This is a genomic window from Streptomyces sp. NPDC059718 (assembly GCF_042733315.1).
In the GTDB taxonomy this organism is placed as follows: Bacteria; Actinomycetota; Actinomycetes; order Streptomycetales; family Streptomycetaceae; genus Actinacidiphila.
The window spans coordinates 157873-212865 of sequence record NZ_JBHWGA010000009.1 but is presented as its reverse complement, the minus strand read 5'-3'; the positions used below and the strand labels follow the sequence as shown (position 1 = coordinate 212865).

Below are 54993 nucleotides of genomic sequence, written 5' to 3'. Positions count from 1 at the left end.
AGACGCACCAGGAGCGCAGCTCGTCGGCGATCTCGTGCACGTCGGCGGTGCCGCCCTTGACCAGCCGGGCCAGGTCGCGGACCCGTTCGGGGGACGTGGCGACCTTCAGGCCGCTGGCCACCAGGTAGGCGTAGGCGACCGCGGAGGCGAAGAGCGCGTTGGACCGCTCCAGGGCCGGTACGTGGACCAGCAGTTGCAGCAGGCACGCGGCCCGCTCGTGGGGGTCGGCGTAGACGGGGACGCCGAATATCTCCGCCTGGTGGCGGCCGACCGCGGCGACGAGGGCGCCCCAGTCGGTCACCTGGGGGTCACCGGGGGTGTTGTGCTCCGCGACCATGAGCAGCCAGGCGAGGTCGATCTGCAGGGTCAACGGCGTCCTTCGCGCTCCGTGCCGAACTCCTCGGCGAAGACGGACTCGTAGCGCTGCATGAAGTCGGCGGCGGCCTCGACGAAGCTGCGGCCCGCTTCCCCCGCGTCCTTCCGGACGAGTTCCTCGATGTACCGGTTGACGCTGACGCCCCGCTGCGCGGCCCGCTCGCGGGCGGCCGCGGCGGTGGTCTCGTCCACCCGCACGTTCAACTGCGTCTTGGCCATACCCTCAAGCTAGCGCCGATGCACTAGCAGTGACAAGCGGCCCCCGGGCGCATCCACCCCGGAGCCCGACGGGGCTCCGGGGCGCACGGGGAGCGCGTTCAGAGGCGGCCCGCCACCGTGCGCGCCAGTTCCTCGAGCGGCTTGTCGAACCGGGAGGGCTCCTCGTTGCGGACCAGCCGGATCGCGACCCACTGCCCGGACACCCGCAGGAAGACCGATCCGTCCTCCAGCCAGGCCTCGTCGCCGATGCCGTCGAGCGGCTTCAGTTCGTGGCCGAGCCCGCGCTCGGCGTCGTAGTAGTTCTTCCCCGGCTCCCCCGCGAAGACCTCGACCTGGGCCGTCGGGCCGGACTCCGGCGCGGGGTAGGTGCAGGTCCCCTCCAGGTCCTGACCGGGTTTGAGGGCCGTACCGGCGAGCCGCTCGGCCTCGTCCTGCGTCACCAGGGCGCACGGGTCGCCGGCCGTCCCGCCCGGCGACGACGCGGACGGCTGCCCCCCGGACGCCGCGGACGACCCCGCCGCCCCCGGGGTGCCCGGCGCGGTCGCGGACGGCTTGTCGCCGGCGTCGTCGGCCGCCGGGCCCTGGCACCCCTGGAGCGCCAGGGCCAGCAGCGCCACCACGGGCGCCACCGCCCGGGCCCGCGTGCGCCTGCGGTCACCGGACCCGGTCCGGATACGTGCGTGCACCATCGATTCGGTCCCCCCTCGGTACTGGTCCTCGTCCCCGTCCCCGTCCCGGCCACACCGTGCCCGGCCCGGGTGCACCTACAGACGTACCGGGACGGCCGGCCGGTTTCGGACGGACGAACTCGCGGTCGCACGACGGCCGCCCGCGCGCCCCGGCGCTCACCCTCCGGGACGATGCGGCACCGCACCCGACGACCTACGCTCGGGTCGCATACGGACAAGTACGCACTTCCTCATCTTGGGGGGCAAGCGTGTCGACATGGACGGCAGCGGACACAGAGGGCATCGAGGCGGGAGCGGAGCCCGCCGCGCGGGCGACCGCGCTGACGAAGGCGTACGGGACGGGCGAGACACAGGTGGTGGCGCTGGACGCGGTGGACGTGGAGATCGCCCGCGGCCGCTTCACGGCCGTCATGGGGCCCTCCGGGTCCGGCAAGTCCACGCTCATGCACTGCCTGGCGGGGCTGGACTCGGTCACCTCGGGGCAGGTCTGGATCGGCGAGACCGAGATCACCCGTCTGGCGGAACGCGAACTGACCCGGCTCCGCCGCGACCAGGTCGGCTTCGTCTTCCAGGCGTTCAACCTGCTGCCGACGCTCACGGCCGCCGAGAACATCACGCTGCCCATGGACATCGCCGGCCGCAAACCCGACCGCGAGTGGGTGGACCGGGTGATCGACACCCTGGGTCTGCGCGACCGGCTGGGGCACCGTCCCGCACAGTTGTCGGGCGGCCAGCAGCAGCGTGTGGCATGCGCGCGCGCCCTGGCCTCCCGGCCGCAGCTGATCTTCGCCGACGAGCCGACCGGCAACCTGGACTCGCAGGCGGGCGCCGAGGTGCTCGGCTTCCTCCGCGAGGCCGTGGACGCCCTCGGCCAGACCGTGGTGATGGTGACCCACGACCCCACCGCGGCGGCCTGGTCGGACCTGGTGCTCTTCCTGGGCGACGGACGGATCGTCGACGAGATGCACGGGCCCACCGCGGACGGCGTCCTGGAACGGCTCAAGCGGTTCGACGCGCTGCGGAAGCACGGCTAGGCACCGGCCAATGCTCCGGGCGACGCTGCGCAGCTTCCTGGCCCACAAGGGCCGGCTGCTGCTCAGCGCGCTCGCCGTCCTGCTGTCGGTGGCCTTCGTCACCGGCAGCATGATCTTCTCCGACACCGTCAACCGCACCTTCGACCGCCTGTTCGCCTCGACGGCCGCCGATGTGACGGTGGGCCCCCCGGAGGCCTTCAGCGAGGACCAGCAGTTCGCCTCCGGCCAGGTACGCACCCTGCCGGCGTCCCTGCTGGACCGGGTGAAGGCGGTACGGGGCGTCGCCGACGCGCGGATCGACGTCACCGTCCGCAACACCACCGTGGTCGACGCCGAGGACCAGCCGGTCGGCCCGACCACGGGCGCGCCCACCCTGGCCACCAACTGGTCGGGGAACCCGCGCAGTCCCGTCCGGCTGACCAGCGGGCACGCGCCGCACGGCCCCGACGAGGCGCTGATCGACGCCGACACCGCGGCGAAGCGTCACCTGGAGATCGGCGACCGGCTGCGGGTACTGGCGCAGCCGGGCGCGTTCCCGGTCCGGCTCGTGGGCATCGCCACCTTCACCACGACCAATCCCGGCGCCGCCCTGCTGTTCGTCGACACCCCCACCTCGCAGTCGCGCCTGCTGGGCCGGACCGGTGTCGCCACCTCGGTGCAGGCCGACGCCGCGCCCGGGGTCTCCGACGACGTGCTGAAGAAGCGGATCGCCGCCGCGCTCGGTCCGCGCTACACGTACACGACCCAGGCCGAGCAGGCGAAGTCGGCGGTGGAGAGCCTGGCCACCTTCCTGGATGTGATCAAGTACGTGATGCTGGGCTTCGCCGGGGTCGCGGTCCTGGTCGGGGTCTTCCTGATCGTCAACACCTACTCGATGCTGATCGCCCAGCGCACCCGGGAGCTCGGCCTGCTGCGCGCGCTCGGGGCGGACCGCGGGCAGGTGCGGCGGTCGGTGCTGGTGGAGGCGCTGCTGCTCGGGCTGGTGGGCTCCACCCTGGGCCTGCTGTGCGGGGTCGGCACGGCGGCGGGGCTGATCCGGCTGCTCGGGGTGTTCGGGATGAACGTCGACGCCGCCGAGATGGTCATCCGCTGGCGCGTGCCGGTCGCCGCGTACGCCGTCGGCCTGCTGGTGACGCTGGTCGCGGCCTACCTGCCGGCGCGCCGGGCGGCACGGGTCTCCCCCATGGCGGCGCTGTCCGACGCCGAGGTCGCCGGGAGCGCGCGGAGCCTGCGGTCGCGGGCGGTGGGCGGCGCGGTCGCGACACTGGTGGCCGCGGGGGCGCTGAGCGGGGCGGCAGTGGCCGGCAGCACCGGTGACGCCGCGACGTTCCTGGGGGTCGGCATCGGTCTTTCGCTGATCGCGGCGGTGGTCGTGGGGCCGCTGCTGGTACGGCCGGTGATCCGGGTGCTGGGCGGGGCGTTCCCCCACGTGTTCGGGCCGGTGGGGCGGCTGAGCCAGCGCAACGCGCTGCGCAACCCGCGCCGCACCGGCGCGACCGCCGGCGCGCTGATGATCGGGCTGGCCCTGGTCACGGGCATGTCCATCGCCGGCACCTCGATGGCGAGCTCCTTCGACCACGAGATCGACCGTGCCCTGGGCGCGGACTACGTCGTGCAGGGCGACCAGTTCGCGCCCTTCTCCCCGGAGATCACCGACCGCGTGCGGAAGGTGCGCGGGGCCGGGGAGGTGGTGCGGGTGCGGTACGTCTCCGTCCTGATGACCCTGCCCGACCACCGCACGACCGAGCTGACGGGGACCGCGATCGGCCCCGGCGCGGACCGGGCGCTCAACCTGGACTACGCCGCGGGCGACACGGCGCACGCCCTGGCCCGCGACAGCCTCTCGCTCTCCGCGACGTACGCCGCCCACCACGGCCTGCGCGTGGGCAGCCGCATCCCCGTGCGCTTCGTCGACGGCCGCTCCACGACGTTCACCCTGCGCGCGCTGACCACCAGCCAGAGCACCCTGCTCGGCGACGACGCCACCCTCACCATGGGCCTGGCCACCGCCGAGCGGTTCCTCCCCCGCGGCCAGGACGCCGCCCTCTACGTGAACGCCGCCCCCGGCACCGACAAGCCCACGCTGCGGGCGAACCTGGAGCGGGCCCTCAAGCCCTACCCGCAGGTGGAGGTCCGTGACCAGGCCGACTACAAGAAGCTGGTGCGCACCCAGATCTCCGTGCTGCTGAACCTGGTGTACGCCCTGCTCGGGCTGGCGATCATCATCGCCGTGCTGGGGGTCGTCAACACCCTCGCCCTGTCGGTGATCGAGCGCACCCGGGAGATCGGGCTGCTCAGGGCGATCGGGCTGTCGCGGCTGCAACTGCGCCGGATGATCCGGCTGGAGTCCGTGGTGATCGCGGTCTTCGGCGCGGTGCTGGGGCTCGCCCTGGGGCTGGTCTGGGGTCTGGTCACGCACGAGGTGCTGGCGCTGGAGGGCATGCGGGCGTTCACCGTCCCGTGGACCACGGTGGTTGCGGTCATGGCCGGTTCCGTGGTGGTCGGCCTGGTCGCGGCGTTGCTGCCGGCCCTGCGCGCCTCCAGGATGAACGTCCTCGCCGCGATCGCCCACGAGTGAGCGGCCCGGGGGCGGGGAAGGTCGTCGACAGGCGGACGGGTGCGGACGAGGGGGCGGTCATGGCGCGACGGTTCCGGTTCGGTGTGAATCTGCTCGAGCCCGCGCAGGGCGACGCGTGGGAGCGCAAGTGCCGCCGGGTGGAGGCGCTCGGCTACGACGTCCTCCAGGTGCCGGACCACCTGGACTGGCCCGCGCCGTTCCCCTCGCTGGTCGCGGCGGCGAACGCCACGCGGCGTCCACGGCTGGGGACCTTCGTGCTCAACGCCGCGTTCTGGAACCCGGTCCTGCTCGCCCGCGAGGTCGCCACCACCGCCCGGCTCACCGGCGGCCGCCTGGAGCTGGGCCTCGGCGCGGGTTACGTGCGCGCCGAGTTCGAACGCGCGGGCCTGGCCTACGGCACCGCCCGCGACCGGGCCGACCACCTGGAACGCACCGTCGAGGCGCTGACCGGGCTGCTCGCGGGGCCGCACGGAACGGATGGAACGGGAACGGGCGGAACGGACGGCGCCGGTGCGCCGCCGACCGCGCTGCTCCTGGGCGGGAACGGCCCGCGCATGCTGCGCCTGGCGGCACGGCACGCGGCCGTCGTCGCCTTCACCGGCGCCGAGGCCGACCCGGCCAAGGACGACGGCTCGCTGCGGCTGCTGTCCGCCGCGACCGTGGAGGAGCGGGTCGCCACCGCGCGCGGCTTCGCCACGTCGTACGGCACCGACCCGGAGTTCAACGTCCTCGTCCAGCGGGTCGTGATCACCGAGGACCGCGGGGCGGCGGCCGGGGAGTTCGCCCCGCACGCGCCGCACCTGGACGAGAAGGAGCTGCTCGACCTGCCGACGCTGCTCGTCGGCACGGTCGCGGAGATCGCGGGGCAGCTGCGGCGGGCCCGCGAGCGCTTCGGCTTCAGCTACGTCACGGTGCTGGAACCCTCCATGGAGGCGTTCGCCCCGGTGATCGAGGAACTGCGCCGCGACGAGCCGGGCGAAGGGCACGGGTAAGAGCGGGGAAGTAATACGCTCGCCGCCCGGGCCGGCAGCTGGTTGGCTGACCCTCATGGACGATCTCGGGATACGCAGCGCGGTACCGGCCGACGCCGAACAGGTGCTGGACTTCTGGAGGACGGCCGCCGAGGGCACCAGCGTCAGCGACGACCCGGAGGGTGTGGCGCGCCTGATCGCACGCGACCCCGAGGCCCTGCTGCTCGCCGAGGACGGCGGCGTGCTCGTCGGCACGGTCATCGCGGGCTTCGACGGCTGGCGCTGCCATCTGTACCGGCTGGCCGTCCACCCCGAGCGGCGGCGGCAGGGCATCGCCCGGGCCCTGCTGGCGGCCGCCGAGGAGCGCTTCACCGCGCTGGGCGGCCGGCGCGGCGACGCCATGGTGCTCGAGCGCAACGAGCGCGCCCACCACGCCTGGCGCTCGGCGGGCTACGCGCCCGAGCACCACTGGCGCCGCTGGACCAAGCCCTTCCAGCGCACCCGGTAGCGCGCCGAGCGGGTCGGGGCGGACCCCCTGGCCGCTTTCCCGGGCTGTCCGTTGCGCCCGCGCTTCCTACGATGGGCGTATGGACGACCCTGCGAGTCCGTCACGTCTCCGGTCCCGTCGCCCACGCCTGCAGCGCGCGGTCCACCCCGGCCTGACCGATCATGGGACCGAGGTGTCCCGATGACCGAAGTGCTGCTCCTGGCCGTCGCCCTGCTGCTGACCCTGGCCTGCGCCGTCTTCGTCGCCGCGGAGTTCTCCCTGACCACGGTCGAGCGCACCGACCTGGAACGGGCCGAGAAGGCGGGCGAGCGCGGTGCCTCCGCGGCCCTGCGGGCCGTGCGCAGCCTGACGGTGCAGCTGTCGGGCGCCCAGCTCGGCATCACCGTCACCGGCCTGGTGATCGGCATGCTGGCGCAGGCCTCCATCGCCGAGCTGCTGGCAGGCCCGCTGCGCGCCCTGGGGATGTCTGCCGGCGGGGCCGCGTCACTGGGCCTGGTGCTCGGCACCGGCATCTCCACGGTGGTGCTCATGGTGGTGGGCGAGCTCGTCCCCAAGAACTGGGCGATCTCCCGGCCGCTGCCGGTGGCCAAGGCTGTCGCCCCGCCCCAGACCGTCTTCACCGCCGCCTTCGGCCCGCTGATCCGCCACCTGAACAACACCGCCAACCGTGTGCTGCACCGCCTGGGCATGGAACCCACCGAGGAGCTCGCCTCGGCCCGCAGCCCCGAGGAGCTGGTGGCCCTCGCCCGGCACTCCGCCCGGGCGGGCGCGCTGGAGGCCGACACCGCCGAGCTGTTCGTACGGACGCTGAGCCTGGCCGGGCTGACGGCCGAGAACGTGATGACCCCCCGCGTCCAGGTCGTCGCCCTGGAGGAGGGCGCCACCTGCCAGGACGTCGCCGACATCACCCGCGCCACGGGGCTGTCCCGCTTCCCCGTGCACCGGGGCGGCCTGGACAACGTCATCGGCATCGTCCACATCAAGGACGTCCTGGCCGTGCCCTACGAACGCCGTGAGGGCCACCCGATCACCCCGCTGCTGCGGGAGCCGGTGCCGGTCCCCGAGACGCTCAGCGTGGACCGGCTGCTGGACCGGCTCTCCGGCTCGATGAGCATGGCCGTCGTCATCGACGAGTACGGCGGCACCGCGGGCGTCGTCACCCTGGAGGACATCGTGGAGGAGGTCGTCGGCGAGGTCCGTGACGAGCACGACCCGCAGGAGACCCCCGACCTGGCCTTCATCCACCAGGACCGCACCGGCCGCCGCGTCTACGACGCCGACGGCGCCGTACGGACCGACCGGCTCGCGCACATCGGCCTGCGGGTCGGGAACGGCCCCTACGAGACACTGGCCGGTCTGGTCGCCGAGCGGCTCGGGCGGATCCCCGCCACCGGCGACACCGTCGAGGTGAACGGCTGGATGGTCGAGGTGACCGACGACTCGCACCACCGCGCGGCGCACGTACGGCTGATCTCGCCGGCGCCGCGCGCGCAGAACGGGCTCGCCCCGCAGGACGCGGACGACGGGACGGCGGGTGCGCGATGATCTTCCTCCAGTTGTTCATCGGCGCGCTGACCCTGGTCGTGAACGCCTTCTTCGTCGGCGCCGAGTTCGCGATGATCTCCGTCCGGCGCAGCCAGATCGAGCCCCGCGCGGAGGCCGGGGAACGCGGGGCGCGCCACGTCCTGTGGGGACTGCAGCACCTGTCGCCGCTGATGGCCGCCGCCCAGCTGGGCATCACGCTGTGCACCCTGGTGCTGGGCATCGTCGCGGAACCGGCCATCGAGCACCTGCTCGCGCCGCTCTTCCACCTGCTGCACGTACCGCAGGGCGCCATCCACGCCCTGTCGTTCGCGATCGCCCTGACCCTGGCCACGTACGCGCACATGCTGCTCGGCGAGATGGTGCCGAAGAACATCGCGCTCGCCGCCCCGGAGCGGACCGCCCTCGTCCTCGGTCCCCCGCTGGTCACCCTGGCGCGGGCGCTGCGCCCGGTGATCTTCACGGTCAACGCCTTCGCGAACGGGCTGCTGAAGCTGCTGCGGGTCGAGCCGAAGGACGAGGTCGCGGCGGTGTTCTCGGATGACGAGCTGGCCCGGATGGTGACCGACGCCGGCCAGGCCGGGCTGCTGGACGAGCGTGCCGCGATCCGCCTGCAGGACGCCCTCGAACTGGGCCGCCGCCCGGTCCGCGCGGTCGTCGTCCCGTGGGAGCGCGTGGTGTCCGCGCGCTTCGGGATGACCCCGGCGGGGCTGGAGCGGCTGGCCGCGCGGTCCGGCTTCTCGCGCTTCCCCGTGACCGACGACGCCTGCCGCATCCTGGGCTACCTCCACGTGAAGGACGCCCTGGCCCTCGGCCCCAGCCGCCACGACCAGCCCTTCCCGCGGGGCGCCCTGCGCCGGATCACCCGGGTCGTCGCGGCCACCCCGCTGGACGACGTCCTGGCGGCGATGCGGGCCAGCGGCGCGCACCTGGCCGCGGTCGTCGACGACCAGGGCCGCGGCATCGGCCTGGTCACCATGGAGGACGTGCTGAAGGAGCTCGTGGGCCACGCACCGGCCGCCTGAAGCGACGGTCCGCGGGCCCGGTAGGATCACGCGCGCCATGCAGATGAACGCCACCCACACCAGCTTCGTCGCGCTCGGCGACTCCTTCACCGAAGGCATGTCCGACGCGCTCCCCGACGGCTCCTACCGGGGCTGGGCAGACCTCCTCGCCGGGCGCCTGTCCGCCCACGCGCCGGGTTTCCGCTACGCCAACCTGGCGGTACGCGGGAAACTCATCCAGCAGATCGTGGACGAGCAGGTGGAGACCGCCGCCTCGATGGAGGCCGACCTGGTGACCCTGGTGGGCGGGCTCAACGATGTGCTGCGCCCCAAATGCGACGTGGCGAGGGTGTGCGCGCTGCTGGAGGAGGCCGTCGAGCGGCTGACGCCGAACTGCCGGCAGCTGGTGCTGATGCGCAGCCCGGCCCGCCGGGGCCCGGTCGCGACGCGGTTCCTGCCCCGCATGGAGCAGCTGTTCGGCTTCGTCGACGACCTCGCCGCCCGGCACGGCGCGCTCGTCGTGGACCTGTACGGCGCCGATGTGCTGGGCGACCCGCGGCTGTGGGCGGACGACCGGCTGCACCTGGACGGCGAGGGCCACCGCCGCGTCACCGAGGCGGTCTGGCAGACCCTCGGGCACACCCCGCAGTTCGACTGGACCGAGGCACTGCCCACGTACGTGCCCCTGTCGTGGCCCGCCCGCCGCACCGCCGACCTGCGCTTCACGCGCCGGCACCTCGTCCCGTGGATCGGCCGCCGCCTGACCGGCCGCTCCTCCGGCGACGGCCTGCCGCCCAAGCGCGCCGAACTGGTGCCGTTCGAGCTCTGAGCCACCGTCCGGCGGCGCCGGACGACGGCCTGACCCACGGCCCGCCGCTCTGCGTCCGCGCGCCGGGCCCTCGGGAAGCCGGACGTCAGCGGCGCCGGGACCGTCCGGGGCGGGCATTGCCGCCGGGGAGCCGGGCGGTCTGCAGGTCGCGCGGGCCCTGGGCCTTCCGCCAGGCGTATCGGGCCGCGGACCCGGCGCCGATGGCGACGAGGCACGAGAGGGCGATGTCCAAGGGGTGCTTCGCCACGAAGATGCCGGTGGCGCCGGCCAGGGTGATGACGCCGGACACGACGGCCGGCACCGTCCAGAGCATGGTTCTCACGGCGGAAGGATAGAGCCGGACGACCTCCGCCGTCGGACTTCCGGGTGGCCCTCGGTGGTCGGCTCGGCGACGGATGGGCCCACGGCGCTACGCGCATAGACCGGTGTGGGGCGCTGACCTGCGCCGACGCGCAGTAGAATCTCGCTACGTGACTTCCAAGCCCCGCATCCCCAACGTCCTGGCCGGCCGCTACGCCTCCGCGGAGCTCGCCACCCTGTGGTCCCCCGAGCAGAAGGTGGTGCTGGAGCGCCGTCTGTGGCTGGCCGTGCTGCGGGCCCAGAAGGACCTGGGGATCGAGGTGCCGGAGCAGGCCCTCGCGGACTACGAGCGGGTGCTGGAGCAGGTCGACCTGGCGTCGATCGCCGAGCGGGAGAAGGTCACCCGGCACGACGTCAAGGCGCGCATCGAGGAGTTCAACGCCCTCGCCGGGCACGAGCACGTCCACAAGGGCATGACCTCGCGCGACCTCACCGAGAACGTCGAGCAGCTGCAGATCCGGCTCTCCCTGGAGCACGTGCGCGACCGCACCGTCGCCGTGCTGACCCGGCTCGGCAGGCTCGCCGCCGAGTACGCGGAGCTGGTCATGGCGGGCCGTTCGCACAACGTGGCCGCCCAGACCACCACCCTCGGCAAGCGCTTCGCGACCACGGCCGACGAGCTGCTGGTGGCCTTCGCGCGGGTCGAGGACCTGCTGGGCCGCTACCCGCTGCGCGGCATCAAGGGCCCGGTCGGCACCGCGCAGGACATGCTCGACCTGCTCGGCGGCGACACCGCCAAGCTCGCCGAGCTGGAGCGGCGGATCGCCTCGCACCTCGGCTTCTCCGAGGTCTTCACCTCCGTCGGCCAGGTCTACCCGCGCTCGCTGGACTACGACGCCGTCACCGCTCTGGTGCAGCTGGCCGCCGCGCCGTCCTCGCTCGCCAAGACGATCCGCCTGATGGCCGGCCACGAGCTGGTCACCGAGGGCTTCAAGCCCGGCCAGGTCGGCTCCTCGGCCATGCCGCACAAGATGAACACCCGCTCCTGCGAGCGCGTCAACGGCCTGGCGGTCATCCTGCGCGGCTACGCGTCGATGGTGGGCGAGCTGGCCGGCGACCAGTGGAACGAGGGCGACGTCTCCTGCTCCGTGGTACGCCGGGTGGCCCTGCCGGACGCGTTCTTCGCCTTCGACGGCCTGCTGGAGACCTTCCTGACGGTGCTGGACGAGTTCGGCGCCTTCCCGGCCGTCATCGCCCGCGAGCTCGACCGCTACCTGCCGTTCCTCGCCACGACGAAGGTGCTCATGGGCGCGGTGCGGGCCGGCGTCGGCCGCGAGCTGGCGCACGAGGTCATCAAGGAGCACGCGGTCGCCTCCGCGCTGGCCATGCGCGAGAAGGGCGTGGAGCGCAACGAGCTGCTGGACCGGCTCGCCGAGGACGAGCGCATCCCGCTGGACCGCGCCCAATTGGACGCGCTCATGGCCGACCGCCTCTCCTTCACGGGTGCGGCCGCGGACCAGGTCGCGGAGGTCGTACGCCGGGTCGGCGAGGTCGCCGAGCGCCACCCGCAGGCCGCCGCCTACACCCCCGGGGCCATCCTCTGACCACGGTCAGGCGCACCCGCCCCACCCAGGACGAGCTGGAGGCCGCCCGCGACCGCGTCATCCCCGACGTGATCGCCGGCGGCCTGCGGGTGCTCTTCTGCGGCATCAACCCCGGGCTGATGTCGGCCGCCACCGGTCACCACTTCGCCCGCCCCGGCAACCGCTTCTGGCCCGTGCTGCACGCCTGCGGCTTCACCCCGCGCCGGCTCGACCCCGCGGAGCAGGGCGAACTCCCGGCGTACGGGCTGGGGATCACCAACGTCGTCGCGCGCGCCTCCGCCCGGGCCGACGAACTGACCCGTGACGAACTGCTGGAGGGCGGGCGGCTGCTGACGGAGCGGGTCCTGCGGTACGAGCCGCGCTGGCTCGCCGTCGTGGGCGTCACCGCCTACCGCGTCGCCTTCGCCGAGCCCCGCGCCCGCATCGGCCCCCAGGAACGCACGATCGGCGGCACCCGGATCTGGGCCCTGCCCAACCCCAGCGGCCTGAACGCCGGTTGGTCGACCCAGGCCATGACGGAGGAATACGGCCGCCTCCGCGACGCGTCGCAGGAATGATCCTCGCGCCGGCGAACTCCCGATAGCGCCGAGGGCCGGGTGCGGCCGGCGTCCGCGGCTGCCGGCGGTCCTCGACGGCTCCTGGGTGCCCGGCCGGATCCGCACGGCCCGCCGGGGACCCGAAGGTCCCCGGCGAGCCCGCCCGTCGCGTACGCCTCGTCCCGGCCGCGGGCCTCACGAGCCATGACCGCCCGCCCGGCCCCGGACGCCGCTCACGAGGTGACCCCGGGCACCAGGGGGCCGGGGCGTGGGGCGAGCAGCCGGGTCAGGAGGGGGAGGGCGGCGGCGGTCGTGGGGGCCTGGGCGGCGGGCAGGTGGGCGACGTCGGGCGGCAGCGGCATGCCGCCCCGGGGGACGGCGAGGACGCGCATGCCGGCCGCGGTCGCCGAGCGGATGCCGTTCGGGGAGTCCTCGACGGCCAGGCAGCCGGACGGCGGCACGCCGATCTCGGCCGCCGCGCGCAGGTAGGGGTCGGGCGCGGGTTTGCCCCGGGCCACGTCCTCCCCGCACACGACGGCGCTGAGCCGTCCCGTCAGGCCCAGCCCGTCGAGGACCGCCAGGACGAAGCGGCGCGGGCTGGCCGTGGCCAGGCCTACGGGGCCGTGCCGTCCGGCTTCGAGGACCAGGTCCACCGCGCCGGGCAGCGCCCGGACCCGGCCCGCGGCCACCTCGCCGGTCGCCGCGGTGGTGCAGGCCTGGACCACCTCGACGGGGCTCGCCGTGCCACCGCACAGTCCGGCGACGTACGCCGCCCAGCCGCCGTTGCCGTGCAGGGCGGAGGTGTCCTGCGCCCGCCAGCGGTGACCGTGGCGGGCGGCGAAGGCGGCGCAGACACGGACCCACGCGTCCGCGCTGTCGACCAGCGTGTCGTCCAGGTCGAAGATCGTCGCACGGCTCATCCGGTCACACCGTCGCGGGGTCCGCGAGGCGCGGTCCGTTCGACAACTGCTCGATCGAGATGAGCGCCAGGCCGTGCCGGTCGGCGAAGGCCCGGAGCCGGTCGAAGCGGGCGACCGAACCGTCGTCCTCGCAGACCTCGCTGATCACTCCGACCGGCGGCAACCCGGCCAGGCGCAGCAGGTCGACGGTGGCCTCGGTGTGCCCGCGCCGCTCGGCGATCCCCCCGGAGCGGGCGCGCAGCGGGAAGACGTGCCCGGGGCGGTGCAGCTCGTCGGGCCGGGTCGTCCGGCCGGCCAGCGTCCGTACCGTCCGTGCCCGGTCCGCGGCGGAGATCCCGGAGCCGACGCCGACCGCGTCCACGGAGACGGTGTACGCCGCCGTGTCGAGGCCGGGGCCGGGCTGGACCATCAGCGGCAGTTCCAGGCGGTCGGCGATCTCCGGCGCCAAGGGCGCGCAGATCAGGCCGCTGGTCCAGCGGACGAAGAACCCCAAGGTCTCCGCGGTGGCGAACTCGGCCGCCATGACCAGGTCGCCCTCGTTCTCGCGGTCCTCGTCGTCGACCACGATGACGGGCCGTCCGGCCCGCAGGTCGCCGACGGCGGTCGCCACCGTGTCCAGGCCCGCAGCCGAGCGCGGCGCCGATGCTGACGTCACAGATCCAACCTCTCCTCGCAGTAACGCTTCCTGCGGGATGCATCGGTGACCGAACGGGGGAGCTTGAGAAGCCCGTACGCCGAACGGGCTTTCCCCGCTCAACAGCGCGGGATCGGCTTGCTGTATCCCGTCGTGCCGGGCGTGGCGACGTAGTGGTCGGAGACGTAGCGGCCGTTGTCGAGGCGGTTCCAGATCCTGGTGGCGCCGACCTTGGAGCCGGACTTCTGGCAGACGACCCAGGCCAGGGCGCCGTTCGGGGAGGTGCCCTTGGCGGCGTAGGAGGTGCCGGGGCCACTGCGTTCGGTGAGGCCGCCGGGCGCGGTGACCTGGTAGGGCAGGACGCAGCGGGGCAGGGGGCCGCTGTAGCCCGTGGCCGAGGGGGTGCTGACGTAGTGGTCGCTGACGTAGGTGCCGTCGGTGAGCTTGTCCCACACGGAGGTGGTGCCCACCTTCAGGCCCGGGGCCTGGCAGACGACGCGCAGGGCGGAGCCGGGGGCACGGGTGGTGACGACGGGATAGGTCGTCGAGGGGCCGCTGCGGGCCTTGAGGGCGGTGGAGCTCGTCACCGTGTAGCCGAGGGCGACGGTGGCGACGGGCGCGTCGAGCCGGTCGTTGTCGATGTTCACGGTGACGCCGCCGTAGGTCTCGTCGTGGCTGCCGCGGTACTGCTTCACGCGCTGGTGGACGGGCCACTTGGCGTCGGGGACGCCGGTCCAGCCCTTGAGGGTGTCGGCGCCGTCGTAGCGGGCGATCCACAGGGCGTCGGGGCGGGCGTAGGAGGCCGAGGTGTAGACGTCGGCGAGCTGCTTGGCGCCGAGGTTGAGGTTCATGTACACGCCGGAGACGTAGCCCAGCCGGTGCAGTTCCTTCGTCCATGCCGACAGGTAGCTGAGGACGCCGGTGCGGCAGGCGGCGTCGTTCTGGGCGTAGTTCTCGATGTCGTTGTAGAGGGCGCTGCCGGGCTGCATGCCGAGGGCCTTGGCCGCGGCGACGGCCTCGCCGGCCGCCCTGGTGCCCTGGGTCCGCGCGGAGCCGGCGGTGGTGCTGATCTTGGCGTCGCCGGGCCGGGCGCCGCAGGGCGGCTGCAGGCCCTTGTGTATGGGCAGCAGGCGCCACTTGAGCCGGGCGACGGAGGTCACCCAGGAAGCGGTGAGCTGCGGCTGGGCGCAGGTGCGGTTGACGCCCGATATGTACACGCCGAGCGCGCGGTACGGGGAGGCGTTCCACGCCTGGATCGTGGTGAGCGGCGGCGCGGTGCACGTGTCGAAGGCGAGCCCGGAGTGGCGGGTGGCGCTCGCCCCCGCGGGGTAGCCGGCCGGGGTGGCGGGCTCGGCGGAGGCCGCGGGGGCGAGGACGAGGGCGGTGGCGCCGCCCAGGAGCAGGGTGGAGGCGGCGGCGAGGAGTCTTCGCGCGGCGCGGTGGAGGAGGTGCGGGTTCGGCATGACGGGCCCCCCGGGTACGGCACGGCGCCATGGCGCCGGAATCACTGGATCAGCCGTCCGCGCCGTGTGTGCCGGGCCCCGGTGCGGGAGTCGTCGCACATGACGACACATCAGGCCGTTGCGGACAAAGGGTAGTGGGCGTGCGGCTACCGCGTCGAGGAGTGCGACGCGGTCACGGTACGGCCGCGGCGTCGCCGACGGCGGCGACGAGCTGGAAGGGCAGCTCCGGGTCCGCCTGGCCGACGCACACCCCTATCCAGCGGTCCCCGACGCGCCAGGCCCATGCCTCGGAGGCGTAGCCGCACAGCGTGTCCAGCGGCGGCGGAACCGGCTCACCGTGGAAGGAGCGTTCGAGGTGGGCGGCGAGGTCGACCGTCTCCGGCACGCCCCAGCGCTCCGTGAACACCTCCACCAGGGCCTGGCACTCGGCCTCCATGTCGTCCTCGACCTGCCCTCTGTACCCGGGGTCACCGTCCGCGTCCCAGAAGTCCGCACTGATCCTGAGGTCCGTTATGTGGTGGCCGGGACCGCTGTCGACCGCGCCGCAACGCTCGCGCCGCGCCGGGAAGGGGCGGGCGCGCAGCGCGTCGACGATGGCCACGTGGCCGGGCAGGTCCATGGCTCCAGTAAACCCCGCGCCTGTGACACTTGACATCGAGTCAGTAACCCTGTGCCGGAGCTACTCGCCGCGGGCCGCCGGGACGGGTACGATCCGGCCAACACGCGCGCAAGCTGGGAGGACGTACGTTGGGGCGGCTCACCGGCGGGGACCCGTCCCTGCTCCGGCGGATCAATTCCGCGGTGGTGCTCCATGCGCTGCGCGGCGAGCCCGCCGTGAGCCTGACCGAACTGGTGCAGACGACGGGGCTGTCACGGCCGACCGTCGAGGGCGTGATCGAGGGCCTGACGGAGTCGGGCCTGGTGGTGGAGGCGCCGCAGGAGCCCGGTGACGCGCGCAAGCAGGGCCGTCCCGCGCGCAGGTTCCGCTTCCACGCGGAAGCGGGGCACCTGCTGGGCGTGGAGATCGGGGCCCGGGAGATCCGGACGCTGCTGTCGGACCTCAGCGGCCGCGTCCTGGGGTCGCTGGCGCACGACGTCGCCGACACGTTGCCCGCCGATGAGCGCCTGGAGCGGGTCCGCGGCACCGTCGCCGAGCTGCTGCGCAAGGCCGGCGTGGCCCGCAGCACCCTGTGGGCGGTCGGCGTGGGCAGCCCGGGGATCGTGGAGACCGACGGCGCGGTCCGGCTGAGCACGGCGCTGCCCGGCTGGACGGGCCTGCCGCTGGGCGAGCGGCTGCGCCGGTCGTTCCGCTGCCCCGTCCTGGTGGAGAACGACGCGAACGCCGCCGCCGTCGCCGAGCACTGGAAGGGCGCGGCGGTCGGCACCGACGACGTGGTGTTCGTGCTGGCGGGGCTGAGCCCCGGAGCCGGGTCGCTGATCGGGGGCCGGCTGCACCGCGGCTTCGGCGGTGCGGCGGGCGAGATCGGGGCGCTGCACCTGCTGGGCCGGGAGGCCCGGCCGGAACGGCTGCTGTCCACGACGGGGACACCGCTGCACCCGCTGGACGAGTCCGCGGTGGCCGAGGTGTTCGCGCTCGCGAGGTCGGGCGACGTCCAGGCGCGGGAGGCCTTCGACCGGTTCCTGCAGCGCCTGGTGCACGACGTGGCGGCGCTGGTGCAGGCGATAGACCCGGAACTGGTGGTGATCGGCGGCTGGGCGGCCGGACTCGACGGCGTACTGGAGCCGCTGCGCACGGAGTTGGCGCGCTACTGCCTGCGGCCGCCGGAGGTGGCGCTGTCGGCGCTGGGGCACGAGGCGGTGGCCACGGGGGCACTGCGGCTCGCGCTGGACCACGTCGAGGAGCAGCTGTTCGCGGTGGCCAGGACCTCGCTGCTCGGCCGCTGAACGCGCGGCGCGCGCCGGGCCGCACCGCCCGACCTCACCACCACCGGCCGGCCCCACCTCCGACCACGTGAACCACCGGCCAGGGCAATACGGGCGAAATTCCGCGGCTCACCGGCCTGCCTGCTTGGCCCCTTTGTCCGACCAGCCGACGATCCGTCGCATCGGCGAGCGTGCCGCGCCGGCGGGCGCGGCCGGCGAAAGGGCGTCCCTCGTGCGGCGAGCAGTGGTCCTGGCAGTGTCCTTGGTGCTGGCGGCCGGCGCGGCGACCGCCCCGGCCGCCGGGCACTCCCCGGATCCCCTGGTCGCCGAGCGGCTGCGGATGGCGGGGGCCACGGTCGCGGCCCGGGCGGCCGGGGCCACCGGGATCGTCTTCGGGGCGTGCCCGGCGGACAGCGGGCTCAAGGCGCCCGTGCAGTGCGGCACCGTCCGGGTGCCCGTGGACTACGCGGAGCCGGGCGGCGCGACGATCGGCCTGCTGGTGAGCCGCTTGCGCGCGGCGGGCCCCGCCTCGGTGCGGCAGGGTGCCCTGGTGTTCAACCCGGGCGGCCCCGGGTCGTCGGGGCTGTGGTTCCCCGCGGTGGGCCGGCCCGGCGTGGGCGCGGTCACCCGCAAGGTCTGGGAGACCGCGGCCAGGACGTACGACCTGGTGGGCTTCGACCCCCGCGGGGTCGGCCACTCCGCGCCGCTGTCCTGCCAGGACCCGGCCGGCTACCAGCGCTCCCCCGGCCCCGATCCGCGGGTGCCCACCGCCGCGGTGAAGGCCGCCGAGCGCACGGAGGCCCGGCGCACGGCCGAGAACTGCGGTGCGCGGGGCGGCGCGCTGCTGCGGAACATGCGCACCGCGGACCTGGCACGGGACCTCGACGTCATCCGCGCCGCCCTGGGCGAGCCGCGCCTCAACTACTACGGCGTCTCCTACGGGACGTATCTGGGCGCGGTGTACGCCACCCTCTTCCCCTCGCACGTGCGCCGCATGGTCGTGGACAGCGTCGTCAACCCCGACCCGCGCGGTGTCTGGTACGGCGCCAACCTCGCGCAGGACGTGGCCTTCGAGCGCCGCTGGGCGGACTGGCGCGCCTGGGCCGCCGGGCACGACCGCGTGTACGGCCTCGGCGCGACACCCGGGCGCGTGCAGGCGGGCTTCGACCGGGCGATGCGGATGCTCGGCAAGCGCCCGGCCGGCAAGGTGGGCGCGGGCGAACTGCACTCGGCGGCGGTGCAGGCCGCCTACTACGACCAGCGCTGGGCCTCCTTCGCCCATCTGCTCTCGCGCTACCTGCGCGGCGACGACGACCCGCTCGTCACCGCGGCCGCCCCGGACCCCGGGCAGGCCAAGGACGAGGAGAACAGCGAGGCGGTCTACCTCGCGGTGGAGTGCTCGGACGGGGCGTGGCCGCGCGACTGGAGCGTGTGGGACCGCGACAACTCACGGATCGCGCGCCAGCGTCCCTTCGAGACCTGGGCGAACGCCTGGCTGAACCTGCCCTGCGCCTCGTGGCCGGTCCAGGGCGGGCGGGCGGTGGACGTCGGGGCGCGCCCCGGGTCGGGGCTGCCGCCGGTGCTGATCGTCCAGTCGGAGCGGGACGCGGCCACTCCGTACGAGGGCGCGGTCGAGCTGCACCGCAGGCTGCCGGGCTCCCGGATGATCACCGAGGAGGGGCGGGGCTCCCACGGCCTGATCAGCTTCTGGAACGAGTGCGTCACCGCGCGCGTCGACCGCTACCTGGTCTCCGGCGCCACCGGGGACCGGGACGTCCGCTGCTCCGGGCACCCGCTGCCCGTACCCTCCGGCCGTGATGGCGCCGAGGACGCCAACACGGGCCGCTTCTACTGACCGGGCGGGACGGACGGCGGAGCCGGGTTCACGACGCGGCGGCGTGCCGCTCCTGGCCGTGGTGGGTGATCTCCATCGCGCCGCTGTCGCCGAAGGTCAGCCGGCAGGTGTCGGCGCGGTAGGTGGCGACGGCGACGGCCGCGACGCGCCCCCCGCTGAAGTAACGGGTGGTGACGACCAGCACGGGGGCGCCGGGCAGCCGGTCGAGCTGCTTGGCGTCCTCGGCTCGGGCCGAGCCCAGCTCCACGGCCCGGTCGTCGCCGTCGAGCCCGAGGCCGTGCAACTCCCGCAGGACGGCGGGGGCGTGGCCGGCCGGCGTCAGGTCGCCGGCGAGGCCGGGGACGGAGGCCCGGGGGACGTAGAGCAGTTCGGTGGCGACGGACTGGCCGCCCATCGCGCGGACCCGTCGGACGGTGTGCACCGCCTCGTCGGCGTCGGTGCCGAGCACGACGGCGACCGCTGCGGGGGCGACGGCCTCGACGCACCCCACGGTCCGCCACGCGTCACCCGCGGCGCCGGGCCAGCTGCCGCTCGACGGGCCGACCGAGACGCCCACGCGCGGCGGGGCGACCGTGGTGCCGACACCGCGGCGGCGCTGCAGGCGGCCCTCCAGCTCCAACTGCTCCAGGGCCTGGCGCAGGGTCGCCCGGGCGACACCGAAACGGGCGGCGAGCTCACGCTCGTTGGGCAGGATCTCACCGACCGCGAACTCGGAGTCGAGGGCGTCGATGAGGACGGTCTTGAGGTGCCAGTACTTGGGCTCCGGCACGTTCTCGAGCTGCGTGGTCCCCACCCTGTCCTCCGCAATCGGCCTGACGCCGTCCGGGGTTTGTTCAGCCTTGTTTCCGAACGGCTCTTTATTAAAGGTTCTTGCACTACTAGGCGACGATAGAGCTGCCCTCCGACTTGGTCAAGACCAATGCTCAGGGGCCCGGCCGCGTCCGGCGGGCACGGCCGGGCGCTGTTCACGAGGTGTTCGCGCCCGCCACGGGCCCGTCATGGGGCGTTCGCGCGCTGGTAGCGTTCGTGATCACGTCGAATGAGGGAGCTGGCATGGGTCCGGTCACGGTGGTCACCGGAGGCGGCCGCGGCATCGGCGCGGCGGTCGCCCTGCGGCTGGCCCGCGAGGGGCACGCCGTCGGCATCGGTTACGAGAAGGACGCCGGCGCCGCCGAGGACGTCGCCCGCAAGGTCCGCGACGCGGGCGCCCGCTGCGTCGTGGTGCGCGTCGACACCAGCGACGCCGGACAGGTGGACACGCTCTTCGACACCGTGGGCGAACAGCTCGGCGCGGTGACCGGCCTGGTCAACAACGCGGGCGTCACCGGGCCGCTGGGCCGGTTCACCGAGACCCCGGTCGAGGTCATGCGCCGGGTGATCGACGTCAACGTGATGGGCGCGATCATGTGCGCCCGCCGCGCGGCGCTGGGGATGTCCACCCGGTACGGCGGCCAGGGCGGCGCGATCGTCAACGTCTCCTCCGGTGCCGCGACGCTCGGCGGCCCCGGGGAGTACGTGCACTACGCCGCCAGCAAGGCGGCGGTCGACGCGCTGACCGTGGGCCTCGCCAAGGAGCTCGCCCCGGACGGCGTGCGCGTCAACTCCGTGCAGCCCGGCATGATCGTGACCGACATCCACGCCGCGATGGGCGACCCCGAGCGGCCCTGGCGCAATCCGGACCGCGTGCCCATGCGGCGGCCCGGTGAGCCGGACGAGGTCGCCGGCGCGGTGGCGTGGCTGATGTCGCCGGACGCCTCGTACACCACGGGCGCGGTGCTGCGCGTCGCCGGCGGCCTGTAAGCGGGCGACGCCGCCCGCTACTCCCGGCCGGCCGCCTCCCCGGTCTCGGCGGCCCCGCCGTCGTCCTCGGCGTCGATCGTGCGCAGCACGTCGGTGGCGAGAGCGGCGACCTGCGGGATCAGCTCCGGGGTGGCGAGGGCGAGGTGGCACAGCGACCAGGCCAGGGTGACGACCCGGGTCCGCCTCGCCTCCAGGGCGTCCAGCAGGCGGCGGCCGACGAGTTCGGCCGCGTCCTTGCGCACGGCGGGGTCGGTCCAGGCGGTCGCGACGATCGCGAGCGCGGCCGCCTCGCACACCCAGTCCTCGGCGTTGTCCAGCACGTCCACGAGGAGCGCACGGCGCCGGGAGACGGCCCAGGGCTCGTCGCTGCGGTGGTGCGCCAGGCCCAGGCACGCCCACACCTGCACGCACCGTATCCACAGGTCGGGGGCCTGGGCGGCGAGTGCGCGGCCCAGCTCGTCCTCGCGCGGGGCCGGCGGATGGACGAGCACGCCGAGCAGGTCCTCGGGGTCGAGCCCGGAGAGCGCCACCGCGTCGTCGTAGGCGGCGACCAGGTGCGGCCAGCCGTGCCAGGCCAGGCGGCGCACCGCTTCTGCCGCCTCCGGGGAGGGCGGACGGACGGCGGGCCGCGCGGTCGTGCCCTCGTAGGCCCAGAGCGCGACCTCTACGGGGCGCGGGGCGGTCCGCAGGTCCGGCTCGGGCACGGACTGGATCTCGGTGACCGCGTTCGGGTAGGCGGCGCGCAGCGCGAGCAGCGCGCTCGGCGGTTCCAGGGCGGAGACGGTGAGCGTCAGTCCGGCGTCCGCGGGCACGGACTGCCCGAGCGCCTGGTGCAGCAGGCTGACCACGGCCTCGTTGCCGCCGGGTATCCAGTTCAGCCACGGCGTCCCCTGGCTCAGCCGGGCGAGCAGGTCCGCGGCGTAGCCGTGTCCGGGTTCGGCCCGCAGATGGTCGGCGAGGGCCACCAGGTGCCGCAGGTCCGGCTGGACCGCGTGGCGCAGCGCGTGCGCCGCGGGTCCCGCCTTGGGGTGCGCGGGGTCGGCGGCCAGCGCCCGCTCGGCCCACGCCACGCCCTCGGCGGGACGGCCGAGCGACCCCAGCAACTCGGCGACGTCGACGTACAGGTCGAGGTCGGAGGGGTCGCGGGCGATCTCGCGCTGCCAGACCTCCAGCGCCTCCTCGGGGCGGCCGGCGCTGCGCAGGGCGTAGCCGAGCATCACCGCGGCGGGGTGGGAGGGTTCGAGCTCGTACGAGCGCCGTGCCCAGCCCACGGCCTCTTCGGAGCCGCCCATGCGGCGGGCGAGCGTGGAACCGCACCAGAGCAGCATCGTGTGGTCGGGGTGGCGCGCGGCGCTCGCGCGGACCAGGTCGAGCAGCGGCAGCAGCGGGCCGCGCCGCTCCTCCTCCACCGGGTCGGGCAGTTGCGGCGCGACGCGCGCGGCCGCCCGGGCCACCGTGTCCGGCGCGACGAGCTCCGCGATGTCGGGGCGGCGCAGCCACGCCACGTCCAGCCAGGGCCGCTGCGGCTCGTGCCCGGCGCACTGGGCGAGCAGGCCGACGGCCTCGTCCCAGTGGCCCGCGACCGCGCAGAGGTGGCCGCGCGCGGCCACGGTGCCGATGAACGCCCGCTCCTCGGGGGCGAAGTACGTCAGCGCCGCCTCCGCGCCCCCGACGCGCGCGGCGAACTCGGCCATGGCCTCGTGGGTCTCGGGGAGTGCGGGGTCACGCGCCAGCGCGTCCTCCAGGTGCCGGGCGGCGTGCTCGAGGTCGCCCCCGGCCAGCGCGATGCGCGCCGTGGCCACTTCGCCCTCCGCCTCCAGGCGCGCCCCGCCCTCGTGGCCCTCCTGATGATCGTGCACAGCCGCTCCCCGCCTCGCGTCGCTCGTGGTGCCCCCGCCCCCGGGGGCACCTTAACCGACGGCGTTGAACCGCCTGTCGGAGTGCCTCGGCGGGAAGTCCGTGGGGAGGTGGGCCTGACGCTCTGGACCCCCGCATTACTTTCTGCTCCCGCTCACGGAGGGCCGCGGGAGGAGGACGGCCGTCCCGTGCGCCACGGCGGTCAGGCCGTGCCCGTGTCGCGGAGGGCGGGGGCCTGGGTGGCGACACCGGTGAGCTTGCCGGGGTTGGTGAGGAGGTAGACCGTGGAGACGAGGCCGTCGGTGACCTCCAGGCTGAACACCGTGTGGGGGCGGCCGCGCGAGGTGACGACGATCGACGGGACGCCGTTCACCTCGCGGAAGGCGAAGGCGGGTTCGGCGATCGGGGTGGGCGCGATGGCGTGCAGGAAGCGGCCGACCTTGCCGGCGGTCTCGATGACCCGGAGCGGGGCGCGTTGCACGCCGCCGCCGTCGCCGAGGAGGCGCACCTCGGGGGCGAGCAGGGCGAGCAGCCCCTGGAGGTCGCCGCCCACCGCGGCGGCGAGGAAGCGCTCGGTGACCCGGGCGGTCTCGGCGGGGTCGGCGTCGTAGCGGGGGCGCTTGTCCTCGACGTGGCGGCGGGCGCGGCCGGCGAGCTGGCGTACCGCGGGCTCGGTCCTGTCGAGGACCGCGGCGATCTGCGCGTAGGGGAACGCGAAGGCCTCGCGCAGCACGAACACGGCGCGCTCCAGCGGGGAGAGCGACTCCAGCAGGACGAGGACGGCGAGCGAGACGGACTCGGCGAGGACGACGCGTTCGGCGGCGTCGGGCACGGTGTGCTCGAAGTCGGTGGCGACGGGCTCGGGGAGCCAGGGACCGGGGTAGGACTCGCGGCGCGACCGCAGGTGCCGCAGGCGGTCGATGGCGAGCCGGGTCGTGGCGGTCACCAGGAAGGCCCGCGGGTCGCGTACGGTCGCACGGTCTGCGGCGGCCCAGCGCGGCCAGGTCTCCTGCACGACGTCCTCGGCGTCGGCGAAGCGGCCGAGCATGCGGTACGCGACCCCCGTGAGCAGGGGCCGGTGCCGCTCGAAGACCTCCGCCGCGCTGTCCTGGTCGCCCACGGTCCCCATCCCACCGGACGGCGGGCGGGCATGTCCAGGCGGGACGCCGCTGCGCACCGGTTTCGACGCCGGAGTCCGGGTGGGGCGCCGAGCGGTGCCGATTCGTTAACACAAGGAAACGGATTCAAAACCCGAGCGGGCGTTCCGGCGTACACAATCCCCCCAGCCTCCAGCAGGTTTGCCCGGTTGCCGTACCCACCCCGAGGAGCACCATGTCCGCTCAGGCCACCGACGTGGCGAAGGGCTCTCCGCCACCACCACCGCAGAACGCACTGGACCGCTACTTCCGCATCGCGGAGCGCGGGTCGACCTTCGGCCGCGAAGTCCGCGGCGGTTTCGCCACGTTCTTCACGATGGCCTACATCCTCGTGCTGAACCCGATCATCCTGGGGAGCGCGAAGGACAAGTTCGGCCACGTCCTGTCGACCGGTCAACTGGTCACCGCCACCGCGCTGGTGGCGGCGGTCATGACCGTCGTCATGGGCGTCGGCGGCAACCTGCCGCTGGCCATCGCGGCGGGCCTCGGCCTCAACGCGGTGGTCGCCTTCCAGATCGCGCCCATGATGAGCTGGGACGACGCGATGGGCCTGATCGTCATCGAGGGCCTGGTCATCTGCGTCCTGGTGGTGACCGGGCTCCGCGAGGCGGTGATGCACGCGATACCCCAGCCGTTGAAACAGGCGATCAGCGTGGGCATCGGCCTGTTCATCGCCTTCATCGGCTTCGTGGACGCCGGCTTCGTCAGCCGCATCCCGGACGCCGCGAACACCACGGTCCCCGTGCAGCTGGGCGGCAGCGGGGCGTTGTCGGGCTGGCCGGTGCTCGTCTTCTGCCTGGGCGTGCTGCTGACGATCGCCCTGCTGGCCCGGAAGGTGAAGGGCGCGATCCTGATCAGCATCGTCGCCATGACGGTGCTGGCGATCGTGGTCGACGCCGTCGCGGACGTGAAGAGCTGGGGGCTGACCACGCCCAAGGTGCCCGACGACGTGTTCGCCGCACCGGACTTCGGGCTGCTGGGGCACTTCAGCCTCTTCGGCGCCTTCGCCGAGGTCAGCTTCATCACGGTGGTGCTGCTGGTCTTCACCCTCATCCTGTCGGACTTCTTCGACACCATGGGCACCGTCGTCGGCATCACGGCCGAGGCGGGCCTGCTGGACCAGGAGGGCAAGGTCCCGAACCTGGGCCGGGTCCTGCTCATCGACGGTGCGGCGGCGGTCGCGGGCGGCGCGGCCTCCGCGTCGTCGAACACGGCCTACATCGAGTCGGCGGCGGGGGTCGGCGAGGGGGCGCGTACGGGCTTCGCCAACCTGGTCACCGGCGGCCTGTTCGCGGTGGCGCTCTTCCTGAGCCCGCTGCTGACGATCGTGCCGCTCCAGGCGGCGGCGCCGGCGCTGGTCGCGGTCGGCTTCCTGATGATGACCCAGGTCAAGAACATCGGCTGGGACGACTTCGAGATCGCCATCCCGGCCTTCCTGACGATCGCCGTGATGCCCTTCACGTACTCGATCACCAACGGCATCGGTGCCGGGTTCATCGCCTTCGTGCTGCTCAAGGCCGTGCTGGGCAAGGCCCGTCAGGTGCACTGGCTGCTGTGGGCGGTGTCGGCGCTCTTCGTCGTCTACTTCGCGATCGACCCGCTCGAACAGTTGCTCGGGGTCAAGTAGGGCCCGGTGGGCCGCGGGGGCCGAGAAGGCCTCCCGCGGCCCCACGATGAAGACCCCGACCGGGACGGGGGCCCCCGGTCGGGGCCGCTGGCCGGACCGGCGCTCCGCGCGCGGCCCGTACCTGTCGAACTACCGGCGCAGGGCGGGAGTTCCCGCCCGTTCCGGATCCCCGGGTGTGACGTGGCGCACGCCAGCGCCGAGCGCCACCCCGCCCGCGAGCAGCAGGCTGCCGGCCGGCTGCCCGGTGCCGTACGTGCCGACGCCGGAGAGCGGCTCGGTCGGCGCGGCGGAGACCGGGATCAGCCCGGAGAAGAGCGTGGCCCGCTCGGCGCCGATCCGCTGGACGCCCGCGTACCAGCAGACGAAGCCGATCACGGTGGTGACCGCCGCCCGCCGGCCCAGCGCCGGCGCCTGCGCGCCGGCGGGCGCCCGGAGGGCTTCCGCGCCGTCGAGGGCCACACCGAGCGGTGCCGCCTGTCGGCGGGCGACATCGGGAGCTGTGTACGTGTGCTCCGCGCGAGCGTTTGATCTCGATTCGGCAACAGCGGGTTTGAGTGGGGGAATACCCCCTTATCGCCGAGCCTCGTTGCTTGATACACATGGTTCCGCGCGTTCCTGTCCGTCGATAGGCGCACTACCCCCACCTGCTCGCCGTGCCTTCGGCCGTCCCTCACCCAGGAACGCCCATGTCTTCGCGGACCGCGCCCTCGCGCGCCCTGCTGCCACTCGTCGCGCTCTTCTGCGCCGGCTACCTCGCGCCGTACCTCATGCCGACCGTCGTCGGCCGTCTCACCACCGGTCTCGGCCTGAGCGGTTCCCAGGCCGGGGCGGTCGGCAGCACACTGCTGCTCGGCTCGGCCTGCGCCGGGTTCACGCTGGCCTCGCGGGTCGACCGGATCGGCCGGGCGCGGCTGGCCCGGTACGGTCTGCTGCTGATCGCGGGCGGCTTCACGACGGCCGCGGCCACCGGCCACCTGCCCCTGGTGGTCCTCGGCTGCGTCGCCGGCGGCGTCGGATCCGGTACGTCGACCGCGGTGGCCGCCGTCGGCATCGCCGGTGAACGGGAGCCCCACCGGGTCACGGTGCTCGCGCTGCTGACCACCTCGGCGGCGGCCGGGGTGCTCTACCTCGTCCTGCCGCGGCTCGGCGGGGGCCACGCCCTGCCGTTCGCGGCCATCGCCGCGACCGCCCTCCTCGTCCTCCCGCTGACCCGGCGGCTGCCCGCGCGGCCGTGCCCGCGGACCACGGCCGCGGCCCGGCACACCGGGCTGCCGCTGCCGCACCCGGTCGCCGGGATCGTGCTCGCGGCGTCGATGCTGTGCTGGTCACTGGCGCAGAACGCGCTGTGGGGGGTGAGCGGACGCATCGGGCTGGACCGCGTGGGCCTGTCGGAGGCCGCGGTGGGCATGGTGTTCGCGGTCGCCCTCGGCGGCGGGCTGCTCGGCGTCGTGGCCGCGGGGGCCCTCGGTACCCGCCTCGGGCGCGCGGTGCCCGTCGGCCTGGGCACGGTCGTGATCGCCGTGTGCGTGGCGGTCAGCGCCTCGGCACGCGGCGCGGTCGCCTTCGCGGTCGGCGAGGTGCTGTGGAACACCGTCTACCCGGTGGTGCTCTCGTACCTGATCGGCCTGGCCGCCACGCTCGACCCGCGCGGCCGCTGGGCGGTGTACGCCGGTTCCGCGTCCTCGCTCGGGGTGGCCTGCGGACCGCTGGCCGGCGCACTGCTCGGCGCCCGGCTGGGCTTCCCGGTGATGGGCGCCGTCCTGGGCTGCCTGCTGCTGCTCGCCGCCGTACCGCTCACCGCGGTGGCCCGGAGCGCCGGTTCCGGGACCTGGGGCCGGGGCGCCGTGGCGGTCGGCCGCCGCGCCGCCGCCGCCGTCGTGGCCCGCTCGGACGTGGCCCGCTCGGACGTGGGCCGGGCGGCCTGAGGGGAAATCGGGATGCCGCGGCGGTGGCGCGTCTGGCAGGGTGCGGCCTCGTGAACGACACCGGCACCCTCCGCATCACCCCGCTCGCCGAGCGCCCCGCCCTGGCCCCCCGGCTGTGGGAGATCACCGAGAACTGGCCGGCCTTCGTCCCCCAGGACCCGGTCGCCGGGGCCCTGTTGCACCGGGTGGCCGAGGACTTCCCGCGGACTTGCGTCGTCGCCACCGACGGCGACCGCGTCGTGGCGCGCGGGTTCGCCGTCCCCTTCGACGCCTCCCGCGAGGGCCGCGAGGAGACGCCCGACCAAGGCTGGGACCGCGTCCTGGTGTGGGCGTACACCGACCTGCGGGACGGGAGTCCGGCGACGGCCGTCAGCGCGCTGGAGATCACCATCGACACCGGGTACCTGGGACGCGGCCTGTCGCACCGCATGGTGGCCGCGCTGCGCGACACCGCGCGGGACCTGGGCCACGACGCGCTGCTCGCCCCGGTCCGGCCCACGGCCAAGCACCTGCGTCCGCGGCTCCCCATGACCGAGTACGTCGGCCTGCTGCGTGAGGACGGGCTCCCCGAGGACCCCTGGCTGCGGGTGCACGTCAGGGCGGGCGGCGTCGTCGTGAAGGTCGCGCCGGCCTCCATGACGGTCAGCGGGACGCTGGCCCAGTGGCGGCGCTGGACGGGGCTCCCCTTCGACCGCGACGGCGCCGTCGAGGTGCCCGGCGCCCTGGTGCCCGTGCACTGCGACACCGCGCACGACCACGCCGTGTACGTGGAGCCCAACGTGTGGGTCCGGCACGGAACGGAACGGGTCTAGCCCAGCGCCCGGTCCAGGTTGAAGGCGGCGCTGATCAGGGCCAGGTGCGTGAAGGCCTGCGGGAAGTTGCCGCGCAGTTCGCCGGCGCGGTCGATCTCCTCGGCGTACAGGCCGAGGTGGTTGCCGTACGTGAGCATCTTCTCGAAGGCCAGGCGCGCCTCGTCCTCGCGCCCGGCGCGGGTGAGGGCCTCGACGTACCAGAAGGAGCAGATGGAGAAGGTGCCCTCGTCGCCGGGCAGGCCGTCCGGGCTCGACAGGGGGTCGTAGCGGTAGACCAGGGAGTCGGAGACCAGGTCCTTGCCGAGGGCGTCGAGCGTCGAGAGCCACTTGGGGTCGGTCGGCGAGATGAACTTGGACAGCGGCATCATCAGCACCGACGCGTCCAGCACGTCCTCGCCCTCGCTCTGGGTGAACGCGCCGCGCGCCTGCGACCAGCCGTTCCTCATGATCCGCCGGTAGATGGCGTCGCGGGCGCCGTACCAGCGCTCCCGGTTGGCGGGCAGGCCGCGGTGGTTCGCCATGCGGATGCCGCGCTCGATCGCCACCCAGCACATCACGCGGGAGTACAGGAAGTTCTTGCGGCCGCCGCGGGTCTCCCAGATGCCCTCGTCGGGCTGGTCCCAGTTGTCGCAGACCCAGTCCACGAGTTCGCAGACGGTGTCCCAGTGGCTGCTGGAGATCGGCTTGCCCCACTTGTCGTACAGGTAGAGGGAGTCGATGAGCTCGCCGTAGATGTCCAGCTGGAGTTGGTGGACGGCGTTGTTGCCCACCCGGACCGGTGCGGAACCCGCGTACCCCTCCAGGTGGTCCAGCTCCCGTTCGGGCAGCTCGGAGCGGCCGTCGATGCCGTACATGATCTGCAGCGGGCCGGCGGTGCAGCGGGGTCCCCCCATGCAGATGCGGTCCGACAGGAAGTTCATGAAGGCCTCGGCCTCGTCGGTGAAGCCCAGCCGGAGCAGCGCGTAGACGCAGAAGGCCGCGTCGCGGATCCAGACGTAGCGGTAGTCCCAGTTGCGCTCCCCGCCGATGCGCTCGGGGAGGCTGGTGGTGGGCGCGGCGATGATGGCGCCGGTCGGCGCGTAGGTGAGCAGCTTCAGGGTCAGCGCGGACCGGTGCACCATCTCGCGCCAGCGTCCGCGGTACTTCGACTGGGAGAGCCAGTGCCGCCAGTAGCGCACGGTCTTCTCGAACTGGTCCTCCGCCTCGGTCAGCGGGCAGCCGCGGGGGCCGACACCGTCGCCGACCTGGTCCAGTGCGAAGACGGCGGCCTCGCCCTCGGAGAGCTTGAACTGGGCCCACACGTCCCGGCCGTCGTTCTCCAGCGGCACCGAGCAGGTGAGGGCGACGGTCTGGGCGGGGGTGGCGAAGAGCGCCTGCATCCCGTTCATGTGGACGGTGTGCGGCACGCTGCCGTAGTCGAAGCGCGGCGCCGCCCGCATCCGGAACGGCAGCACGCCCCGCACGCAGACCACGCGGCGGATCAGTCGGTGGCGGTCGGCCTCGTGGGAGTCGTCGACCACCGGCATGAAGTCCTGCACCTCGCCCATGCCGTCCTCGGCGAAGAACCGGGTGATCAGCACGTTGGTGTCGGGGAAGTAGAACTGCTTGGTGCGCGCGGGCACGTCCGCGGCCAGCTCGAAGCTGCCGCCCCGGTCGGCGTCGAGGATCGAGGCGAAGATGCTGGGGGCGTCGAAGCGCCCGGAGCAGTACCAGTCGATGGTGCCGTTCGTGCCGACGAGCGCGGCGCTGCGCAGGTCGCCGATGAGCCCGTGGGCGGCGATCGGCAGGTAGCGGCCGTCGGCCGGTGCGAAATCGGACCGGAGGGCTTCGGCTGTCACGGTGGCCTCCTCGCGTGCCGGGAAACGGCAAAAGCCACCATTCAGACTAACCCTCCGCGGCCTGCTCCTTCTCGGTCGGGACCGTGCCGGCGGCCGGGCCTACGCCTGCCCGGCCGGTGCCTGCCCGCCCTGCGCCTGCCCGCCCTGGGCCTCCTCCGGTCCGGCGGACCGCTCGCCGACGTATTCGAGGACGGAGCGCGCCTCGGCCCGCCGCTGCTCGGCGACCTCGTCCTCCTGACCGCCTTCCTCGCCCCCGTACAGGGCGATCACGGCCCGGGCCCGCTCCGCGGCCGCGGTGCGCCGTCCCAGATCGGCCTCGAGCCAGGCGGCCATCAGCTGGGCCGCGCTGCGCGCGGGACCCGGTTCGAAGACCGCGATCGCGCGTTCGGCGCAGGCCAGGCCCTCCTCGTACGCGGCGCGCGCCGAGCCGTCCGTGTCGTCCTCGCCGGGCTCGCCGGGGCAGGAGCGGACGACCAGTTCGCCGGTCTGCCGGTGGGTCCCCGCCAGTTCGGCGCGCAGGTGCGCCGCGGCGTCCCCGTCACCGGCCGCCGTCGCCGCGGCCAGCGCCTCCTCGGCCACCGCGACGGCCTCGGCCATCACCGAGCGGCCCGCGGCGAGACCGCCCTGGCCGTCGTGGAGGGCGAGCCAGGCCCGGGCGCGCAGCGAGCGGACGAGGGGGACGGGACGCTCCAGGGCACGCCAGAGCTCACCGGCGCGGGTGTACGCCTCGCCGGCCTCGCCGGCCAGGCCGGCCCGTTCCAGGGAGTCGGCGGCGAGGTTCGCGAGGACGGCGTGGTCCTGCTGCTCCTCCCAGCCCTGCGCGATCTCCGCGGCGAGCAGGAACTGCTCGGCTGCGGCGCGCGGCTCGTCCAGGTCACGCAGCGCGTCCCCCAGCCACCAGCGGGCCTGGACGACGCGCCCGTCGTGGTGGGCGCGCACCAGGTCGGGCAGGGCGGTCTCCAGGACGGTGGCGGCCTCGGCGGACCTGTCCTGGCGCAGCAGCGCCCCGCCGAGCACGAGCCGTGCCCAGGCGCCGAGCTCCTCGGACATGTCGCCCTCGTCGGCCCAGTGGGCGCCCTCCAGGGCGTGGTCGGCGGCCTCGGCGTCGGCGCCGCGGGCGGCGAGCGCGGCGGCGAGCACGGTGTGCAGGTGGGCCCGGTGCACGGGGCCCAGGGCCGCGGCGCCGTCCTCCAGCGCGGCGCGGGCGGACCGCTCCGCGGTGGTGTGGTCGTCCCGCTGGAGGGAGAGGTCGGCGAGGAGCGCCTCGGGTTCGGCGGCGTGCCACGGGGTTCCGGCCTCGTGGTGGAGACGGGCGGCCCGCGCGAAGAGTTCGGCGGAGGTCGCGACGTCGCCGCGCGCGGCGGTGTGGCGGGCGTGCAGCGCGATCGCGTCGGCCAGCCGTCCGGCCATCCGGTCCTCGTCGCGGTGCTCCTCGGCGAAGGCGATGATCCGCAGCAGTTCCGCCTCGCCCTCGGCGCCGGGCGGCCGGAGGTGGAACCGGGCCAGCCAGGCCCCGGTGAGCTGGCGGGCGGTGGCCCGGCCGGTGCCGTGCAGCTCGCGCAGTGCGTCGACGGCCGCGTCGAGCGCGGTCAGGGCCCGGGCACTTTGTTCCGCGACGGCCACCGCGTAGGCGGCGCGGGCACGGCAGGCCGCGGCCTCGCCGGGCTTGCCGGCCGCCTCGAACAGGTCGGCGGCGGTGTCGAAGAGCGGTACGGCGCTGCCGGGGTCGGCGAAGGCGTCGATGCCGGCGTGGTCGGCGATCTCGGCGCGGGCCGGGTCGTCCAGGGCGGTGCCGGTGCTGTCCGCGGCACGGCCCGCGGCGGCCCATGCGGCGCCCGCGTCGGGGTGCTGGGCGGCGCTGAGCCTGCGGGCCTCGGCGAGCAGTGCGGGGACGTCCGCCGCGCCCGCGGGCACGGCGGCCGCTCCGGCGGCCGGTGCGGGCTGCGGACGGGCGGCCGCGGTCAGGCGCTGCCGGGCCCGGACGCCCAGCGGGAGCCGCTCCACGAGGGGCCCGGCGCCGAGGCGCTCGCGCATGCGGCGGCTGACGGCGTCGTTGGCGTTGCGGGCGTCGAAGCGCGCGGCGACGGCGGCGGCCTCGCGCTCGGCGTGGGCGAGCAGCGTGCGGGCGGTCCACTCGGTGCCGGCCGGGCCGGGGACGCCGCCGTCGGCGTGGCCGAGGGCGAGCAGGCGGCGCATCAGGACCGCGGTGACGACCAGGTGGTCCATGAGCGTGTCGGGGTCGCCGGTGTCGGTGAAGTACGCGGGGTGCTCGGCGAGGATCTCCAGGGCCCGTGCCTCGTTGCCGGTCAGGGCGCAGAACTCGACGTGGGAGGAGACCGCGCCGCGCATGCTCTCCATGGAGCGCACCAGGCGGTGGCCGCGCAGGTGGTGGGCGCGTGCCTCGTCGAGCCGGCCGAGCCGGACCAGCGGCAGCAGCGAGGACGCCAGCACGTTGTGCGGCTCGTGGGCGCAGGTGTACTGCCCCGTCAGGACCGGCTCCCAGGTGCTCAGCGCCTCGCCGTCACGGCCGCGTTCCACCTGCCAGCTGCCCTGGCCATGGAGTTCGCAGGCGTGGCAGTCGGCCATCCCGTCGCGGTCGGCGGCGAGCCAGGCGGCGTGGGCGGCCTCGGCGCGGGCGGTGTCACCGAGGTGCCGGGCGATGCGGAACTCGCCCTGGCGGACGGCACGTTCGGAGTGACCGGCGAGGCGGTAGCGGTGCTCCATCTCGCGGTGCCACTTCTCGATGGAGGCGAGCGGGACGTCGGGCTGGTCGAGCATGCCGTTGGCCACCCACTTGAAGATCCAGTGCAGGTGGTGGGTGTTCGCGCCGTCGAAGTCCCCGGGCCGCTCGTCCCACATGCGCAGCAGACGGGCGAAGGGCACGAAGAACTTGTCCTTCTCGCTGCTGTACGCGTACGCGTTGGCGAGGTTGAACAGGGCCTCGAGGAGCAGCGGGGTGTCCCCGGTGGCCTCGGCCTCGGCGACGAGCCGCTCCGCGCCGGCGTTGCGGGCGCGGCCCTCGGGCTCCTCCCGGTTGTGGTGCAGGGCGCGGCGTACGGTCTCGACCGCCGGGTCCTGGGTGCTCATCGGCCGTCCTCCTGTTCGGCGTCGGCGGGCTTGCCCGCGGGGCTGTCCGCGGTCTGCGCCGCCCACTGCAGCAGGCCGAGGAAGGCGCGGTTGAGGAGCGCGGAGTCGGCGGGGCGCAGCGGGCGCTGGGCCATCAGCAGGGCCTGGCCGTACAGCGCCTCGGCGGCGGTGCCGACGAGTTCGGGGTCGGTGAAGGCGCTGATCCGCCGGACCAGCGGGTTGAGGTGGTTCAGGACGAGCCGGGCGCGCGGGGCGCCGCCGCGCAGGGAGCCGAGGATGCCCGCCCACAGCTCGTCGGCCTGCTCCTCCTCCTCGGCGCGGGCGCGTTCGTGGCGGGCGGCCCGGTCGTCCAGGTGCAGGGCGGGGACGGTGACGGGGTGGAAGGTGCGCAGCGACACGTCGCAGCCGAGCGGGTCGAGCCGGGCGCGGGCCGCGGCGAGGAAGCCGGACAGGGCGAGTTCCTCGGCGGGGTCGACGGGGTCGAGGTGCGCGGTCACGGTGTCCGCGTCGAGTTCGGCGACGGCGGTGCCGGGACGCACGGTCGGCAGCAGCTCGACCAGGTCGGCGTCGTAGGTGTAACCGCCGTTGACGACGCCGATGCCCTGCGCGGAGGCGATCGCGGCGACCTGCCGGTACTCCTCGACGGTGCGGGTGAAGTGGACGACCCGGTGGCGGCGGGCGAACTCCTCGAGCGACAGCTGCCCGTCGGTGGTCTCGAACGGCAGCCACGGCAGCATCGTGCGGAGCATCCCGGCGTCGTGCCGGGCGAGCGACTTGACGCCGAGGTGGTGGACGGCGAGGAACTGGGCCAGCCGTTCCCGGTCGCCCGCGGCGAGTTCGGTCAGCCAGCCGCGGATGCGTTCGCCGAGGGCCTCGCGGACGGCGGCGAGCGTCTCGTCGGCGTACAGGCTCTCCCGGGACGCGGTGGGGCGCAGGCTGTCGGTGTCGATCACGCAGCGGACGAAGAAGGCCCACTCCGGCAGGAGTTCGTCGGCCCGGTCGGTGAGCAGCATGCCCTTGAGGTGGACGCGGTGCCCGGCGCGCTGGGCGGGGCTGACCGCGGCGGGCAGGACGTAGCCGACGCCGCGCACGCCCGCGAGGGGGACGTCGAGGTCGATGACGTCGAGCGGCGTGAAGCCGAACTGCTCGTGGCAGTGCCGGGCGAGCGCGACCCGGCGGGCCGCCTGCCCGGGGTGCGGGCGCTCCCAGACCGGCGGACGCTCGGTGACGGGCGTGTCGCCGACCCGCACGTCGTACGGCAGCAGGGACCCGAAGTCCTTGGCGAGGGCGAGCACGCGCTCCTCGGCCAGCCACTCCGCGGCGCCCGGCCGGGCGCTCAGGTGGACGGTCGTACCGGGCTCGGGGTGGTCCTGCCGCGGCAGCGTGCGGACGGTGTACGAGCCGTCGTCACGGGCGGTCCACTCGACGGGCGGGGCGTCCGGGGTACGGGCGGACCGGCTGACGACGCGGATCTCCGCTGCGACGACGAAGCAGGCGAGCAGCCCGATGCCGAACTGGCCGAGGAACTCCGAGCGGGCGCTCTCCAGCCCGTCGCGCTTGGAACTGCGGCCGATGGTGGCGAGCAGGTCGTGCACGTCGGACTCGGTGAGGCCGACGCCGGTGTCCGTCACGCGCAGCCGGCCGCCCTCGGCGTGCAGGTGCACCCGGGCGGGGGCGTCGGGCTGTTCGGCCCGGCGGGCGGTGATCGCGTCGACGCCGTTCTGCAGCAGTTCGCGCAGGTAGACCTTGGGGCTGGAGTAGAGGTGGTGGGAGAGGAGGTCCACCAGGCCGCGCAGGTCGACCTGGAAGGCGTGCGGTGTCTGATCTGCAGTCATCATGGAAGCGCCGGTGCATTCCCGGGAGGGAGGACGGGGCGCGGGTAGGGCGATCGGGTGATCGCGGCCGCCGGATTCGGGACATCGTATGGCGGCGGAGCCCGTGGTTACCAGGGGGTTTCCTCGCACGGGGCTCACGTGGGGGCGCGCGGAGGGGGTGGGCGCCGCCGTACGGCGCGGGGTGGTTGTTCACTGGGCGTTCGGATCGACGGCACGCGGCGCGCGTAGGAACGTGGTGCGGACGCATTCCGGCGTACGCGGCTGCGACGTGGGAGGTCAGGATGGCGGACGGATCCGGGAGCACGGTCGGGCGGCGGTCGGTGCTGAGGGGCGGGCTGGCGGCCTCCGGGGCGCTGCTGGTGCCCGCGGGGGCCGCGCCCGCGCTGGCCCTGTCGGGGAGGCCGGCGGCGACGTCGGGGGTGCAGACCGGCGACGTGACCGCGTCGGGCGGCCTGGTGTGGGTGCGCGCGGACCGGCCGGCGCGGATGGTGGTGGAGACCTCGGCGACCGAGTCGTTCCGGCACACCCGGCGCTTCCACGGCCCGGTGGTCGGCCCCGGCACCGACTTCACCGGGGTGACCCGGCTGCACGGCCTGCCGTCCGGCGAGCAGGTCCACTACCGGGTGCTGCTGGCCGACCCCGACGACCCGCGCCGCACCGGCGCGCCGGTCACGGGCACCTTCCGCACGGCGCCGGACGTACGGCACGGCGGGGTGCGCTTCGTGTGGTCGGGCGACCTGGCCGGGCAGGGCTGGGGCATCAACCCCGACATCGGCGGCTACCGCATCTTCGACGCGATGGGCGCGGTGGACCCGGACTTCTTCCTGTGCAGCGGTGACAACATCTACGCCGACGGCCCGATCGCGGCGACCCAGGCCCTCCCCGACGGCAGCGCCTACCGCAACGTCACCACGGCGGAGAAGTCCAAGGTCGCCGAGACGCTGGCCGAGTTCCGCGGCAACTTCCGGTACAACCTGCTCGACGAGAACCTGCGGCGCTTCAACGCCCGGGTGCCGTCGGTCATCCAGTGGGACGACCACGAGGTCCGCAACAACTGGTACCCCGGCGAGGTGATCGCCGCCTCGGACCCGCGCTACACCGAGAAGAGCGTGGACGTCCTCGCGGCCCGGGCGCGGCGGGCGTTCGCCGAGTACTTCCCCCTCTCCTCGTTGCGGCCGGACGGCGCCGGCCGGGTGTACCGGGTGCTGCGGCAGGGTCCTCTGCTGGACGTCTTCGTCCTCGACATGCGCACGTACCGCAACGCCAACTCCCCCGACGACCAGGCCCACGACCCGCAGGGCATCCTCGGCCGTGAGCAGTTGGAGTGGCTGAAGCGGGAGCTGTCGCGGTCGCGCGCGGTGTGGAAGGTGATCGCCGCCGACATGCCGCTCGGGCTGGTGGTGCCCGACACCACGGAGGGCCGGCCGAACATCGAGGCCGTCGCGCAGGGCGACCCCGGTGCGCCGCTCGGCCGCGAGCTGCAGATCGCCGAACTGCTGCGGTTCGTCAAGCACCGCAGGATCACGGGCACGGTGTGGCTGACCGCCGACGTCCACCACACCTCGGCGCAGCACTACCAGCCCTCGCGCGCGGCGTTCACGGACTTCGAGCCGTTCTGGGAGTTCGTCTCCGGTCCGCTGAACGCGGGTGCCTTCCCGGCCAGCGCGCTGGACGGCACCTTCGGCCCGGAGCGGGTCTTCGTGAAGGCCCCGACGGCTTCGAACGTCTCGCCCGCCGAGGGCTACCAGTTCTTCGGTCAGGTCGACATCGACGGCCACTCCGGGGACATGACGGTGCGGCTGCGCGAGCAGGACGGCTCGGTGCTGTTCACGAAGGTGCTCCGGGCGGGTCTGGTCGCGCAGTAGCCCCGGACGGCAGCGGGGGCCGCGACAGGCGCCGACGGCCCGGCGGCGCGAACGCGCGCCGCCGGGCCGTCCGGTGCTCAGCGGGCGGCCGCCAGGATCACATCCGCCACGGCCCGCGGCTGGGAGACCATGACCAGATGGCCGGCGCCGGGCACCGACACCGTGGCGGCCCCCATGCGCTCGGCCACGAAGCGTTCCAGGTCCGGCGGGATGATCTGGTCGTCCTCCGCGACGACGTAGTGGCACGGGTGCTCGCGCCAGGCCGGCGGTCCCGACACGAAGCCGAAGCGGGCCACGTCGCTGGGTCCCTGGACGGCGGCCAGTACCCGTGCCTCCTCCGGTGCGACGTCGGGGCAGAAATACTGCGGGAACAGCTCCTGCGGAAGCGTGAAGCGCCCCTGCTTGTCCACCTCGAAGTGGGACGCGGAGGGAAGTTGTCCGAACGGCTCGCCCAGCGTTGCCGCGCTCTCGCCCTCGTCGGGAGCGAACGCCGCGACGTACACCAGAGCACTCACCTGGGGGGCGTCGTGCGCTGCCTGTGTGATGACGACACCACCGAAGGAATGGCCCACGACGACCACGGGCCCGTCGAGTTCGTCGAGCACACTGCGCACCTTGGCGACGTCCTCGGGAATCGAGGTCAGCGGCTGCTGGACGGCGACGGTTTCGTGTCCCGCCGCCTGCAGTATCGGAATGACCTTCGCCCAGGACGACCCGTCGGCGATCGCTCCGTGAACGAGCAGAATGGTGGTCATGCATGTGCCTCTCATGGTGAAGGGCCGGCCCACGACCGGGGCATTTCCCGGCATCGTACGGTTCCTGTATCGAGGCGTTCTGCGTCACGAGGGAAGGAAAGACTGCCCGTTGGGGCACGGCAGGTCAGCCGACCCTGATGTCCCGCACGTCGATCTCGATGGACCAGTTCTCGCTCGCGGAATTGTCCGGATTCCTCCGATGGACACGTCGATGCGTCGGGAAGACGAGGCCGCCGAACTCCTTGTAGTCGCTCACGTAATGAGCGACGGAGACGCCGACGTTGACATCGACGTGGTAATCGAGCCTGCGGAGCATGCCGTCGTCGCCGAAGTAGAAGGTCTGCTCTGCACAATGTGTGGCGATGCCCTCGGGGAATGCGACACGCAGCCGGCGCCACACCTCGCCGCCCTCGCTCCACGGCGCCACTTCGCGGGATTCGACGCCGGGACGGGTGAAGAGGAACGGCGTGGTCAGGTAGTTCCACATGGCGTACCCCATGAAATAGCCAACCTGCAGCGGCTCCCACGGTGACGACAGGTCGTATCCCGCGTAGCTGGACCGGACGCCGGTGCGGCGTTCGAGGACCTTGCCGTCGGGTGTCCGCAGTTCCACGGAGTCCTCGTCGGCGTGGAACGTCAGGTCCCGGTCGGGGTTCGCCCAGGGACTGAAGCGGATCCGCTCACGTCGGGTGTCCACCGTCAGCTCCGCGCCGAAGGGCCTCTCCGAGAATCCCCTGACGTTCCAGAACGGGCCGCCGAACAGCACATCCGCGTTCAATGTGCTGATCTCGGACCATCGGCCAAGGCCGCCATGAGCCCGCAGGACGTATTCCACCAGGTCGTTCATCTTCGTCATCTCCAGGCGCCCCATGGTGTTTCTCGCGCCCTGTCACAGCAGTCCGGCTCGGATACCATAGGCGACGGCATGAGTACGGTTGCTCACCTCGAGGGTGATGATGATTCCGTGCACGATGCCCTTGATCGTACGTTCGGAATAGTTCAGCCGGCGCGCGATCTGCGCCGTGTCGAGTCCGTCCGAGAGCATTCTCAGCACGGTGATGTCCCGCGGTCGCAGGCCGTATCCGTCACCGGTCCTCGTCCGGTCGGCGCGCCTGATATGACGGATGAGCTGCCTCAGCAACTCGGGGGGCAGGTCGGACCGTCCTTCGCGTGCGGCGGCGACGGCCTTCCCGATGTGAGCGAACGTAATGCGCTCGCGCAGCAGCACGCTCACCACACCGAGACCGATCGCCCTCATCAACTGGGGCTCGGAAACGGATTCCGCCACGAGGACGACCGCAATGTCCGGCTGTGCCTCCGCGACCTGCCCTATGAGTGTCAGCACCCGGTCCGGCAGATCATCGGAGAACGCGACGAGGACCTGTGCGCTCCGATGGTCCTCCCACGGCAGCATCCGTATCCCGGGAAATTCGGACAGCGCCGCCACCGCGCCCTCGTACGTCAGTTGGTCCTCGGAGAGGACCACGACGGAAACCGGATCACACACGTCCGTCTCACCCGTGGCATCGGGGGTGACGGCCCTCGGGGGTGCGGACCCGCACCGGGATGGAGTCACCGGGTCTGGCGCTCTCAACGCATGCCACTCCGCTCCGTCGCGGCTCCCCGGCTCACAACCGGCTGACCTCGACGTACTCCAGGGCCAGTAGACCGTGCGCGACGTACGGGAGCCTGCCGAGCCGCTCCCGGGCGTCGCCGGGGCCGTCCGCCTCGACCACGAGGAAGGCACCGGGCCGGTCATGGCGGCGCAAGGCCATCACCACGGTTCCCTCGGCCTTGAGTTCCTCGAGCACCCGGCGCTCTTCGTCGGCGAACGCGGCGAGCCGCTCGGGCTGCGTCACCGTGCCTGTCACGTGCAGATACATCGACTGTCTCCCAGTTCTTCCCGGTGGCTCGGACCGGCATCGCGTCACAGGACCGCGCCGGCCGCGGCGGACGACGGCTCAGCGGCGGGCTCGCGCCTCGGCGGCGCTTTGGGCCGACAGGTCCCGGAACTCCTCCTGTGTGAGCCGTCGCACCGCGTACGGCGTGCCGTGCACCCAGCGCGCCGTCAACTCGGCCAGCCGTGCCCCGTACCGCTCCGCGGTGACCCGGTCGCCGTGCGCTCCGGCGGGGTCCGGGGCCTCGTCGGCGTTGGTCTGGCCCATCGCGCCCAGCCAGGAGCCCAGCCGGTTGACGTCGTAGCGGGTCCCGCCCGTCCAGTTGTCGCCGGCCGAGTCGCCCAGGGAGATCCACTGCATGTTCATCTGCGCGGCGAAGACGGCGAGTTGCTGCAGCGAGAACAGCTTGTCGCCGTTCTGGGAGGCGGAGTGGGTGAAGCCTCCGGCGAGCTTGTCCTTCCATTCCTGACCGAGGAACGGGTAGAAGGCGCCTTCAAGGAACGCCTTGAAGACGGCGGACAGGCTGCCCATGTAGGTGGGGGCACCGAACACGACGGTGTCGCTGGCGCCGAGGAGTTCCATGGTGGGGGCGTCCGACCAGCGTCCGGCGGTGACCTGCTCACCACGGATCTCGATGAGGTGGACGTCGGTGCCCGGCACGCCCTTGGCGCCGCGGGCGATGTGCTCGGCCATCGCGCGGGTGTGGCCGTTCGGCGAGTGGTAGACAACGGAGAGAGTGGCCATGATCGTTCTTTCTGGGTCGTGCTGAAGGGTGGTTCGTGTGCGCCGGATGGCTCGGTCGCCGGGCGTCCTCGCGCATACCGGCGGCGTACGGCATGGGGGTGGGGACCGGAGCCGGGCTAGGCGGCCGGCTCCACTGCGGCCAGGAACCGGTCGACGGTGATCACCTCGTGCCCGAAGGTGGGGTAGGAGATCTCAAGGGCCGCCTGGTGCGCCTCCTCGGTGAAGTCCGCGACCGCGTCGGTGAGGAAGGTGACGTGGTAACCGGCTTCGAGGGCATGGCGACCCGTGCCTTCGATGCAGGTCTGCGAGGTGAGGCCCGCCAGCACCACCCGCTCGATCCCGTGGGCCCGCAGTTGGTCGTGCAGGTCGGTACCGGAGAACGCGTCGAACATCCGGTGGCGGCCGATGACGACGTCGCCCTCCTGCGGGCGAAGCGGCGCGTAGAAGGCGCCACCGCGGCTCCCCTCCCAGAACACCTGGTTGTCCACGGCGAACCGGAAGCGCGGCAGGACGTGCTTGACGTCGTCGAACACGCCTTCCCTGAGGCCGTGCGGCGCATGGAAGACCGTGACCCCGGCGTCGCGCGCACCGGCGAGCAGGCGGGCGAGCCGGGAGCGCAGGTCGAGCTTCTCCAGCATGGGGCCGATCTGGCCGCCGAGCTTTCCGTCCTCGGCGAGGAAGTCGTTCAGGAGATCGACCGCGACCAGGGCGGTCCGGGATGCGGGGTAACTGCGGGCGTTCATGGGTGGTTCCTGTCCCGGGATGGATCGTGGGGGGATGCGGCGCCGACCGGTGCCGTCTCGGCGTCGGCCATCGGTTACATGATGACCAACATGAATAACTTAATCATGATGGCCGTCATGTAAAGTGTCAAGCGAGGCTTTCCGGAGGTGGTCATGCGTGTAACCCGTGAGCAAGCGGCTGCGAACCGTGAGCAGGTCGTCGTCAGTGCCGCTGCGCAGTTCAGGAAGAACGGCTTCAGCGGTGTGTCGATCTCCGACGTCATGAAGGCGGCCGGCCTCACCCATGGGGGCTTCTACGGCCACTTCTCCTCCAAGCAGGCCCTGGAGTCCGAGGTCTGCAGGCGCGGCCTGGCCGAGAGCGTGGCCGCCGTCGACGCGGTGATGGACGACGACCCGGACGGGGCGCCTTCGACCGGCTCCTCGTTCCTCCGGCGCTTCGTCGACGCGTACGTGTCCACGGACCATCGGGACGCGCCGGAGGACGGCTGCACCGTGGCCGCACTCGCCTGCGACGCCGGCCGCAGCGACCCCGGGATCCAGAAACTCTTCGTGGACGGGATCACGGGTATGGCCGGCTCCTTGGCGGGGCTCCGCCGGCAGGATTCGCCCGACGGGGAGCAGCACGACGTCCCCGACCTCGCGACGCTGTCGAGCATGATCGGCGCGCTGGTCCTCTCGCGCGCCGTGGCCACGGCCGACCCCGCCCTTTCCGAGGAGATCCTCGCGGCGACCAGGGAGCAGATCGAAGCACGGACCGCGGCGCCGGGTAACTGAGGGGAGGCGGCACTCATGCGCCGCCCCACTTCGGACGCACCCGCGCTCACCGGAGCACCCGCGAAGACCCGGCGGCGAGGCGGCGGACCTCCCGTCCCACGACATCCCGCAGCCCTGCGGACCACCGGGCCACTCCCACCTCCAGCACAGGGCGGCGCCGTCGCCGCCGATGACCGCGAGTCCACCGGAGACCGCACCGGGCCGTAGACGCCCTGCGCGCTCGATCGCCAACCCTGCACGAAGACCTCGTCCGGCTGAAGCGGACACGAGACCCTCTGCACCAAGGGGACGTCCGGCCTTCCCGAAGGGACGCATCACCACCTCTCCGGGTCACGCGGCGCGGGCATCATCGATGCGCTCACAGCCGGTCGGCAGCGGTCGGATTCCATCTCGATCCGAAGGGATGTGGTCCGGGTCACCTCGCCTCGCCTCCTCGGCGCGATGATTTCGGGGCAGTGCGACGGTCTCCCTTGCCGTGACCGCAGCAAGCGACGACGAAGACGAGGAGCAAGTCCCATGCGCATCGTGATCACCGAGTTCATCAGCCTCGACGGCGTGGTGCAGGCGCCGGGCGGACCGGACGAGGACACCGACGGCGGCTTCGCCAACGGCGGTTGGACGCACCCCTTCTTCGACCCGGAGGTCGTGGGCGGCGCCTTCGACGAGGCGGTGGGCAAGGCCGACGCGCTGCTGTACGGGCGCCGGACGTGGGCGGCGATGGCCGGCGCGTGGCCCGAGCGGGCGGGTGACCCCTTCGCGGACCGGATGAACGCGCTCCCAAAGTACGTCGTGTCCGGCACGCTCGGCGACTCCGAGCTGACCTGGCACAACACCACCCGCATCCCCGGCGGGGAAGCCGTCGCCCGGATCAAGGAACTGCGGGAGGCCCCCGGCGGCGACATCGTGGTCATGGGCAGCCCGACGCTGGCACGCACCCTGCTGAGCGAGGACCTGGTCGACGAACTCCGCCTCATGGTCATGCCCGTGCTCCTCGGCGGCGGCAAGTCGGTCTTCCCCGAGGACGGCGGACTGCGCACCTTCGCCCTGGTCTCCACGGTCACCAGCGACAAGGGCGTCAACGTCTGCACCTACCGGCGGGCCGCGGGGTAGCCGGGAGCGGCACCGCGTGGGTCACGTCACGGACCGGTGCCGCCCGGAGGAGGCCGCGGGGGACGCGCCGTGGAGGCGGGGGCACGGCGGCGGTCCGGTTCGCCTGCGGGCTGCCGGGAGCTGCGGATGCGGGCGGTCTCCCGGGGGCTTAGCATGTGCAAATCGTCGGGGCAATACGGCGATTTCGAGACCTCGTGGAGCGACCGGGGAGGGTGCTCCGCGGGCTCCTGACGGACGGGGAGGACGGCGCCGTGACGGGTGGTTTCACCTATGGGCAGGTCGGGGTGACGCGGACCGGCGGGCCCACGCCTCCGGGATTCCACCGCCTGCACGAGCGGATCCGGCTCGGCGAGGGCCCCCAGGTGCTGGCCGCGGCCGGGCGGGCGCTGATGGGGTGGCGGATGCACCGGGCGACCGGACTGCGGGTGCCCGCCGGCACCCCCGACGCGGCACCGGGGGTGCGCGTGTCCCTGCGGATCGGCCCGCTGCGCGCGCCGTGCGAGGTGGTGTGGGCGGAACGCGGCCCGGAGCGCGTGGGGTTCGCCTACGGGACGCTGCCCGGCCACCCGGAACGCGGGGAGGAGGCGTTCGTGGTGAGCCTCGCGCCGGACGGGTCCGTGTGGCTGGATGTCACGGCCTTCAGTGGACCGGGGGCGTGGTACGTGCGTCTACTGGGCCCCCTGGGACGCGTCACTCAGCGTGGCTTCGCGCGGCGCTACGGCCGATGCCTACGCCGATTGTCGCAGGACGGAACTGTTGAAAGGGGGAGTTAACCGACATGGGACACCCTTTACCCGTCGGTCACAACGCGTTCGTGATCACGCAACACGAGTTCGGCATGGTGTTTGCATGCGAGAACTGACTTCCGCCACGACCGCCCCCGCCGCCTTCGCGGGCCGGCGGCACCACTGGCGCCGCGACGTCATCGAACTCGCGGCGCTCTTCGTGGCCGTGGCCACCGCCGACCTCATCGCCAATCTCGTCGGGCACGCCCCCGACGGCCCGGCCCTGTTGTGCCTGTCGGCCGCCGCGCTCGTCGCCACGGCCGGCTTCCACACATGGTGGGCACGCCATCACGGTCATTCACCGCCGACAGCCGGGGGCCACAGCGGGAGCCGTACGACGGAGCCGGGGGAAAGCTCCGCCGTGGACGGACCCGACCCGCGGACCACGTTGTGGCGGGTGCGCACCACCGTGCGCGACACGCCGGGCAGCCTGGCCGCCCTCTGCACGGCGCTGGCCGGGCGGGGCGTGGACATCCTCACGCTCCAGACGCACCCGCTGGCCGAGGGCACCGTGGACGAGTTCCTGGTCCGCGCCCCGGCCGCACTCGCCCCGGGCGACCTGACGCGGGCCGTGGGCGGCGGGGGCGGGCACGACACCTGGATCGAGCGGGCCGACGCCCACGACCTGGTCGACACCCCGACCCGGGTGCTGAACCTCGCCACCCGCACCGCCATGGACGCCGCCGAACTACCTCTGGCTCTACGCCAGTTGTTCGGCCGCTGCACGATAAGGTCCACCCCGCCCGGTACGGCCGGCCCCGATCCCACCGAGGACACCGAGGACACCCTGGAGGGCACCATCATGCGGCTGCGCGATCCGGCCGGAGGCACCATCACCGTGGAACGCGCCTACCTCCCGTTCACCCCGACCGAGTTCGCCCGCGCCCGCGCGCTCGTCGAGCTCGACGCGCACCTGGGCACCAGGGTCCCGGAGGACCGGGCGGTGCTCACCCTGCCCGAGGGCAACGAGATCACCGTCCGCCGGGCGGGCCCCGAGGACCTCGAAGCCGCCCGCGAGCTCCACGAGCGCTGCTCCGCCAGGACCCTGACGCGCCGTTACCACGGCCCTGTCGCGGACGTGGACCGCTATCTGACCCACCTGCTCAGCCCCCGCTTCGGGCAGACGCTCGCCGTGCAGACCGTCTCCGGCCGGCTCGTCGCCCTCGGCCACCTGCTGTGGGACGGCGACGAGACCGAGGTCGCCCTGCTGGTCGAGGACGCCTGGCAGCGCCGCGGCATCGGCCTGGAGCTGCTGCGCCGCCTGGTCGCCCAGGCCGTCGACGCGGGGTGCGGGAGCGTGTACGCGGTGACCCGGGCGACCAACACCGGGATGGTCGCGACGATGCGCCGCCTGGGTCTGCCGCTGGACTACCAGGTCGAGGACGGCACGCTGGTCATCACCGCGACGCTGTCACCGGCCGGCGCGAGCGCGTCGCTGCGCTGAGCGCGATGTCGAGGTCCTCCCACAGGTCCTCGACGTCCTCCAGGCCGACGGACAGCCGCAGCAGCCGGTCGCTGACCCCCGAGCTGTGGCGGTCGCCCTCGTCGACGATGCGGTGGCTGATCGAGGCCGGGTGCTGGATGAGGGTGTCGACGCTCCCGAGGCTGACCGCCGGGGTGATCAGCCGGACCCCGGCGATGACCTCGTGCGGGTCGCCCTGGACCTCGAACGCGACCATGGCGCCGCCGATCCGCGGGTAGTGCACCTTCGCCACCCGCGGGTCGGCGGCCAGCCGCCCGGCCAGCGCGGCCGCCGTCGCCGAGGCGGCCTTCACCCGGACCGGCAGCGTGGACAGCCCGCGCAGCAGCAGGTAGCCCGCCAGGGGGTGCAGCACCCCGCCGGTGGCGAAGCGCACCTTGCGCAGCACGCGGGCGAACTCCTCGTCACAGGCGATGACCCCGCCCAGGACGTCGCCGTGACCGCCCAGGTACTTGGTGGCGCTGTGCAGCACGATCCTGGCGCCGCTCTCCAGCGGGCGCTGCAGGACGGGCGTGGCGAAGGTGTTGTCGACCAGCAGCGGCACCTCGCCGCAGGAGTGGGCGACGGCCCGCAGGTCGACCTCGGCCAGCGTCGGGTTGGCGGGGGTCTCCACGATCACCAGACCGGTGTCGGGGCGGATGGCGTCCGCTATTCCCGCCGGGTCGGTCCAGGTCACCTCGGTGCCGATCAGGCCCCCGGTCAGGAGGTGGTCGCTGCAGCCGTACAGCGGGCGGACGGCCACCACGTGGCGCAGCCCCATGGAGGCCCGGGCCAGCAGGGTGGCGGTGAGGGCGGCCATGCCGCTGGCGAAGGCCACCGCGGCCTCGGCGCCCTCCAGCCGGGCCAGCGCCGCCTCGAAGCGGGCGACGGTGGGGTTGTCGAGCCGGGAGTAGACCGGCGGGCCGGTCAGCGCGGCGCCGGTCGTGGCGAAGTCGTCCAGCCGGGCGGCCTCGGCGCGGCTGTCCCGCGAGGGGTAGGTGGTGGACAGGTCCAGGGGAACGGCGTGCAGGCCGAGGTCCGCGAGGTCTTCGCGGCCGGCGTGCACGGCCTCGGTGGCGAGGGCGCGGGTGGGCGCCGATGCTGTCGTGTCCATGGCCCGATGCTGAACAGCTACCGGTCCGTAGCGGGGAGAGCCCGTGTTAACTTCGGCCGATGTCCGATTCTGTGCTTCTGGATCCGGTCGACCTCGAGATTCTGCGGCTCCTGCAGAACGACGCACGGACGACGTACAAGGACCTCGCCGCGGCGGTGGGCGTGGCCCCGTCCACCTGTCTGGACCGGGTCGGCCGGCTGCGCCGCACCGGGGTGATCCTCGGCCATGAGCTGCGGGTCGACCCGGCCCGGCTCGGGCGGCCGCTGGAGGCACTGCTGGCGGTACAGGTGCGGCCGCACCGCCGGGAGCTGATCGGCCCGTTCGTGGAGCGGGTGCGGGCACTGCCCGAGTCCCGGGCCCTGTTCCACCTCACCGGGCCCGACGACTACCTCGTCCACGTGGCCGTGGCGAGCACCGGCGACCTCCAGCGACTGGTCGTCGACGAGTTCACCTCGCGGCCCGAAGTCGCGCGCGTGGAAACCCGGTTGATCTTCCAGCACTGGGACTGCGGCCCGCTGCTCCCGCCCACGTCAGGAATATGATCGTCAATGGTGATGACGGAGCAGGCCGCTCCGTACCAGGATGTGACCATGCCCGACACCACCGGCAGCGCGCTGCCCCGCCAGATCGCCGACGCGTACGTCGACGCGGTCACCGAACTCGACCCCATCACCGCCACGTACCTGGGGGTGCGGACCGGTCAGGACCGGCTCCCCGACTTCAGCCCCGCCGGCCTGGAGGCCCAGGCCGGGCTCGCCCGCCGCACCCTGGCCGACGTCGACGCGGCCGAGGCGACGGACGACGACGAGCGCCGCTGCGCCCGGCTGCTGCGCGAGCGGCTCACCGCCGAGCTGGCCGTGCACGAGGCGGGTGAGGGCCTGCGGGCCGTGAGCAACCTGCACTCCCCCGTCCACGCGGTGCGCGGCGTCTTCATGCTGATGCCGACCGGGACCGACGAGGACTGGGCCGCCGTCGCCGCCCGGCTGCGCGCGGTCCCGGAGGCCCTGGCGGGCTACCGGGCCTCCCTGGAGGAGGGCGTCGCGCGCAAGCTGCCGGCCGGGCCGCGCCAGGTCACCACGGTCATCGAGCAGCTCGGCGAGTGGCTGGGCGAGGACGCAGGAGCGAGCTGGTTCGCGCAGTTCGTGAAGGAGGGCCCGCAGGCCCTGCGGTCCGAGCTCGACGGCGGTGCCGCCGACGCCACCGCCGCCGTCGCCGGCCTGCGCGACTGGCTGCGCGACACCTACGCCCCCGCCGTCGAGGGCACCCCGGACGCCGTCGGCCGCGAGCGGTACGCCCGCTGGGCCCGCTACTGGACCGGCTCCGACCTCGACCTGGACGAGGCGTACGCCTGGGGCTGGGAGGAATTCCGGCGCCTCGACGCCGAGATGCGCGTCGAGGCGGAGAAGGTGCTGCCCGGCTCCACCCCACTGGAGGCACTGGCCCACCTGGACGAGGCCGGCGAGGCCGTCGACGGCGTCGACGCGGTCCGCGACTGGCTGCAGGGCCTGATGGACGAGGCCATGGCCGCGCTCGACGGGACCCACTTCGACCTGGCCGAACCCGTCAAGCACGTCGAGTCCCGCATCGCCCCGCCCGGCAGCGCCGCCGCGCCGTACTACACGGCCCCCTCCCTGGACTTCTCCCGCCCGGGCCGCACCTGGCTGCCCACCCTGGGCCGTGAGCGGTTCCCCGTCTGGGACCTGGTCAGCACCTGGTACCACGAGGGCGTCCCCGGCCACCACCTGCAGCTCGCGCAGTGGGTGTACGTCGCGGACCGGCTCAGCCGCTACCAGGCCACCCTGGGCCAGGTCAGCGCCAACGCGGAGGGCTGGGCCCTGTACGCCGAGCGCCTCATGGACGAGCTCGGCTTCCTGACGGACGCGGGGCGCCGGCTGGGCTACCTCAACGCGCAGATGCTGCGGGCCACCCGCGTCATCCTGGACATCGGCATGCACCTGGAGCTGGAGATCCCGCAGGACAGCCCGTACCGCCCGGGCGAGACCTGGACGCCGGAGCTGGGGCGTGAGTTCTTCGGGCGCTTCAACGGGCTCAGCGACGCCATGCTCGACAGCGAGATCATCCGCTACCTCGGCATGCCGGGGCAGGCCATCGGCTACAAGCTGGGCGAGCGCGCCTGGCTCGCCGGTCGCGAGGCCGCCCGCAAGGCCCACGGCGACTCCTTCGACCCCAAGGCCTGGCACATGGCCGCGCTGTCGCAGGGCTCCCTGGGCCTGGACGACCTCGTCGACGAGCTCTCGAAGCTCTAGGCCGTGTCGTCCCTCGTCCCTCCGGGATCCGCCCGGGGGGACGACGGACGCACCGCCGCTTCACCGCTCCGGGTCGGGCCAGGCCGCCACGAGCGCCCGGTAGTCGGCGAAGCGGGGGCCGGGGACGCTCTCCCGGACCGGCCGGCCGTTCAGCCAGTCCATGCGGTGGACGCCGGTCTCGGTGTCGAGCAGGCAGCACACGCCGCCGGCTGCGGCCGTGAGGCCGGTGAACACCGATCTGACGCTCGCGGACCGCTCGAACATCAGGCTCATCCCGGTGGTCGCCGCCGTGAACTCCAGCGTCGCGTAGTGGGGGTGGAGCGCGGGCGCGAACCGGACCGTCAGGTAGACGTAGCCGATGGCGACCCTCCCGAGCGCGTCGGCCTCGGGGTCCCGGGTCTCCAGGAACGCGCGTACGGCGTCGTCCACCCCGAACATGATCGAGGTGTCGAGCTCCAGCGTGCCGCTCCCGGAGCAGTCCACCGGGTCACTCCGGAAGTGGGAGGTGAACGGGACGACGATGCCTTCCCCGCAGGGCAGGGTGACCGTCAGCGGCGGCACATGCGAGGCCGGCGGCGCCAGCTTCACCAGCTCCGCCAGCGCGGCGGCGACGTTCCCGGCCGGCAGGACGATCTCGTAGGTGTAGTCGAGCCCCATGTGCATCCCTCCCCTGAGCGGCACCGATCGTGCCACGCCGGACCGTCGGAAGCCCGCGGATTTCCCGCGGGGCACGTCGCCGCCCGGTGCCTTCCTCCGATGCCCGCCCCGGCGCGGGGACCCGCCCGCGGGGAGCGGCGGGGTGGATAGGGTGAGGTGCATGGGGGTGTCACGCGGATGATTCCGAATGCTGCGCGGGAAGACGGCCGCCTGGTGCTGACGCACGGGCGGGTGGTGCTGAGGGAGCAACTGCCGGAGGAAGCGGCGCAGCTGGCCGACGGCAAGCCGGCCGGGCTGGAATGGATCGACGGCGGGCCGGGCGAGGGCACGATCATCGCGGCCGGGATGATGACGATCGCGGCGGCCGCCGCGGTGTACGCCCCGGGGTGGGGGCTGTTCGTGATCCAGCGGACCGACGACGGCCTCGCGCTCGGCGGCATCGGCTTCCACGGTCCGCCCTCCGCCGTCGACGGCCTGGTGGAGATCGGCTACGACCTGTCGGAGTCCGCGCGCGGCGTGGGCTGGGCGACGGACGCCGTGCTGGTGCTGTCCCGGTGGGCGCTGAGCCGTGCCGAGGTGCGCACCGTGCTGGCGACCACGGATCCGGGCAACCGCGCCTCGCAACGGGTGCTGGAGCGGGCCGGTTTCGGGCGGGTCGCGGACCGGGACGCCCAGTGGGCGTACGAGCTGCGGCCGGCCGGGGTGGCGTGACGGCGTAATGCGCTGTTGCTTCACCCGCCGGATGCGCCACCATCGGTGACCGTGAACACCGTGCACCCGTCCCGGACCCTCTTCCTCTCGCCGCGCGTGACCGCCACCGGACACGCGCTCGCCGCGGCCGCCCACCGGCGCGGCATGGCGACGCGTACCCTCCCCACGTGGCGGGTTCCGCAGGACGCGCTCGACGTCGTGGGCCCGTCGCTGTACGCGGGGCCGCTCTTCGCGGACGCGGTGGCGGCGGACCTGGGCCTGGGGCTGCTGGAGGCCGACGAGAACTGGCTGGCCCGGCTGCCGTTCGAACTCGTGGGGCGGCGGATCGAGTTCACGACCCTGGCGGAGGCCCGCGGGCTGCGCCGGCCCGCCTTCGTGAAGCCGCCGAACGACAAGAGCTTCCCGGCCCGTGTGTACCCCGACGGCAGCGGCCTGCCCGGTCCGGACGCGGTGGACGACGACGCTCCCGTGCTGGTCAGCGACATCGTGGCGTTCGCCGTCGAGTACCGGCTGTTCCTGCTGGACGGCGAGGTCGTCACGGGCAGCCGCTACGCGGCCCGCGGCGACCTGGACGTGGCGCCCCTGGACGGCGACCCGGCGGCCGGCGAGGTCCGGGACTTCGCCGCACGGCTGTTCGCACCCGGAGTGCCGGAACTGCCCTGCGCGGTCGTGGTCGACGTCGGCAGGACCGCCGACGGCTGGGCGGTGGTCGAGGCCAACGCGGCCTGGGCGAGCGGGCACTACGCCTGCGACGCCGACGCCGCGCTGGACGTCGTCCTGCGGGCCGCGGCGCCGCTCGCCGGGTGGGGGCCGCGGGACCGCCGGTTCCTGCGCCCGGCCGTCTCCGTCGTCCGCTGAGGCCGGCGCGCGGCGGCCTCAGCAGCCGCAGTCGTCGGCGCCCACGGGCGCGGTCAGCGGGTCGGCCGGACGCCGCGAGATGCCGTCGGCCGTCTCGTGGGCGAAGCCCTCGCGGATCCAGTACTCCATGCCGCCGAGCATCTCCTTGACCCGGTAGCCGAGGCTCGCCAGGGCGTGCGCGGCGCGGGTGGCGCCGTTGCAGCCGGGCCCCCAGCAGTACACGACGACGGGCACGTCGCGGTCGAGGAAGGCCGCGGCGAGCCGGGGGACGTCGGCGGTGGGCAGGTGGACGGCGCCGGGGACGTGGCCCTGCTCCCAGGCCTGGGCGGAACGGGAGTCGACGAGGGCGAAGCCGGGTCCGGCGCCGCTCTCCGCCGCCGTGGCGAGGGCGGCCGCGACGTCGGACACGTCGGCGTGGAAGGCGAGGCTCGCGGCGAAGTACGCGGCGGCGTCGGCGGGAGCGGCGGGCGGCACGCGCAGCACGGGGTTGTCGGCCGGGGCGGAGGCAGGGGCGGAGGCGGAGGTCTGTGTCGTCATGGCGGCAAATCTACGAGCCGCCGACGCCGGCCTGAAGGGTCGTTCCCCGGCGTCCGTCTTGCCCGGCCGGGGAAATCACTGGTACGCAGGGGGCATGACCGTGGATTCCCTCGACGCCACCGACTGGCGCATCCTGGACGCCCTGCAGCGCGACGGCCGGGCCAGCTACGCCGAACTGGCGCGTGCCGTGTCGATGTCACCGAGCGCGGTGACCGAGCGGGTCCGGCGGCTGGAGGAGGCGGGGGTGATCACGGCGTACACGGCCGTCGTGGACCTGGAGCGGATCGGCCGCCCGATCATGGCGTTCGTCCGGCTGCGCTACCCGCACGGCAACTACAAGCCGTTCCACGATCTGCTGGAGTCGACCCCGGAGATCCTGGAGGCCCACCATGTGACGGGCGACGACTGCTTCATCATGAAGGTCACCGCCCGCTCGATGCGTCACCTGGAGGAGATCACCGGCCGCGTCTCGGGCCTGGGCTCGGTGACGACGAGCGTCGTCTACTCCTCACCGCTCGCCCGCCGTGCGGTGGCGCAGGGCTGACCCCCGCTGCCCCTTGACCACCTGCAACTGGGCGGGGACGCGCTGCCGGAGCTCGGCCACATGACTGACGATGCCGACGGCGCGGTCCCGTTCGCGCAGGCCGTCGAGGACGTCCAGCACCTCGTCCAGGGTCTGCTCGTCGAGGCTGCCGAAGCCCTCGTCGACGAAGAGCGTGTCGAGGCGGGCGCCGCCCGACTCGTCCGTGACGACGTCCGCGAGACCGAGGGCGAGGGCGAGGGAGGCGAAGAAGGTCTCGCCGCCGGAGAGCGTGGCGGTGTCGCGCTCGGTGCCCGTCCAGGCGTCCACGACCATCAGTCCCAGGCCCGACTTGACGTTGCGCGAGGCACGGGCGTCGGTGTGGACGAGCGTGTAGCGCCCGGAGGACATCCGGTGCAGCCGGACGCTGGCCGCGGCCGCGACCTGTTCCAGCCGGGCGGCCAGCACATAGGTCTCCAGCTCCATGCGCAGCGTGTTCTCCCCGGCGCCGGTGGCCAGGTCCGCCAGGCGTCGCAGCCGCGCGTACTCCTCGCGGGCCGGGGCGAGCGCCCTGGTACGGCGCAGCGCCTCGGCCCGCAGCCGGTCGAGGGCGTCGCGGGTGGTGTGCGCGGCGGACTGGCGGGCGGCGGCCCCGCGCAGCCCTACGGTGGCGGTCTCGACGGCCCGCCGGGCCGCGTCGGGGTCGGCCGGCGGCAGCGCGGCGGCCTCGGCCAGGTCCAGGGCGGTGAGTTCGGCGGTGACCGCGGCCTCCTCGCGACGCCACTCCTCCGCCCGTTGCCGCAGCCGCCGCAGTTCCGTCTCCGGCTGTACGGCGTCGGCCGCCGCCTCGGGCGTGGGGAAACCGGCCTTGTAGGCGGCGTCGGCCAGGTCGGAGTCCGCCTCCTTCAGCGCGCGGGCGGAGTCCTGCCCGGCGCGGGCCGCCCCGGCCGCGGTGGCGGCGCGCTCGGCGTCCGCCGCGAGCCGGGCGCGGCGCTCGGCGACGGTGGCGTACGGGCCGCGGGCCCGGGCCAGCCGGGCGGTGAGCTCGGTGTCCTCCCGGTCGAGGAGCTCCCGGCGGGTGGTGAGGGAGGCGAGCCGGCTCTCGGCCTCGTTGCGGTCCGCGGAGCGGCGGGCGTGCTCCGCGAGGGCCCGGTCGAGCGCCTGGCGCGCCTCGGGGGCCCGCGCGGCGGCCCGCACGGCGGACCGGTACTCCTCCTCCAGCGCGGCGTGCGCGGCGGCGAGTTCGGGCTGCGGCTCCGGTCCCGCGGCGGCGAGGGCCGCGTCGTGGGCCGCGGTGAGGCGTACGACCCGATCCTGAGCGGTGTCCCGGGTGGCGGCGGCCCGCTGCTGGGCCTCCTGCGCGGCCTCCTCGTCGGCGCGGCCCACCTGGCGGCCGGTGGGGCGGGCGGGGTGCGGGTGCTCGGTGGCGCCGCAGACCAGGCAGCCCTCACCGGGGCTGAGCTGCGCGGCCAGTTCGGCGGCGATGCCGTTGATGCGGGCCTCGCGCACGTCCTGCCAGTGGTCGCGGGCGTCGGCGGCGGCGTCGCGTGCGGCGCGCAGCCGGTCCTGCGCGGCGAGCAGCGCGGTGGCGTGGGTGTCGCGTTCGCGGGCGGAGTCGAGGCGGCGGCGCGCCCGGTCGAGGGCGCCGGAGAGCTCGGCGGCGCGGGTGGCGGCGGACTGGGCGGTGTCGACGGCGCGTTCATGGCCGAGGCGCGCGGCCTCCCAGCCGTCCAGCCAGGCGGCCGTGTCGGCGATCAGCCGCTCGTCCTCGGCCGCCTCGCGCTCCACGCGCCCGCGGTCGTGGGCCAGTTCGGCGGCGCGCTGCTCGGCCCGGCCGGCGTCGGCGAGGCCGCCCAGCTCCTCGCGGAGCCGGTTCTCGTACTCCGCGAGCTGTTCGGCGCCCGCCTCGTACTGCTCGGCGGGCAGGCCCGCGCGGGCGGTGCGCTCCTCGACGGCCGCACGGGCCTGCCGGGCGGCGGCCCGCTCGCGCAGTTCCAGGGCGGGCACCACGGTCGCGGCCCGCTCCGCCGTCTCCAGCAGCCGCTGTTCGCGGGCGCGGGTCTCGCGCTCGCCGGCCATGTCGCGGGCGCGGCGCTCGGCCGCGGCGTGCCGGCGCTGCCGGACGGCGAGTTCGCGCACCGCCTCGGCCTCGCGCTGGACCTGCTCGTGCGCGCCCTCGGCGGCGGTCACGGCGAGGTCGGCGACGTCGACGCGTTCGTGTGCGGTGACGGCCAGCACGGCCGCCCAGCGCAGGATGTGCGGGGCCAGTTCCGGGTCGCCGGCCGCGACACCCTCCGGCAGCGGCCCGACCAGGGCCTCCGGGTCGTCACCGGCGGCCTGGCCCATGCGCTCGGCGAGCCGCTGCAGTTCGTCGTCCCCGGCGGCGACCCGCTGCTCGGCGGCCCGCCGCCGGGCCCGCAGCCACTCCTCGACGGCCTTGAAGCGGCCGGTGTCGAAGAGCTTGCCGAGCAGGGCGGCCCGGTCGGTGGCGGTGGCCCGCAGGAAGGTCGCGAACTCGCCCTGGGGCAGCAGCACGACCTGGCAGAACTGCTCCCGGCTCATGCCGATGAGCTGCTTCAGCTCCTCGCCGGCCTCCTGGTGGGACTTGCTGAGCGCCCGCCACTCCCCCGCCGTGTGCTCGCGCAGCAGGGTGACGGCCTTCTCCATCGTGAAGCCGGTGCCGCGCTTCTTGGGGCGCGGCTGCTCGGGGCGCCGGGTGATCTCCAGCCGCCGTCCGCCCACGGTCAGGTCGAGCACGACCTCGGTGACCGTGTCCTCCTCGGCGTGGTCGCTGCGCAGCCGATTGCCCTGCCGGCTGCCGGGGACGCCGCCGTACAGGGCGAAGCACACCCCGTCGAGCACGGAGGTCTTGCCGGCGCCGGTCGCACCGTGCAGCAGGAACAGCCCGGCCGAGGACAGCTCGTCGAAGTCCACGGTGTGGCTGCCGGCGAACGGCCCGAAGCCGGTCAGGGTCAGACGGTGCAGGCGCATCAGTCGGTCTCCGCCCGTACGGCATCGCTACGGACCGCGTCGAACGCGCCCCGCAGGACACCCCGCTCCGCGGTGTCGGGCCCGGTGCCCGGCCGCGCGCGGCGCCGGGCACCCGCCGCCCGCCCAGCGCCCACGGTGGGGCCGAGCACGACGGCGGCGTGATCGCCGCACGGCCGATCGCCCCACCGAGCGCCGGCCGCGCGGCTGCCGGCGAACGAGCCGAAGGCGGTCAGGGTCAGACGGTGCAGGCGCATCAGTCGGTCTCCGCCCGTACGGCATCGCTACGGACCGCGTCGAACGCGTCCCGCAGGACACCCCGCTC

At 74.0% G+C, this 54993-nt stretch carries 51 protein-coding genes (1 of these 51 only partly in view); 25 read left to right on the top strand and 26 right to left on the bottom strand.

The window, feature by feature from the left end:
- The 3 genes from ACFV3E_RS13505 to ACFV3E_RS13495 form a co-directional block, all read right to left on the bottom strand.
- Nucleotides 1–370: the 5' portion of a fic family toxin-antitoxin system, toxin component gene (locus ACFV3E_RS13505; protein ID WP_500370977.1), read on the bottom strand. It extends 2 nt beyond the left edge of the window; 370 of the gene's 372 nt are visible here — the first part of the coding sequence; the start codon lies at nt 368–370; only part of the stop codon is in view: it crosses the left edge, with 1 base visible at nt 1.
- The gene (locus ACFV3E_RS13500) at nt 367–594 is read right to left on the bottom strand and encodes a toxin-antitoxin system HicB family antitoxin (RefSeq protein WP_499510378.1); all 228 of its coding nucleotides are present in this window, start codon (nt 592–594) and stop codon (nt 367–369) included. Before ACFV3E_RS13500 ends, ACFV3E_RS13505 begins: the two co-directional genes overlap by 4 nt.
- 98 nt (nt 595–692) lie before the next feature.
- Complete coding sequence (locus tag ACFV3E_RS13495) at nt 693–1283, bottom strand: hypothetical protein (protein ID WP_500534833.1); 591 nt, start codon at nt 1281–1283, stop codon at nt 693–695.
- A gap of 248 nt (nt 1284–1531) precedes the next feature.
- Here ACFV3E_RS13495 and ACFV3E_RS13490 point away from each other — a divergent pair, with 248 nt between their 5' ends.
- From ACFV3E_RS13490 to ACFV3E_RS13460, 7 genes are all read left to right on the top strand, one after another.
- A complete protein-coding gene (locus tag ACFV3E_RS13490) occupies nt 1532–2317 on the top strand; it encodes an ABC transporter ATP-binding protein (RefSeq protein WP_500534832.1) in 786 nt (261 codons plus the stop codon).
- A 10-nt stretch (nt 2318–2327) separates the two neighbouring features.
- Nucleotides 2328–4895, top strand: a complete 2568-nt coding sequence (locus ACFV3E_RS13485; RefSeq protein WP_500534831.1) for an ABC transporter permease — start codon at nt 2328–2330, stop codon at nt 4893–4895.
- A gap of 59 nt (nt 4896–4954) precedes the next feature.
- A complete protein-coding gene (locus ACFV3E_RS13480; protein ID WP_500534830.1) occupies nt 4955–5887 on the top strand; it encodes a TIGR03621 family F420-dependent LLM class oxidoreductase in 933 nt (310 codons plus the stop codon).
- A 55-nt stretch (nt 5888–5942) separates the two neighbouring features.
- Nucleotides 5943–6374, top strand: coding sequence for a GNAT family N-acetyltransferase (locus ACFV3E_RS13475; protein WP_500534829.1), 432 nt, complete (start codon nt 5943–5945; stop codon nt 6372–6374).
- A gap of 180 nt (nt 6375–6554) precedes the next feature.
- Nucleotides 6555–7919, top strand: a complete 1365-nt coding sequence (locus ACFV3E_RS13470) for a hemolysin family protein (RefSeq protein ID WP_500534828.1) — start codon at nt 6555–6557, stop codon at nt 7917–7919.
- A complete protein-coding gene (locus ACFV3E_RS13465) occupies nt 7916–8941 on the top strand; it encodes a hemolysin family protein (protein ID WP_500370970.1) in 1026 nt (341 codons plus the stop codon). The genes ACFV3E_RS13470 and ACFV3E_RS13465 overlap by 4 nt, the downstream gene beginning before the upstream one ends.
- A gap of 37 nt (nt 8942–8978) precedes the next feature.
- Complete coding sequence (locus ACFV3E_RS13460; protein ID WP_500534827.1) at nt 8979–9749, top strand: SGNH/GDSL hydrolase family protein; 771 nt, start codon at nt 8979–8981, stop codon at nt 9747–9749.
- 85 nt (nt 9750–9834) lie between these two features.
- Here ACFV3E_RS13460 and ACFV3E_RS13455 read toward each other — a convergent pair whose 3' ends face one another.
- Nucleotides 9835–10071: a hypothetical protein gene (locus tag ACFV3E_RS13455; protein ID WP_500534826.1), complete on the bottom strand. Its 237-nt coding sequence runs from the start codon at nt 10069–10071 to the stop codon at nt 9835–9837.
- 148 nt (nt 10072–10219) lie between these two features.
- Between ACFV3E_RS13455 and purB the strand changes: the two genes are divergently transcribed.
- Together purB and mug are read left to right on the top strand one after the other, a co-directional pair.
- Nucleotides 10220–11653, top strand: a complete 1434-nt coding sequence (gene purB, locus ACFV3E_RS13450) for an adenylosuccinate lyase (protein ID WP_500370968.1) — start codon at nt 10220–10222, stop codon at nt 11651–11653.
- A 68-nt stretch (nt 11654–11721) separates the two neighbouring features.
- Nucleotides 11722–12210 carry a G/U mismatch-specific DNA glycosylase gene (gene mug / locus ACFV3E_RS13445; protein ID WP_500370967.1) on the top strand — a complete coding sequence of 163 codons (489 nt, stop codon included), beginning with the start codon at nt 11722–11724 and terminating at the stop codon, nt 12208–12210.
- Between the two features lie 212 nt (nt 12211–12422).
- Here the strand turns inward: mug and ACFV3E_RS13440 are convergent, their stop codons facing one another.
- The 4 genes from ACFV3E_RS13440 to ACFV3E_RS13425 all read right to left on the bottom strand — a co-directional run bounded on the left by ACFV3E_RS13440 (nt 12423) and on the right by ACFV3E_RS13425 (nt 15825).
- Nucleotides 12423–13109, bottom strand: a complete 687-nt coding sequence (locus tag ACFV3E_RS13440; protein ID WP_500534825.1) for an HAD family hydrolase — start codon at nt 13107–13109, stop codon at nt 12423–12425.
- A 4-nt stretch (nt 13110–13113) separates the two neighbouring features.
- Nucleotides 13114–13764, bottom strand: coding sequence for a 3,4-dihydroxy-2-butanone-4-phosphate synthase (gene ribB / locus ACFV3E_RS13435; protein ID WP_500534824.1), 651 nt, complete (start codon nt 13762–13764; stop codon nt 13114–13116).
- Nucleotides 13765–13862: 98 nt separating this feature from the next.
- A complete protein-coding gene (locus ACFV3E_RS13430) occupies nt 13863–15206 on the bottom strand; it encodes a glycoside hydrolase domain-containing protein (protein ID WP_500534823.1) in 1344 nt (447 codons plus the stop codon).
- A 172-nt stretch (nt 15207–15378) separates the two neighbouring features.
- On the bottom strand, nt 15379–15825 hold the full coding sequence (locus tag ACFV3E_RS13425; protein ID WP_500534822.1) for a hypothetical protein: 447 nt from the start codon (nt 15823–15825) through the stop codon (nt 15379–15381).
- A 128-nt stretch (nt 15826–15953) separates the two neighbouring features.
- On the opposite strand from ACFV3E_RS13425, the gene ACFV3E_RS13420 reads away from it, so the two are divergent.
- Both ACFV3E_RS13420 and ACFV3E_RS13415 read left to right on the top strand, forming a co-directional pair.
- A complete protein-coding gene (locus ACFV3E_RS13420) occupies nt 15954–17111 on the top strand; it encodes an ROK family transcriptional regulator (RefSeq protein WP_500534821.1) in 1158 nt (385 codons plus the stop codon).
- 211 nt (nt 17112–17322) lie between these two features.
- On the top strand, nt 17323–18945 hold the full coding sequence (locus ACFV3E_RS13415) for an alpha/beta hydrolase (RefSeq protein WP_500534820.1): 1623 nt from the start codon (nt 17323–17325) through the stop codon (nt 18943–18945).
- 28 nt (nt 18946–18973) lie between these two features.
- On the opposite strand, the gene ACFV3E_RS13410 is transcribed toward ACFV3E_RS13415, so the two are convergent.
- Complete coding sequence (locus ACFV3E_RS13410; protein WP_500534819.1) at nt 18974–19738, bottom strand: GntR family transcriptional regulator; 765 nt, start codon at nt 19736–19738, stop codon at nt 18974–18976.
- Nucleotides 19739–19998: 260 nt separating this feature from the next.
- On the opposite strand from ACFV3E_RS13410, the gene ACFV3E_RS13405 reads away from it, so the two are divergent.
- The gene (locus ACFV3E_RS13405; RefSeq protein ID WP_500534818.1) at nt 19999–20745 is read left to right on the top strand and encodes an SDR family oxidoreductase; all 747 of its coding nucleotides are present in this window, start codon (nt 19999–20001) and stop codon (nt 20743–20745) included.
- A gap of 17 nt (nt 20746–20762) precedes the next feature.
- Here ACFV3E_RS13405 and ACFV3E_RS13400 read toward each other — a convergent pair whose 3' ends face one another.
- Both ACFV3E_RS13400 and sigJ read right to left on the bottom strand, forming a co-directional pair.
- Nucleotides 20763–22604 (bottom strand): tetratricopeptide repeat protein, encoded by a 1842-nt coding sequence (locus ACFV3E_RS13400; RefSeq protein ID WP_500534817.1) that lies wholly within the window; start codon nt 22602–22604, stop codon nt 20763–20765.
- A gap of 200 nt (nt 22605–22804) precedes the next feature.
- Nucleotides 22805–23722 carry an RNA polymerase sigma factor SigJ gene (gene sigJ, locus ACFV3E_RS13395; RefSeq protein WP_500534816.1) on the bottom strand — a complete coding sequence of 306 codons (918 nt, stop codon included), beginning with the start codon at nt 23720–23722 and terminating at the stop codon, nt 22805–22807.
- A gap of 212 nt (nt 23723–23934) precedes the next feature.
- Here sigJ and ACFV3E_RS13390 point away from each other — a divergent pair, with 212 nt between their 5' ends.
- On the top strand, nt 23935–25386 hold the full coding sequence (locus tag ACFV3E_RS13390) for an NCS2 family permease (RefSeq protein ID WP_500534815.1): 1452 nt from the start codon (nt 23935–23937) through the stop codon (nt 25384–25386).
- A 129-nt stretch (nt 25387–25515) separates the two neighbouring features.
- On the opposite strand, the gene ACFV3E_RS13385 is transcribed toward ACFV3E_RS13390, so the two are convergent.
- Nucleotides 25516–25845: a hypothetical protein gene (locus tag ACFV3E_RS13385; protein WP_500534814.1), complete on the bottom strand. Its 330-nt coding sequence runs from the start codon at nt 25843–25845 to the stop codon at nt 25516–25518.
- Nucleotides 25846–26072: 227 nt separating this feature from the next.
- On the opposite strand from ACFV3E_RS13385, the gene ACFV3E_RS13380 reads away from it, so the two are divergent.
- Both ACFV3E_RS13380 and ACFV3E_RS13375 read left to right on the top strand, forming a co-directional pair.
- Nucleotides 26073–27311: an MFS transporter gene (locus ACFV3E_RS13380; protein ID WP_500534813.1), complete on the top strand. Its 1239-nt coding sequence runs from the start codon at nt 26073–26075 to the stop codon at nt 27309–27311.
- 50 nt (nt 27312–27361) lie between these two features.
- Nucleotides 27362–28123 (top strand): N-acetyltransferase, encoded by a 762-nt coding sequence (locus ACFV3E_RS13375; RefSeq protein ID WP_500534812.1) that lies wholly within the window; start codon nt 27362–27364, stop codon nt 28121–28123.
- On the opposite strand, the gene ACFV3E_RS13370 is transcribed toward ACFV3E_RS13375, so the two are convergent.
- From ACFV3E_RS13370 to ACFV3E_RS13360, 3 genes are all read right to left on the bottom strand, one after another.
- Nucleotides 28120–29961, bottom strand: coding sequence for a glycoside hydrolase family 15 protein (locus tag ACFV3E_RS13370; RefSeq protein ID WP_500534811.1), 1842 nt, complete (start codon nt 29959–29961; stop codon nt 28120–28122). The genes ACFV3E_RS13375 and ACFV3E_RS13370 overlap by 4 nt on opposite strands.
- 99 nt (nt 29962–30060) lie before the next feature.
- Complete coding sequence (locus ACFV3E_RS13365; RefSeq protein WP_500534810.1) at nt 30061–33048, bottom strand: ATP-binding protein; 2988 nt, start codon at nt 33046–33048, stop codon at nt 30061–30063.
- Complete coding sequence (locus ACFV3E_RS13360; protein WP_500534860.1) at nt 33045–34883, bottom strand: HSP90 family protein; 1839 nt, start codon at nt 34881–34883, stop codon at nt 33045–33047. Before ACFV3E_RS13360 ends, ACFV3E_RS13365 begins: the two co-directional genes overlap by 4 nt.
- A gap of 281 nt (nt 34884–35164) precedes the next feature.
- On the opposite strand from ACFV3E_RS13360, the gene ACFV3E_RS13355 reads away from it, so the two are divergent.
- Nucleotides 35165–36748 (top strand): alkaline phosphatase D family protein, encoded by a 1584-nt coding sequence (locus ACFV3E_RS13355; RefSeq protein WP_500534809.1) that lies wholly within the window; start codon nt 35165–35167, stop codon nt 36746–36748.
- 77 nt (nt 36749–36825) lie between these two features.
- On the opposite strand, the gene ACFV3E_RS13350 is transcribed toward ACFV3E_RS13355, so the two are convergent.
- From ACFV3E_RS13350 to ACFV3E_RS13325, 6 genes are all read right to left on the bottom strand, one after another.
- The gene (locus tag ACFV3E_RS13350) at nt 36826–37503 is read right to left on the bottom strand and encodes an alpha/beta fold hydrolase (protein WP_500534808.1); all 678 of its coding nucleotides are present in this window, start codon (nt 37501–37503) and stop codon (nt 36826–36828) included.
- A 124-nt stretch (nt 37504–37627) separates the two neighbouring features.
- Complete coding sequence (locus ACFV3E_RS13345; protein WP_500534807.1) at nt 37628–38350, bottom strand: hypothetical protein; 723 nt, start codon at nt 38348–38350, stop codon at nt 37628–37630.
- A gap of 42 nt (nt 38351–38392) precedes the next feature.
- Nucleotides 38393–38989, bottom strand: coding sequence for a helix-turn-helix transcriptional regulator (locus ACFV3E_RS13340; protein WP_500534806.1), 597 nt, complete (start codon nt 38987–38989; stop codon nt 38393–38395).
- A gap of 142 nt (nt 38990–39131) precedes the next feature.
- Nucleotides 39132–39386: a YciI family protein gene (locus ACFV3E_RS13335; RefSeq protein WP_500534805.1), complete on the bottom strand. Its 255-nt coding sequence runs from the start codon at nt 39384–39386 to the stop codon at nt 39132–39134.
- A 78-nt stretch (nt 39387–39464) separates the two neighbouring features.
- Nucleotides 39465–40145: a flavodoxin family protein gene (locus tag ACFV3E_RS13330; RefSeq protein ID WP_500534804.1), complete on the bottom strand. Its 681-nt coding sequence runs from the start codon at nt 40143–40145 to the stop codon at nt 39465–39467.
- A gap of 116 nt (nt 40146–40261) precedes the next feature.
- Entirely contained in the window at nt 40262–40888 is a 627-nt protein-coding gene (locus ACFV3E_RS13325; protein ID WP_500534803.1) for a cysteine hydrolase family protein, read from the bottom strand.
- Nucleotides 40889–41041: 153 nt separating this feature from the next.
- Here ACFV3E_RS13325 and ACFV3E_RS13320 point away from each other — a divergent pair, with 153 nt between their 5' ends.
- The 4 genes from ACFV3E_RS13320 to ACFV3E_RS13305 all read left to right on the top strand — a co-directional run bounded on the left by ACFV3E_RS13320 (nt 41042) and on the right by ACFV3E_RS13305 (nt 45001).
- Nucleotides 41042–41662, top strand: a complete 621-nt coding sequence (locus ACFV3E_RS13320; RefSeq protein ID WP_500534802.1) for a TetR/AcrR family transcriptional regulator — start codon at nt 41042–41044, stop codon at nt 41660–41662.
- Nucleotides 41663–42178: 516 nt separating this feature from the next.
- On the top strand, nt 42179–42772 hold the full coding sequence (locus ACFV3E_RS13315) for a dihydrofolate reductase family protein (protein ID WP_500534801.1): 594 nt from the start codon (nt 42179–42181) through the stop codon (nt 42770–42772).
- Nucleotides 42773–43023: 251 nt separating this feature from the next.
- Nucleotides 43024–43545 carry a DUF1990 domain-containing protein gene (locus tag ACFV3E_RS13310; protein WP_500534800.1) on the top strand — a complete coding sequence of 174 codons (522 nt, stop codon included), beginning with the start codon at nt 43024–43026 and terminating at the stop codon, nt 43543–43545.
- A gap of 76 nt (nt 43546–43621) precedes the next feature.
- Nucleotides 43622–45001: a GNAT family N-acetyltransferase gene (locus ACFV3E_RS13305; RefSeq protein WP_500534799.1), complete on the top strand. Its 1380-nt coding sequence runs from the start codon at nt 43622–43624 to the stop codon at nt 44999–45001.
- Here ACFV3E_RS13305 and ACFV3E_RS13300 read toward each other — a convergent pair.
- The gene (locus tag ACFV3E_RS13300; RefSeq protein WP_500534798.1) at nt 44955–46130 is read right to left on the bottom strand and encodes a trans-sulfuration enzyme family protein; all 1176 of its coding nucleotides are present in this window, start codon (nt 46128–46130) and stop codon (nt 44955–44957) included. The two genes, ACFV3E_RS13305 and ACFV3E_RS13300, sit on opposite strands and share 47 nt — an antisense overlap.
- 59 nt (nt 46131–46189) lie before the next feature.
- On the opposite strand from ACFV3E_RS13300, the gene ACFV3E_RS13295 reads away from it, so the two are divergent.
- Together ACFV3E_RS13295 and ACFV3E_RS13290 are read left to right on the top strand one after the other, a co-directional pair.
- Entirely contained in the window at nt 46190–46672 is a 483-nt protein-coding gene (locus ACFV3E_RS13295; protein WP_089224626.1) for an Lrp/AsnC family transcriptional regulator, read from the top strand.
- Between the two features lie 48 nt (nt 46673–46720).
- Nucleotides 46721–48397 (top strand): DUF885 domain-containing protein, encoded by a 1677-nt coding sequence (locus tag ACFV3E_RS13290; protein ID WP_500534797.1) that lies wholly within the window; start codon nt 46721–46723, stop codon nt 48395–48397.
- Nucleotides 48398–48457: 60 nt separating this feature from the next.
- Here ACFV3E_RS13290 and ACFV3E_RS13285 read toward each other — a convergent pair whose 3' ends face one another.
- Nucleotides 48458–49054, bottom strand: coding sequence for a hypothetical protein (locus ACFV3E_RS13285; protein ID WP_500534796.1), 597 nt, complete (start codon nt 49052–49054; stop codon nt 48458–48460).
- A gap of 177 nt (nt 49055–49231) precedes the next feature.
- Here ACFV3E_RS13285 and ACFV3E_RS13280 point away from each other — a divergent pair, with 177 nt between their 5' ends.
- Together ACFV3E_RS13280 and ACFV3E_RS13275 are read left to right on the top strand one after the other, a co-directional pair.
- On the top strand, nt 49232–49765 hold the full coding sequence (locus tag ACFV3E_RS13280) for a GNAT family N-acetyltransferase (protein WP_500534795.1): 534 nt from the start codon (nt 49232–49234) through the stop codon (nt 49763–49765).
- A gap of 51 nt (nt 49766–49816) precedes the next feature.
- The gene (locus tag ACFV3E_RS13275; RefSeq protein WP_500534794.1) at nt 49817–50623 is read left to right on the top strand and encodes an ATP-grasp domain-containing protein; all 807 of its coding nucleotides are present in this window, start codon (nt 49817–49819) and stop codon (nt 50621–50623) included.
- Nucleotides 50624–50641: 18 nt separating this feature from the next.
- Here ACFV3E_RS13275 and ACFV3E_RS13270 read toward each other — a convergent pair whose 3' ends face one another.
- A complete protein-coding gene (locus ACFV3E_RS13270; RefSeq protein ID WP_500534793.1) occupies nt 50642–51160 on the bottom strand; it encodes a rhodanese-like domain-containing protein in 519 nt (172 codons plus the stop codon).
- 94 nt (nt 51161–51254) lie between these two features.
- Between ACFV3E_RS13270 and ACFV3E_RS13265 the strand changes: the two genes are divergently transcribed.
- Entirely contained in the window at nt 51255–51704 is a 450-nt protein-coding gene (locus tag ACFV3E_RS13265; RefSeq protein WP_500534792.1) for an Lrp/AsnC family transcriptional regulator, read from the top strand.
- On the opposite strand, the gene ACFV3E_RS13260 is transcribed toward ACFV3E_RS13265, so the two are convergent.
- Both ACFV3E_RS13260 and ACFV3E_RS13255 read right to left on the bottom strand, forming a co-directional pair.
- Nucleotides 51669–54671 carry an AAA family ATPase gene (locus tag ACFV3E_RS13260; protein WP_500534791.1) on the bottom strand — a complete coding sequence of 1001 codons (3003 nt, stop codon included), beginning with the start codon at nt 54669–54671 and terminating at the stop codon, nt 51669–51671. The genes ACFV3E_RS13265 and ACFV3E_RS13260 overlap by 36 nt on opposite strands.
- Complete coding sequence (locus ACFV3E_RS13255) at nt 54671–54925, bottom strand: hypothetical protein (protein ID WP_500534790.1); 255 nt, start codon at nt 54923–54925, stop codon at nt 54671–54673. Before ACFV3E_RS13255 ends, ACFV3E_RS13260 begins: the two co-directional genes overlap by 1 nt.
- Nucleotides 54926–54993 lie beyond the last annotated feature (68 nt).

What these genes read in the sequence shown, in the direction of transcription:
- ACFV3E_RS13500 (WP_499510378.1), bottom strand. Translation starts at nt 594, where the DNA reads ATGGCCAAGACGCAGTTGAACGTGCGGGTGGACGAGACCACCGCCGCG.
- ACFV3E_RS13480 (WP_500534830.1), top strand. Translation starts at nt 4,955, where the DNA reads ATGGCGCGACGGTTCCGGTTCGGTGTGAATCTGCTCGAGCCCGCGCAG.
- ACFV3E_RS13285 (WP_500534796.1), bottom strand. Translation starts at nt 49,054, where the DNA reads ATGGGGCTCGACTACACCTACGAGATCGTCCTGCCGGCCGGGAACGTC.
- ACFV3E_RS13315 (WP_500534801.1), top strand. Translation starts at nt 42,179, where the DNA reads ATGCGCATCGTGATCACCGAGTTCATCAGCCTCGACGGCGTGGTGCAG.
- ACFV3E_RS13470 (WP_500534828.1), top strand. Translation starts at nt 6,555, where the DNA reads ATGACCGAAGTGCTGCTCCTGGCCGTCGCCCTGCTGCTGACCCTGGCC.
- ACFV3E_RS13320 (WP_500534802.1), top strand. Translation starts at nt 41,042, where the DNA reads ATGCGTGTAACCCGTGAGCAAGCGGCTGCGAACCGTGAGCAGGTCGTC.
- ACFV3E_RS13465 (WP_500370970.1), top strand. Translation starts at nt 7,916, where the DNA reads ATGATCTTCCTCCAGTTGTTCATCGGCGCGCTGACCCTGGTCGTGAAC.
- ACFV3E_RS13365 (WP_500534810.1), bottom strand. Translation starts at nt 33,048, where the DNA reads ATGAGCACCCAGGACCCGGCGGTCGAGACCGTACGCCGCGCCCTGCAC.
- ACFV3E_RS13345 (WP_500534807.1), bottom strand. Translation starts at nt 38,350, where the DNA reads ATGAACGACCTGGTGGAATACGTCCTGCGGGCTCATGGCGGCCTTGGC.
- ACFV3E_RS13425 (WP_500534822.1), bottom strand. Translation starts at nt 15,825, where the DNA reads ATGGACCTGCCCGGCCACGTGGCCATCGTCGACGCGCTGCGCGCCCGC.
- ACFV3E_RS13300 (WP_500534798.1), bottom strand. Translation starts at nt 46,130, where the DNA reads ATGGACACGACAGCATCGGCGCCCACCCGCGCCCTCGCCACCGAGGCC.
- ACFV3E_RS13460 (WP_500534827.1), top strand. Translation starts at nt 8,979, where the DNA reads ATGCAGATGAACGCCACCCACACCAGCTTCGTCGCGCTCGGCGACTCC.
- ACFV3E_RS13350 (WP_500534808.1), bottom strand. Translation starts at nt 37,503, where the DNA reads ATGACCACCATTCTGCTCGTTCACGGAGCGATCGCCGACGGGTCGTCC.
- ACFV3E_RS13485 (WP_500534831.1), top strand. Translation starts at nt 2,328, where the DNA reads ATGCTCCGGGCGACGCTGCGCAGCTTCCTGGCCCACAAGGGCCGGCTG.
- ACFV3E_RS13305 (WP_500534799.1), top strand. Translation starts at nt 43,622, where the DNA reads ATGCGAGAACTGACTTCCGCCACGACCGCCCCCGCCGCCTTCGCGGGC.
- ACFV3E_RS13380 (WP_500534813.1), top strand. Translation starts at nt 26,073, where the DNA reads ATGTCTTCGCGGACCGCGCCCTCGCGCGCCCTGCTGCCACTCGTCGCG.
- ACFV3E_RS13270 (WP_500534793.1), bottom strand. Translation starts at nt 51,160, where the DNA reads ATGACGACACAGACCTCCGCCTCCGCCCCTGCCTCCGCCCCGGCCGAC.
- ACFV3E_RS13330 (WP_500534804.1), bottom strand. Translation starts at nt 40,145, where the DNA reads ATGGCCACTCTCTCCGTTGTCTACCACTCGCCGAACGGCCACACCCGC.
- ACFV3E_RS13295 (WP_089224626.1), top strand. Translation starts at nt 46,190, where the DNA reads ATGTCCGATTCTGTGCTTCTGGATCCGGTCGACCTCGAGATTCTGCGG.
- ACFV3E_RS13440 (WP_500534825.1), bottom strand. Translation starts at nt 13,109, where the DNA reads ATGAGCCGTGCGACGATCTTCGACCTGGACGACACGCTGGTCGACAGC.
- ACFV3E_RS13475 (WP_500534829.1), top strand. Translation starts at nt 5,943, where the DNA reads ATGGACGATCTCGGGATACGCAGCGCGGTACCGGCCGACGCCGAACAG.
- ACFV3E_RS13430 (WP_500534823.1), bottom strand. Translation starts at nt 15,206, where the DNA reads ATGCCGAACCCGCACCTCCTCCACCGCGCCGCGCGAAGACTCCTCGCC.
- ACFV3E_RS13325 (WP_500534803.1), bottom strand. Translation starts at nt 40,888, where the DNA reads ATGAACGCCCGCAGTTACCCCGCATCCCGGACCGCCCTGGTCGCGGTC.
- ACFV3E_RS13405 (WP_500534818.1), top strand. Translation starts at nt 19,999, where the DNA reads ATGGGTCCGGTCACGGTGGTCACCGGAGGCGGCCGCGGCATCGGCGCG.
- ACFV3E_RS13335 (WP_500534805.1), bottom strand. Translation starts at nt 39,386, where the DNA reads ATGTATCTGCACGTGACAGGCACGGTGACGCAGCCCGAGCGGCTCGCC.
- ACFV3E_RS13290 (WP_500534797.1), top strand. Translation starts at nt 46,721, where the DNA reads ATGCCCGACACCACCGGCAGCGCGCTGCCCCGCCAGATCGCCGACGCG.
- ACFV3E_RS13255 (WP_500534790.1), bottom strand. Translation starts at nt 54,925, where the DNA reads ATGCGCCTGCACCGTCTGACCCTGACCGCCTTCGGCTCGTTCGCCGGC.
- ACFV3E_RS13265 (WP_500534792.1), top strand. Translation starts at nt 51,255, where the DNA reads ATGACCGTGGATTCCCTCGACGCCACCGACTGGCGCATCCTGGACGCC.
- ACFV3E_RS13495 (WP_500534833.1), bottom strand. Translation starts at nt 1,283, where the DNA reads ATGGTGCACGCACGTATCCGGACCGGGTCCGGTGACCGCAGGCGCACG.
- ACFV3E_RS13360 (WP_500534860.1), bottom strand. Translation starts at nt 34,883, where the DNA reads ATGACTGCAGATCAGACACCGCACGCCTTCCAGGTCGACCTGCGCGGC.
- ACFV3E_RS13355 (WP_500534809.1), top strand. Translation starts at nt 35,165, where the DNA reads ATGGCGGACGGATCCGGGAGCACGGTCGGGCGGCGGTCGGTGCTGAGG.
- ACFV3E_RS13280 (WP_500534795.1), top strand. Translation starts at nt 49,232, where the DNA reads ATGATTCCGAATGCTGCGCGGGAAGACGGCCGCCTGGTGCTGACGCAC.
- ACFV3E_RS13390 (WP_500534815.1), top strand. Translation starts at nt 23,935, where the DNA reads ATGTCCGCTCAGGCCACCGACGTGGCGAAGGGCTCTCCGCCACCACCA.
- ACFV3E_RS13260 (WP_500534791.1), bottom strand. Translation starts at nt 54,671, where the DNA reads ATGCGCCTGCACCGTCTGACCCTGACCGGCTTCGGGCCGTTCGCCGGC.